Raw genomic sequence first — 55,388 nt, forward strand, 5'->3', positions numbered from 1 at the left:
CATCGCGCGGCGCCTCGTTGCCGTAGGCAGCACTGTGCGAATGCAGCAGGTTGCGGTTGAACTGCTCGGACAGGCGCCGCACCTCGGGCGAAATGTCGCCGCCCTGGAAAATGGTCTGGTCCTTGTTCAGGCCCACGCCCCGGTTCAGGCCGTACACCGGCTTGTCCAGGCGGGCGTAGGCCAGCAGCAGGTCGTAGGCGCGGGCCGCGCGTTGGACGGCTTGCGGGGCGATGGCGACGGCGCAGTCCTGCCGCGCCACCGCCACGACCTGGGCGGCGGTCAGCGAGCGGCCGTCCAGGGTGACGGTGCATTCGGTGGACTTGGCCACGGCGGCCGACCCGGTCGCCGCCGCGGAAGCTGCCTCGGCCTGCCCGGCAGCCAGGCCACAGGCCAGCAGCGACACTGCCACCACCTTGCACAGCCGGCCCCGTCCGCGCCGTGCCCCGCCCTTCAACACCGCTTGAAAAGCCGTCATCCCGCCGTCTCCGCTCAAGGTTGCTTGACTGCCTGCGTCAAGGGAATTTGCACCAGGGGAATACGCATCAGGTCCTGCCCCAACACGACCGGCCCCTTGAAGGTGTCTCGCGCCGACAGCCAATGCGCCGCCGGGGCATCACCGGGCACCAGGTGCGACAGCACCAGGCGCTTCACGCCCGCCCGCGTTGCCGCCTCGCCGGCCTGCTGCGGCGTGGTGTGGGCTTCGAGCAGTTGCCGCGCCAACGCCTGCTGGCGCGCATCCCAGGGCTTGGGGCCGACGATGTGGTCGACCCACGCGGGGTCGATGGCCTCGTGCACCAGGATGTCGGCGCCGCGCGCCAGGCGCTCCAGGTTGGGGCTGACCGCCGTATCGCCCGAGAACACCACCGACCCCGCGGCAGTATCGAAGCGATAGGCGAAGTTGGGATACACCAGTCCATGCGGCACCAGGATGGCCGTGACCGTCACGCGCTCGTCGCGCCAGACCTCGAAGGGGTCCATCGGCGGCGCCGGATTCGTGTTGGGGTCGTGCACCACGCCGGGCGGCACCGGGATGTCGTGCGCCTGGAAAAAGCCGCGCACGTCGGGCACGCCTTCGCTGCGCACGCGGATGTTCAGGTCGGCGGCCATGCCGGCCACCACCGAATCCACCAGGTCCGCCGTGCCCGCGCCGGGGTTCTCGGCGTGTATCACCGGGTCGCCCGCCAGGCCCGCCGCCAGGGGCGGCAACAACCCGCGCCGGCCCGGCCCGAAGATCTGCAACGAGGCCTTGGCCCGGCGACGCGCACTGGGGTCGTACATCAGCAGGCTGGCCAGGTCGATGATGTGGTCGGTATGCAGGTGGGTCAGGAACACGGCCTGCTCGGCGCCCGGCTTGATGCCCGCGCGGCGCAGTTGCCGATAGGCGCCCGACCCCAGGTCGACGATGTAGGCCTTGCCGTCCACCACCAGCGCCGACGAGATGCCGTGCGGCGAATCGGCGCCGTACCAGGTGGGCCCGCCGGCCACGCCCAGCAGCACGAGTTCGGCGGCGGGCGCGGCCGTCGTTGCGACGGTCGTCGCGGCAACCGGCGCGGCGGCGGGAGACGTGGCGGTCGGCGCAGCCAGAGCGGCTGCGCTGCCCAACCCCGACAAGACCAGCGTCGCGGCGACCGCCGCCAACCTGCCCGGCGCCGCCTTTCGCATCACTTTTTGCACCGCCCGCTGCGCCACCTTTCGCACCAGCGTCACCCGGCCGTCAGACATGACGGCCCTGCGGCAACACGGTCAACGCCACCAGCGCCACCACGCAAGCGCCCATCACATACAGGGCCGGCGCGAACGACACGCCGGTGGTGTAGGTGATCCAGGTCAGGATGGCCGGCGCAAAGCCGCCCAGCACCGTCACCGCCGTGTTGTACGACAGGGACATGCCCGACGAACGCACGGCGGTCGGGAAGACCTCGGACAGGGCTGCCGGCGCCGTGCCCACATACAGCGCCACCAGCAGGCAGAACAGCGACTGCACCACGATCAGCGCGAATTGCGTGTGGTTGGCCTGCAGCCACATCATCAGCGGGTACACCGTCACCAGCAGCAGCAACGCCGACCCGCGCAGCACCGTGCGGCGGCCGTAGCGGTCGGACAGCGTGCCCGAAAAGAAGCAGCCGCCGATCAGGAACAGGTTGCCCACCAGCGCCCCCAGAAACGCCTGCGAGCTGGTGAAGCCCATGCTTTTCTGCACGTAGATCGGCATGAAGATGATCAGCGCGTACGGGCCGATCGCCCACAGCACCGACATGCACAGGCCGGTGAACAATTCACGCGGGTAGTCGCGCAGCACCGCCAGCAGCGGGGCCTTGACGTGGTTCCTGGTAGCCGCCTGGCGGGCCTGTTCTTCGCGGAAATGCGGCGTTTCGTCGAGCGTGCGGCGCATCCATAGCCCCACCGGGGCAATCGACAGGCCCACGATGAACGGAATGCGCCAGCCCCACTCGCCCACCTGGTCTTCGGTCAGGAACGTGGTCACCAGCGTGGCGACCAGCGCGCCCAGCAGGTTGGAAATACCCATGCTGGCCTGCAGCCACGACGCATACTGGCCGCGCTTGCCTTCGGGTGCATGCTCGACCAGGAAAGCGGTGGCGCCGCCCACTTCGCCGCCGGCCGAAAAGCCCTGCAGCATGCGGCCGCAGACGATCAAGAGCGGCGCGCCCACGCCGATGGCCGCGTACGGCGGCGCAATGGCGATCAGCAACGTGCCCAGCGCCATCAGCATGATGGTCATGGTCAACGCGGCCTTGCGTCCGGCGCGGTCGCCATAGGACCCCAGCACCAGCGCGCCCAGCGGCCGCACGATGAAACCCAGCCCGAAGGCCAGGAAAGAGGCCATCAGCTGCACCGTCGGGTCCGCGTTGTGAAAGAAGTTCTGCCCGATGTACACCGCGAACAGCGCGTAGACCGAGAAGTCATACCATTCCAGCGCATTGCCGATGGATGCGGCGATGACGGCCTTCTTGGCGCCCTTGTGTTCGTCGGCGCCGGCATGGGGGGGATTGCCCCCCAATACCCCGGCGCCCGGGTTGATTGCGATGTTCTTCATTGACGTTCCCATTGAATCGCCCCGTATCCGGGGCTGTTATGTCCTGCCGTTCAAGCCCGCACCGACGTGTCGATGCGGCCTATGCCTTTTTTGCGGACCTCGTCCAGCGCCTCTTCGTAGCCGGCGTCCGCATAGCGCAGTACGCCGCTGGCCGTGTCGTTGGTCAGCGACAGCGACAGGCGCTGCGCCGCCGCGTCGGTGCCGTCCGCCACCACCGTGACGCCCGCGCTGGTCATGTAGCCGCTGTAGCCGCCGCCCCCGGAATGAATCGCAACCAAGTCGGCGCTGGAGGCGCAGTTGATCATTGCGTTCAGCAAGGGCCAGTCGGCGATGGCGTCCGAGCCGTCGCGCATGTTCTCGGTCATGATGTTGGGGTGCGCCATGGCGCCGGCATCCAGGTGGTCGCGGGTGAATGCCACCGGCGCGGCCAGGATGCCTTCCCGCACCATACGGTTCACTTCCAGCGCCAGCTCGGTGCGTTCGCCGTGGCCCAGCCAGGCGATGCGCGCCGGCAGGCCTTCGAACGGCACTTCCTGGCGCGCCAGGCGAATCCAGTTGGACACGATCAGGTTGTCCGGGAAGCGCTGCAGCAGGAAGTCGTCGATCTTGCGGATGTCGTCGGGGTCGTTGGACAACGCAATCCAGCGGAACGGGCCGATGGCGCGCGCGAACAGCGGCCGCAGGAAGGCCTCGGTGAACACCGGAATCTCGAACGCACGGTCCACCCCGCCCTGCCTGGCGTGGGTGCGGATCAGGTTGCCGTTATCGAACACCACGGCGCCGCGGTCCTTGAAGCCCAGCATCGCGGTGACGTGGCGCACGATGGACTGGCGGCTGGCGTTCATCAGCCCGGCCATGTCGTCCTGGCGCATGCGCGCCACCTGGTCCAGCGTGTAGCCCGAGGGCACATAGCCGTACACCAGGTCATGCGCGGACGTCTGGTCGGTGACGATGTCCGGCACGATGCCGCGCGCCAGGATTTCCGGATAGATGTCGGCCGCGTTGCCCAGCAGCCCCACGGAAATCGGGCGGCGTGCCGCCTGGGCCTCGCGGATCAGGGCCAGCGCCTCGTCCAGCGACTCGGCGCGGCGCTCCAGGAAGCCCGCCTTCAGGCGCTTTTCGATGCGTTCCGGGTTGATCTCGATGGTCAGGATGGCGGCGTTGGCCATGCGGCCGGCCAGGGGCTGGGCCCCGCCCATGCCACCCATGCCGGCGGTCAGGATGAAACGGCCGCGCAGGTCGTTGCCGAAGTGGCGTTCGGCGATGCGGCAAAAGATTTCGTAGGTGCCCTGGATGACGCCCTGCGAGCCGATGTATTGCCAATCGCCGGCAGTCAGCCCGCCCCAGCAGATCAGGTTGTCGTCCTGCAGCTGGTAGAAGTTCTCGGCGTGGGCCCACTGCCCCACCATATTGCAGTTGGCCATGATGACGATGGGCGCCTGCGGATGGGTGCGCAGCACGCCGATGGGCTTGCCCGACTGCACGATCAGGGTCTGGTCTTCTTCCAGTTCGAGCAGCGCGCGCACGATCGCATCATGCGACGGCCAGTCGCGCGCGGCGCGGCCCAGCGCGGCGTAGACCACCAGGTTGTCCGGGTCTTCGCCCACCGCCAGCACGTTTTCCAGAAGGCGCAGCAGGGCCTCCTGGCGCCAGCCCTTGCAACGCAGCACCGCACCGCCGGGAACGTTGAATTCGCGTTTCATCGTAAGGTCCTTCAGCGCGCCAGCGCGTAGCCGGTGAAATCCATGCCCAGCGCCTTTTCGACGATGGGGTACACCGACGCATCGGTGACGCTGGAAGACAGCGGAATGTGCTGCTTGGACACGTGCAGGATGGACACCTGCAGGCCTTCCTTGAGCTTGCCCGCGCTGACCGGGTTGCCGTCGGCGTCCAGCGTGGTGATGACGTCGGGATAGCAGGCGATGCGTTCGCCTTGCGCATCGGTCACGGCCATGTGTTCGTTCATCACGTGGATGACGCGCTTGCCCGCGCCTTCGCCGATCTCGACCGTGCCGATGTCGAAGGCTTCTTCGGTGTACTTGAGCGTGTTGCGCACCACCCGGCCCGAGCCGATGATCTCGCCCTGCGTGGCCTTGCAGATAGCGTCGATCACGGCGCTGCCGCCCTTGGGCTGCGCCGCCAGGATCGCCTCGCCCAGCGCCAGCGCGCGGCTGATGCCGCCCAGCGCCGCATGACGCCGCACGTACGACGCGCGGATCGGGTTGCGGCAGCTGGCAATGAAGCCGCCGGCCATGTCGGCGGCGCGGCGCAGCACCGGCGACACCTTGCCGGTGGCGCCGTGCACGGTCAGTTCCATATAGGCGTTGTTGGCGCGGTTGCCGCCCACGGCGCACTGGATCATGGGCTCGGGGCTGCCGGCCAGGCCCAGCGACCCCATGTCGCCCGTGGGATGGGCGCGGATGTCGCCCACCGCGTCCACCACCTTGGTGCCCAGCACCGCCGACGGCAACCAGCCGTTGAGCGTGCTGGACATGCCGTTCTGGCCGATGATCAGCCCGTACAGGCGTTCGCCCAGGGCATCTTGCAGGCGCTCGGCCGCCTTGACGTAGTCGATGCCCAGCATCTGCCAGTCGGTCAGGCCGCCCGGCGCGCCGATGGCGGCGGCGGTGGCGATCCAGGCGTCGTCAGGTACTTCGTCCATCGAGACCAGCTCGGGCCGGCCGATGGTCACCGCCAGCGACCCCAGTTCGCGGCCATGATCGGCCCAGCCGCCCCCGCCACAGGCAAACACCGAACCGCCCCTGACCGCGGCTTCGACGTCTTTCATCGTCAAGATTCTTCCCATTTCGCCCTTCCTTTCCCGATAGCGGTTTAGCTGGTCCAGCGACGCATGGCGCTGGAGATTTCGGGGAATCATAGGAAGCAATCTTGTTAATGTCGTATTACCTTTTATGCCTTGTATATAACGCCGTGTTAATCGTTGGCCGCGCCCAGAGAGAGGCGCGATCCGGGGCCGCGCCGCACCTAGGGATATCCCCAGGCGAGATATCAGTCGGATTCGAGGGAAGCCGGCAGGTCCAGCTTGTGCAACACGTCGATGAACGCCTGCGCCAACCGCGACAAGGGCTGCAATTGCAGGTGGAACACATTCACCGGCGCATGCACCGTATCCACGATCGGCACCGTCACCACGTCGGACCAGATCGGCCCCGCCACGGTGATCTCATCCACCAGCGCCACCCCGGCGCCAGCCTGCACCAGCGCACAGGCCACGTGCGCCTGCTGCACCTCGATGCGCGGTTCGGGCTGGGCGTCTTCGGTGCCGAACAGCTTGTGCACCAGCATGCCGAACGGAATGTCGGCGCTGTAGCCGATCAGCGGTTCACGCGCCAGTTCGGCCGCCGTGACCTGGCGCCGCGCGGCCAGCGGATGCCCCGCCGGCAGCACCGCCACGATCTTGTTTTCATAAAGCGGCCGGGTGGCCAGGCTGGGGTGGTTCACCGGCATGTAGGCCACCCCCAGCTCGACCTGCTGGGTCAGCAGCGACTGCTCCATCACCGCCGGGATCAGCGTCTGCAACACGATGCGGATCTCGGGAAACTGGCGGCGGAACCGGGCGATGGCGCGCGGCAGCAGCGACTGCCCCAGGCTGGGGCTGCAAGACAGCCGCAACTGGCCCTCGCGATTCTCGGCCAGGTTGTCGGCCACCTCGTTCACGCGCTGCACGTTCTGATAAAGCGCAGTCACTTCCACGAACAGCCGGCGCGCTTCCGGCGTGGGGTACAGCCGACCCTTGATGCGTTCGAACAGCATCAGCCCCAGGCGCTGCTCGGTATAGGCGATGAGCCGGCTGACGGCGGGCTGCGACACGAACAACAGCTTCGAGGCGCCGCTGATCGAGCCGCTGATCATGATGGCGCGGAACACCTCGATCTGCCGCAGATTCAATTTCATATGCTTAACCTGATGTTAATTCCCATGTACATATAAGCATAAGACGTTTTGATCTGCGGTTACTACACTGCCCTTCAATCCTTAGTCTGAATGGAAGTGGTCATGAGCGATTTCGATTGGGTGGTGCGCGGCAATATCGTCGATCCGCACGGCATTGTGGAAAACGGCTGGCTGGCGGTGCAAGGCGGCAAGATCGCCGCGCGCGGTACCGGCGCGGCCCCCGCGGCGCGCGAGAGCGTCGACGCCACCGGCCAATGGATCATTCCCGGCGTGGTCGACGGCCAGGTGCATTCCGGCAGCCAGGCCAACCAGGAAGGCCTGGGCTGGGCGTCCCGCGCCGCGGCGGCGGGCGGCGTCACCGTCATGGTCGACATGCCCTACGACGACCCCGAACCCGTGGCCTCGCGCCCGCACCTGGACGCCAAGATCGCCGAGGTCGAACGCGACTGCCATGTCGACGTGGCCCTGTTCGGCACGCTGAACACGCAACACGGCCTGGCGGCCGCGGCCGGCCTGATCGAGGGCGGCGTCTGTGCCTTCAAGTTCTCGACCTTCGAAGCCACGCCCGGCCGCTTTCCGCGCATCGAAGAAGACGATCTGTACGACGCCTTTCGCCTGATCGCGCCGTCGGGCCTGGCCTGCGGCGTGCACAACCAGATGCAGGAAATGACGCGCAAGAACATCGCGCGCCTGGTCGATGCCGGCGACACCGGCTGGGACGCCTTCATGCGCGCCCACACGCCGCTGATCGAAAACCTGGCCACCGCCCTGATCTACGAGATCGGCGCTGAAACCGGCGCCCGCGCCCATGCCGTGCACGTGTCCACCTCGCGCGGCTTCGAGATCTGCAACATGTACCGCCGCAACGGCCACCGCGCCAGCATCGAGACCTGCGTGCAGTACCTGATGCTGAACCACGAAGAGCACACCCGCCGCTTCGGCGCCAAGACCAAGCACTACCCGCCCATCCGCCCCAAGGCCGAGGTCGACCTGCTCTGGACCCACATCGCCAACGACGAATGCACCTTCGTCTCGTCCGACCACGTCAGCTGGGGCCTCGAACGCAAGCAGAATCCCAACGTCTTCAAGAACGCATCCGGCGGCCCCGGCCTGGAAACCCTGCTGCCCGCCTTCTGGACCGGCTGCGAAGAACACGGCATTTCGCCCACCATGGTGGTGCGCCAGCTGTGCAGCAACCCCGCCAAGCACTTCCTGCTCGACGACCGCAAGGGCACGCTGGATATCGGCAAGGACGCCGACATCGTCATTCTCACGCCGGAACGCTACGCCTTCGATCCCTCCGGCAGCCTGGCCGCCGTGAACTGGAGCTCGTTCGAAGGCCGTGAATTCACCGTCCGCGTGGCCGGCACCTGGTGCCGCGGCCAGCAGGTCTACGACGGCCAGCGCATCGTCAACCAGCAAGGCGACGGCCGCTTCCTGCGCCCGCGCCAGGCGTGAAGGCCGCGCCCATGTCCCAGCCTTTTCCGCCCCTGAACGCCGACCGCCTGTGGGCTCGCGTCCAGACCCTGTCGCGCCTCACCCTGCCCGACCAGCCCTGGACCCGCCGCGCGTTCTCGCCGCTGTTCCAGCAAGCCCGCCAGTGGCTGCGCGCCGAATTCGAAGCCGCGGGCCTGACCACGCGTGTGGATGCCGGCGGCAACCTGATCGGCACCCGCGCCGGCCGCAACCCTGGCCGCAAGCCGATTGCCACCGGCTCGCATTGCGACACCGTGCCCAGCGGCGGCCGCTTTGACGGCATCATCGGCGTGCTGGCCGGCATCGAAGTCGCCCACACCCTGCAGGAACACGGCATCGAACTGGAACACGACTTCGAAGTCATCGACTTCCTGTCCGAAGAACCCAGCGACTACGGCATTTCCTGTGTCGGCAGCCGCGCGCTCAGCGGCCAGCTCAGCGCCGACATGCTGGCCGCCCGCAACCCCGATGGCGAAACGCTGGCGCAGGGCATCGCCCGCATCGGCGGCGACCCGGCCGCGCTGAACGCCCCCTTGCGCGGCGCCCACGGCACCGCCGCATTCGTCGAACTGCACATCGAACAAGGCCCCGTGCTGGAAAGCCGCCAGTTGCCCATCGGCGTGGTCACCAACATCGTCGGTATCCGCCGCGTGCAGATCGTGGTCGAAGGCCAGCCCGACCACGCCGGCACCACGCCCATGGACATCCGCCGCGATGCCCTGGTGGGCGCGGCCCGCCTCATCGACGCCGCCAGCCGCCAGGCCAGTGCCGCCAGCGGCAATCCGCATTACGTGGTGGCCACCGTGGGCAAGCTGGCCATGACGCCCAACGCCGCCAACGCCGTACCCGGCCGCGTCGAACTGACGCTGGAAATGCGCAGCGACAGCAATGCGGTGCTGGACGCATTTCCCGAAACGCTGATGGCCTCGGTGGCCAACGACCTGAAGGCGCTGCGCCTGACCGCCGGCTTCACCCAGCTGAGCCGCGCCCAGCCCACCGACTGCGCGCCGCTGGTGATGGACGCGGTGAAGGCCGCTGCCGACCAGCTGGGCTACGCCAGCATGCGCCTGCCCAGCGGCGCGGGCCACGACGCGGTCTACATGGCGCCCACCGGCCCCATCGGCATGATCTTCATCCCCTGCCTGAACGGCCGCAGTCACTGCCCCGAAGAATGGATCGAACCGGCCCAGCTGCTGGACGGGACGCGCGTGCTGTACCAGACGGTGCTTGAATTGGATCGCGTGCTGCGCGGCTAACTGACGGACGCCAGCCTGCGAATGCCCTGGCGCGCCGCCACGACCGCCACCGCCAGCGGCAACGCGATATCCCACTGGGCCAGGAACAATTCAAAGGTCGGCTCCCAGCGCGCCCAGGTGTTGCCGAACACGATGGGATCCGGCGGCCCGAGATAGACAGCCAGCAACGCCGCGACAAAACCCGCCGCGGCGCGACCGATGGCTGACCGGCCCAGCCGGGTGAACCGCTCGGCCACACCCAACGCCACCCCGGCCGCCAGCGCCGCAAACGCGGCATCCAGCAGGAAATCCCGTCGCTCATACAGATAAGGCGCATTGGGAATCGCCAGGCCATACGACCCGGTCTGCAGCTTGGCCGTCAGGCAGGCGCCGAACAGCGCGGCGGCGGCAAACAGCAGCAGGAAATCGCAAAGCCGCGACAACAGTCTGGTGGGCATGGCAGCAAGGGGCAAGAGACAGGAGCGGCGCAGCATGCCACAAACCGGCGCCGGGTCGCCATGGCCGTCCGCCCGCGCTACAGTAGCCGGCATCCTGGATCCCACCCGCCGCCATGCGCCTGCCCCACCTGTTGATCGCCCTCGTCCTGGCCTGCGCCGTGGCAAGCCCGGCCCGCGCCGCCCCCGCCGCGCCGCTGATCGATCAGCACTACGGCCCGGACGCGGCGCAACGGGCGGACGTCTATCTCCCCGGTCGTTCATCCGGACCGGCCGCCCCCATCCTCGTCATGGTGCACGGCGGCGCCTGGAAAGGCGGTGACAAGGCCGCCCCGGATGTCGTCGACAACAAGCTCGACTACTGGCTGCCCAAGGGCTTTGCGATCGTCTCGGTCAATACCCGGGTGCTGCCAGAAGCGCGCCCCGAAGCCCAGGCGCAGGACCTGGGCCTGGCGCTGGCCTGGATCCGGCGCCAGGCGCCCGGCTGGGGGGCCGATCCAGACCGCATCATCGTCATGGGCCATTCGTCCGGCGGCCACCTGCTGGCGCTGCTGGCGGCCGACGCCGCCATGCGCCAACGCACCGGCGCGCAGCCCTGGCGCGCCAGCGTGATCCTGGACGGCGCCGGCTTCGACCTGCTGGACGTCATGCCCCGACCCCACGCCCCCTTCTACGACGACGCCTTCGGCGCCGACCCGGCCCAGTGGGCCCAGGCCTCGCCCGCCGCCCAACTGCGCGGCCCGGTATCGCCAACCCTGCTGGTGTGCTCGACCCTGCGGCCGGACCCCTGCCGCCGGTCGCGCAGCTACGCCGACCAGCTCGCCGCGCACGGCAACCAGGCGGAAATCCTGGGCGTCGCGCGCAACCACGCCCAGATCAATGCGGACGTGGGCGCGGACAACGACGAAACCCGCGCCATCTCGCGCTATATCGACGCCCATCTGGCGCGCTAGGCGCCGCGGCGAACCCTGGCCGCAACGGCGGCCGACGCGCCAAGCCGTCACGCAACTTAAATCGCGAAGGGCGGTCTATTCGGAACGCGTCGCGACGCTTCAATACAGGTTCGCATGATGACTCCGCCCTTGCACCGCCCCATTGCAGGCATCCCGCCGGCCCCCTCGCGCCGCCTGCCCCGCTGGCGATACGCAACCGGTCTGCTGCTGGCCCTGGCCGGCGCGCAGGCGCTGGCGGCCGCCACACAATGCCCAACGCCGCCTCCCGGGCCGCGCGACCTGCAAGGCACGGGCTACTACACCGATGCGGCCCACTCAAAGATCGATCCGCAATTGCAGGCCCGCAACCGCGCCCAGACGCGCCCCCTGGACGACTACGCGCAGCGCATCGCCACGATGTCCGACGCCTACCTGGCCGACAACGATGCCGCCGCCGGCCGCTGCGCCCAGGCCTGGCTGGCCGCGTGGGCGCAAGATGGCGCGATGATGGGCCGGATGATCCGCGACAACAATGACCAGCCCGACTACCTGCGCCAATGGACCCACGGCGCCGTTGCGCTGGCCTACCTGAAGACCTTGCCGCTGACCACGCCGGCGCAGCGCGGCGTCATCGAGCCCTGGCTCAAGCAACTGTCCCGCGCCAACCTGGCCTACTGGGACGATGCCCGGCACAAGCGCAACAACCACTATTACTGGACCGGCGTCGGCATCATGGCCACGGCAGTGGCAACCCACGATGCCGACCTGCTGCGCACCGCGCAGGCCATTTACCGCAAGGGCGTGGACGACATCCAGCCCGACGGCAGCCTGCCCATGGAAATGGCGCGCGGCCGCCGCGCCCTGCACTATCACGACTACGCCGCCGCCCCGCTGGTCATGATGGCCGAACTGGCCAACGAAACCGGCCACGACTGGTACACGTACCGCGATGGCGCGCTGGGCCGGCTGGCGCGCCGCGTGGCAGATGGCTATCGCGACAGCGCCTGGTTCGCCCAGCGCGCCGGCGCGCCGCAAGAGGCCGAACGGCCACATGGCAGCAGCGGCTGGGTCGAGTTCTACCGTCAGCATGCCGCCGATCCGCACGACTTCGACGCCATGCACGCCGACGGGCCATTCAAGGACCCCCGGCTGGGCGGAAACCTGACCCTGATGGCCCGCCACGGCATCATGCCCAAACCCTGACTCAGGCGTAAACTGGAAGCGCATCCATAGGCTGTACGCGGCCGCCGAGGGGCAGCCGCCGGAGATCACCATGAAACCCACCACGACACGCGCGCTGGCTTTGCTGGCCGCCCTGCTTATCCTGGGCGGCTGTTCGTCCCTGGGCCCTGGCGGCCCGCCGCATCCCGGCGCCGTCAACCCCTACAGCAGCGGCGGCTTCCGCGACGCCGGCCCGAACTATCCGGATACCGGTCCGTAATCACACGCCTTTGCCTGCGCCGGCCCGCCTTCTGCGGCGTCAGCCGGCCGCTGGCTTGGCCGCATCAGATCAACACCTGCGCCTGCAACCACGCCGACACCCGCGGCGGGGCCGGCGCCCACCACGGCAACGTCAAGCACGTTCGATTGCACGAGGCGCCGTTACTTGTGTTTCGCGCCGCCCTGGCGCGCCTTGAAGCGCGGGTTGGACTTGCAGATCACGTAGATGCGCCCGCGGCGCTTGACGACCTGGCAGTCCCGGTGGCGGGTCTTGGCGTCTTTGAGAGAGGAAAGTACTTTCATGCGGGGCTCCGGAAGGAATGGGAATGCAGGCCCCGATCTCGCGCCAGCGGGATCAGCGGCCAGACAATAATGATATGTAATAACATTCTATTTGTCACGCCGCATTCAAACCCAGAGCTTGCAGCCATCCCGCCTCACGGGTAAATTGTTGACAATCCATCGCCCAAAGGCGACCTACACCGGGTTTTCACCCAGATAAAGACCAGATTGTTGACACAATGAGCAAAGTGCTGACGCTACCCAGCGCCGAGCCTGGCGATAACGAGACCCTGGCGGAACACATCTTCCGCAAGATCCAGTCCGCCATCGTCAAAGGCGAAATCGCCCCCGGCAGCAAGATCTCCGAACCGGAACTGGCGCGCATCCACGGCGTCAGCCGGGGCCCGCTGCGCGAGGCCCTGCACCGGCTGGAAGGCCAGAGGCTGCTGGTGCGCGTGCCACACGCCGGCGCCCGCGTCGTGTCGCTCAGTCCCAAAGAGCTGGCCGAGTTGTATGAAATCCGCGAATCCCTGGAAGGCATGGCCTGCCGCCTGGCCGCCGATCGCATGCCGTCCGCGGAAATCGAAGAACTGCGCCAGGTGCTGCTTGCCCACGAAAAAGACGCGGCCTTCCAGGCAGGCATCGGCTACTACCAGCAGGAGGGCGACTACGACTTTCACTACCGCATCGTCAAAGGCAGCGGCAATGAAATGCTGTTTCGCATGCTGTGCGACGAGCTCTACCAACTGGCGCGCATGTACCGCATCCAGTATTCGACCACCCCGAACCGCCCACGGCAGTCGTATGCCGAGCACCACCGCATTCTTGACGCCATCGCCGACCGCGATGGCGAGCTGGCTGAACTCCTGATGCGCCGCCACATCCGCGCATCCCGTCTCAACATTGAAAATCAGATCGCTCAGGGCAACCTGAAGCGCACCGAGGCATGAACAAATCCTATCGCAAGCCCCTGCCCGGCACCCGCCTGGACTACTTCGACACCCGCGCCGCCGTGGACGCCATTTCGCCCGGCGCCTACGACCGCCTGCCCTATACCTCGCGCGTGCACGCCGAGAACCTGGTGCGCCGCTGCGACCCCGCGATGCTGACCGATGCGCTCAAGCAGCTGATCGAACGCCGCCGCGACCTGGACTTCCCGTGGTATCCGGCCCGCGTGGTCTGTCATGACATCCTGGGCCAGACCGCGCTGGTCGACCTGGCCGGCCTGCGCGATGCCATCGCCGACATGGGCGGCGACCCTGCCAAGGTCAACCCGGTGGTGCCGGTGCAACTGATCGTGGACCACTCGCTGGCCGTGGAATACGGCGGCAACGACCCCGACGCCTTCGAGAAGAACCGCGCCGTCGAAGACCGCCGCAACGAAGACCGCTTCCACTTCATCGACTGGACCAAGCAGGCCTTTCGCAACATCGAAGTCGTGCCCCCGGGCAACGGCATCATGCACCAGATCAACCTGGAGCGGATGTCCCCGGTGATCTACACGCAAGACGGCGTGGCCTTCCCCGACACCCTGGTCGGCACCGACAGCCACACCCCGCACGTGGACGCGCTGGGCGTCATCGCCATCGGCGTGGGCGGCCTGGAAGCCGAAAACGTCATGCTGGGCCGCGCCTCGTGGATGCGCCTGCCCGACATCATCGGCGTCGAACTCTCGGGCCGCGCGCAGCCCGGCATCACCGCCACCGACGTGGTGCTGACCCTGACCGAGTTCCTGCGCAAGGAAAAGGTCGTGGGCGCCTACCTGGAGTTCTACGGCGAAGGCGCCGCCAGCCTGACGCTGGGCGACCGCGCCACCATCTCGAACATGGCCCCGGAATACGGCGCCACGGCCGCGATGTTCTCCATCGACCAGCAGACCATCGACTACCTGCGCCTGACCGGCCGCGAAGACGAGCAGATCGCGCTGGTGGAAACCTACGCCAAGACCACCGGCCTGTGGTCCGACAGCCTGAAGACCGCCGAATACGAACGCGTGCTGCGCTTTGACCTGTCGACCGTGGTGCGCACCCTGGCCGGCCCGTCCAACCCGCATCGCCGCCTGCCGGTGGCCGACCTGGCCGAACGCGGCATTTCCGGCGTGGTCGAGAACCAGCCAGGCCTGATGCCCGACGGCGCCGTCATCATCGCCGCCATCACCAGCTGCACCAACACCAGCAACCCGCGCAACGTCATCGCCGCGGGCCTCTTGGCGCGCAACGCCAACCGCGCCGGCCTGACCCGCAAGCCCTGGGTCAAGAGTTCGCTGGCCCCCGGCTCGAAGGCCGTGGCCCTGTACCTGGACGAAGCCGGCCTGACCGAAGACCTGGAAAAGCTCGGCTTCGGCGTGGTGGCGTTTGCCTGTACCACGTGCAATGGCATGTCGGGCGCGCTGGACCCCGTGATCCAGCAGGAAATCATCGACCGCGACCTGTACGCCACCGCCGTGCTGTCCGGCAACCGTAACTTCGACGGCCGCATCCACCCCTACGCCAAGCAGGCCTTCCTGGCCTCGCCGCCGTTGGTGGTGGCCTACGCCATCGCCGGCACCATCCGCTTCGACATCGAACGCGACGTGCTGGGCACCACCGCCGATGGCCGCGAGATCCGCCTGAAGGACATCTGGCCGACGGATGCCGAGATCGACGCCACGGTAAAGGCCGCCGTCAAACCCGAACAGTTCCGCAAGGTCTATGCGCCCATGTTCGGCATCCAGAAAGAACGCGCCGCCGGCATCAGCCCCTTGTATGCCTGGCGCCCGCAAAGCACCTACATCCGCCGTCCGCCGTACTGGGAAGGCGCGCTGGCCGGCGAACGCACGCTGCGCGGCATGCTGCCGCTGGCCGTGCTGGGCGACAACATCACCACCGACCACCTGTCGCCGTCCAACGCCATCCTGATGGACAGCGCGGCGGGCGAATACCTGCACAAGATGGGCCTGCCCGAAGAGGACTTCAACTCGTACGCCACCCACCGCGGCGACCACCTGACGGCGCAGCGCGCCACCTTCGCCAACCCCAAGCTCTTCAACGAAATGGTGAAGAACGCCGACGGCACGGTCAAACAGGGCTCGCTGGCGCGCGTGGAACCCGAAGGCAAAGAGATGCGCATGTGGGAAGCCATCGAAACCTACATGGACCGCAAGCAGCCGCTCATCATCGTGGCCGGCGCCGACTACGGCCAGGGTTCGTCGCGCGACTGGGCCGCCAAGGGCGTGCGCCTGGCTGGCGTGCAAGCCATCGCCGCCGAAGGCTTCGAACGCATCCACCGCACCAACCTCATCGGCATGGGCGTGCTGCCGCTGGAATTCAAGCCGGGCGTGAACCGCAAGACGCTGGGCCTGGACGGCACCGAAAGCTACGACGTGGTCGGCGAACGCAAGCCGCGCGCCGACCTGACGCTGGTCGTGCACCGGCGCAACGGCGAAACGCTGCAGGTGCCGATGACCTGCCGCCTGGACACCGCCGAGGAAGTCTCCATCTACGAGGCCGGCGGCGTGCTGCAGCGCTTTGCCCAGGACTTCCTGGAGGCCGAATCGGCCGGCTCGGCCAAGCAGGCCGGCTGATCCCCGCATCCAACACCCAGGCGGGCGCCCCGCGCGCCCGCCGCCCACATTCAAGACATCAGGACTGCCCCATGGCCCACGCACCCCAGATCAAGATTGCCGCCACCTACATGCGCGGCGGCACCAGCAAAGGCGTGTTCTTCAAGCTGGACGACCTGCCCGAATCCGCCCGCGTGGCGGGCCCGGCCCGCGATGCGCTGCTGATGCGCGTCATCGGCAGCCCCGACCCCTACGGCAAGCAGATCGACGGCATGGGCGCGGCCACCTCCAGCACCAGCAAGACCGTCATCGTCGGCAAGAGCACCCGCCCCGACCACGACGTGGATTACCTGTTCGGCCAGGTCTCCATCGACCAGGCGTTCGTGGACTGGAGCGGCAACTGCGGCAACCTGTCCGCCGCGGTCGGCCCCTTCGCCATCACCAACGGCCTGATCGACCCAGCCCGCATTCCTCAAAACGGCATCGCCGTGGTGCGCATCTGGCAGGCCAACATCCAGAAGACCATCATCGCCCACGTGCCCATCACCGACGGCGCCGTGCAGGAAACCGGCGACTTCGAACTGGACGGCGTGACCTTCCCCGCCGCCGAGTTGCAGCTGGAATTCATGAACCCGGCCGAAGAAGGCGACGGCGGCTCGATGTTCCCCACCGGCAACCTGGTGGACGACCTGGAAGTGCCCGGCGTGGGCACCTTCAAGGCCACCCTGATCAACTCGGGCATTCCCACCATCTTCCTGAACGCCGACGCGCTGGGCTACAGCGGCGCCGAACTGCAGGACGACATCAATGGCGACGCCGCCGCGCTGGCCCGCTTCGAGACCATCCGCGCCCACGGCGCGCTGCGCATGGGCCTGATCAAGTCCCTGGAAGAAGCCGCCGCCCGCCAGCACACCCCCAAGGTCGCCTTCGTGGCCGGCCCCAAGGCCTACACCGCGTCCAGCGGCAAGCAGATCGGCGCCGGTGACATCGACGTGCTGGTGCGCGCCCTGTCCATGGGCAAGCTGCACCACGCCATGATGGGCACCGCGTCGGTCGCCATCGCCACCGCCGCCGCCGTACCCGGTACGCTGGTCAACCTGGCGGCCGGCGGCGGCCAGCGCGACCAGGTCTGCTTCGGCCACCCGTCGGGCACGCTGCGTGTGGGCGCCGAAGCCCAATTGGTCGACGGCGAATGGACCGTCACCAAGGCCATCATGAGCCGCAGCGCCCGCGTGCTGATGGAAGGCCGCGTGCACGTGCCGCGCGTCGGGTTCTAAGGTCCGGGCTGCGGTATTCTCTGCCGCAGCCCTCATCGACGGACTCCTCCATGGCATTTCCTCGCGCCCCGCGCGCGCTGCGCGGAATCAAGGCTGGCCTGGCCAGCGCCGCACTTGTCGCGTCGGCCACTGCCGCCGCCGACGCCACCCCGATCCTGATGCAGCCCGCGCCGGGCGCCACCTACGTCCACGGCCGCTATTACCTGATTCCCCAGCCCTACGCAGCGGTCAAGGCCGACCTTGAAAAAGGCCTGTCTGACCCCAGCCTGGGCGGCTTCAGCCAGCGCGACGACAGCGCCCCCGTATCGGCCATGGAGTTCTACTGGGCACAGGTCGCAGCGCGCCACCTGCCCGCCGTGAAACAGGCGCTGGACGACCAGGCCAGCGGCCATGCCACCCCGGTCCTGGACAAGGCCCTGGCCGCGGGCGTCATCACTGCCGACGAACGCGACGCCTTCCGCCAGGCCATCGCCCGCCAACCCGAATATGCCGACGAAGTCATCAAGTCGCTGCCGTTCTTCTCGCAGCCGGTGGCGCGCTGGTCGTTCGAGCGCGAACGCGAGAAATCCCGCCGTACCCAGGCCGACTACGGCACCGTCATGGACGTCTCCACCCTGGCCGGCCGCGCGCCATTGACGCTGGTCTGGTACGGTGGCGCGGCCACCACCGTGACCCGCCATTTCCGCATGACCCGCTGCATGGTCGGCGTGGCCTGCTTTCCCGACCCGCATATCGAACGCAATGCCCAGACGGTCGAACATGCCGATCCGGCGCTGGCCCACTACGTCAACAGCCTGACGCAACGGCAGCAAGCCCTGCCCCAGGGAGATGCCGACCGGATCATGCAGGCCTACTTCGACGCCTATGCGCGCGGCGCGTCCGCCGCCACCGCCCAGCCCGCCCCCGCCGACGCCGCGTTGCCGGAAACCACCCTGCCCGGCACTCCCTTGCCGGCCGACGAATCCGACCTGCGGCGCTACGACAACGACAGCTGGCGCCTCATCGCCCTGCCTGACGGCAGCCTGCTGGCGTCGGGCGCCGCCGTGCACCGCTACGTGCCGCGCGCCGGCACAGCCATCGATCGCGAAAGCGGCCCCGCGGGCTTCGGCATGGCGCGCACCTTGAAAATCGCCCCCGACGGCCAGGTCTGGGCCCAGGGCCTGCGCGAAGACGGCTCAGCCGTCCTGCTTGCCTGGCGGCCCGGCCAGCGCCAGGCCACGCCGTTCGCGCTGGCAACCGCGATGCCCGACCGACGCATCGACGACTGGACCCTGCCCGCCCGTGGCGGCGTCGCGTTGCGCGTGGGCGACACGCTGTACACCATGACGCCCCAGGGCCGCTGGAGCCAGCGCCCCTGGGATGCGTCGTTGCGCCGCGCCGCCAGCGACGCGCTCGAACAGGCCCTGCCGTGGCGCTACAGCGAAGCCATTCAATTCGGCGATGGCCTGTTCTGGGGCGCCGACCGCGACGGCTACGGCATCGATCCCGCCACCGCCCAGGTGGCCGCCAGCTTCAAGACCACCGCCGACAAGCTCTTTTTCGGCAGCCGCCGCGGCAATTGGGCCCTGGCCCTGGCCGAAACGCCCGACGGCCGGCGTCTGCGCGCCATCGACCTGGCCACCGGCCAGGCCCGCTTCGATCTGGAAACCCCGGCCGTCTACTACACCTCCAGCGCGGCGCGCAGCGCCCACGGCCGCCTGCTTGCCGTCAGCGGTGCCGACACCACCGTGGTGGTCATGGATATGGCCGAAGCAAAGATGCGGCTCAACCTGCGCGCCCCCAAGGACTACAGCGTCAGCGCCATGGCCTTCTCGTGGGCAGGCGACCGGTTGTGGATCTACGCCCGGCCCGTGGGCAACAATGGCCCCGCGCGGTTGCTCAGCTGGGACGTGCCGGCAGACCTGCGCGATGCCGCACAGGGGCTGGACATCCCTGATCAGTTGCGCTGCGGGTATTCGATGGAATGCCGCTGAAACGCAACGACGCCCACTCGGGGCGTCGTTGCGTGGCAGCATGCACGCCGCCTGGCTTGCCGGGTGCCGTCAACAGCCGGCCACGGCAGCAAGGCCGGCAAGCCTCGCCTTACTTGGCCTGCTCTTTCGGCGCGCTGGCCACCAGCGCGTCAAAGGCCTTGTCCAGGCTGGCCAGCGAATCGGCGATATGGGCGCGGCGATCCTTGATCCACTTGTCCTGCGACGCCAGCTGCTCGCGGGCTTCCTTGATCATGCGATCCATCTCGGCCGGCTGCGGGCCGCCACTGGTGGCGCGGTTCTTCACGATGGCCACCGGGTCCAGCGTCGAGCGGAACTCGGCTTCGCTCATCGGCAGTTCGTTCGGATACTTCGATCCCTTCATCGCCTCGGCGTAGATACGACGCGCCTGGTCATACGGGAAGTCCAGCGGCTTGATGTTGTTGGTCTTGGCGTAGCTCACGACTTCCGAGGCGAAGTGGTGACCGTCGCGGAACGGCAGCTTGTACTTGCGCATCAGCACGTCGGCCAGTTCCTGCGAAGCCGTCCAGTCGCTGTTCAGTTCTTCCAGCGCGCGATCCGGGCTGATCACCATGGCCTTGAGGACGCGATCCCAGCGTTTCAGCGCCGAAATACCGCTGTCGACCATCGCCGAATTCTGCTTCACGTCCTTGGGGTCGCTCATGCCCGGGGTGATGTTGTGCGTCTGGATCACCGGCCCCATCGCCAGCGTCACCGCCGTCGACGCGTCGCTGCGCGTGTCGTTCAGCAAGCCCGGGTTGCGCTTTTGCGGCATGGCGCTGGACACATAGGTATTGCCGCCGCCCTCTTCCAGCAGGATCCACGGACGCGACTGCGCATATTGCGTCATCACGTCTTCCACGAAATTGCCCGTGCGCAGCGCGATGCTGGTCACGATGGATGCCACTTCCACCGGCTGGTCCATCGACGAGATCTGCGAGGCGTCATAGGCGTTGTCCACCAGCGCCGTGAAGCCCAGGTATTGCGCCATGCGCTTTCTGTCCAGCGGCCAGCTGGTGCCGTTCAGCACCGTGGTGCCCATGGGCGAACGGTCGATGCGCACATAGGCCTCGCGAATGCGCTGGGCATCGCGCGCAAGACCTGCCGCCTGACCCAGCAAATAGTGGCCGTAGCTGTTCGGCTGCGCCGCCACGCCATTGGTGTAGTTCGGCACGATGGTGCCGGCGTGCCTGGCCGCCAGTTCCACCAGCGTGGTCGACGTGGCGTTCAGCTGGTCCGCCAGTTCCAGCAGCTTGTCGCGCAGGATCGCGCTGCGGTAGGTCGCGTGCATGTCCTGGCTGGAACGGCCCGCGTGCAGCAGCGTCACGTCTTCGCCCGCCGCCTTGATCAGCAGCGGCTCGAACGTGATGACGCTGGCCGGCCGCTTGGCGCCGGGCTGGTTGCCGTCGTTGATCACCTTGGCCACGCCAGCCGCCAGGCGCGGTGCCATGGACTTGTCCAGCAGCCCTTCGTCGGTGTTGATCACGGCCGTGGCCTTGTTGATCTCGCCCAGCCAGAAGAACGGATCATGCGCGGGCGGCTTGGCGGCGGCCGGCGCGGCGGGCGCCTGCTGGGCCAGGGCGGCCTGGCTGCCAAGGGAAAAAACAAGGGCTGCGCCCAGGGCGGGCAGGAAATGTCTCATGGCGTTCTCGTTATGGGAAAGAGAGTCGGCCGGGGAAGCCCCCGATGCCAAGCGCCATTTTTGCTCGGACTTAGATCAAAATGCAATTATTCCGACAGGCCCGGGGGCACTGCCCAGCGCAGCACGAAACGCGCACCGCCCAGCGGGCTGTCGCACACCTGAATGGTGCCCCGGTGACTGGCCGCCACGCGCTGCACGATCGCCAGCCCCAGGCCCGCGCCGCCCGTGCCGCGGTCGCGGCTTTCATCCAGGCGGGTGAAGGGTTCGAAGACCCTGTCGCGGTCTGCGGCGGGAATGCCCGGCCCGTCGTCATCGACGATCAACTCGAAACCGCCTTGCGGACAGTGCGCCAGCGCGATCTCGATGCGGCCGCGTGCATAGCGCACCGCATTCTGCACCAGGTTCAACAGCGCGCGGCTCATGTAGCGCGGGTTCAGGCTGACATGCGGCGGGTGCCCCTCCACCACCACGCAGCGCACATTGCGCGCATCGGCCTGGTGTGCCACCTGGGCCAGCGCCTCGCCCAGCCAGTCGCGCGTGTCCACGGTTTCCTGCTTGACCGCGTCGTCGGCCGGCCGCTCCAGCCGCGCGTACACCAGCAGTTCGGCCACCATGCTTTCCAGTTCGGAAATGTCGGCGCGCATGTCGCGCAGCACGCGGCCATGCTCACGCGGCAGGCCGCTGCGATCCAGCACATCCACCTCGAACGACAATCTCGCCAAGGGCGTACGCAATTCATGCGACACCGCATTGGTCAGGCTGCGCTGGTTATCGATCAGCGTGGCGATGCGGCTGGCCATGGCGTTGAAGCTTTCCCCGACATGCCGGATGCCCGTGATGCGCGACAGATGCACCCGCATGCCCAGCTCGCCCTGGCCCATCCGCACCGCGGCATTGCGCAGCCGGTCCATGTCGCGCCACATCGGCAGCGCCCACAACGCCAGCAGCCCCACGCCCACCATCACCGTCAGGAAGGTCCACAGGGTCCAGGTCAGCACCGTATCGACCAGGCCCTCGCCCGGCAGGCGCACTTCCAGCCATTGCGCGGGCTCGCCGGGCAGCGGCACCAGGTGCGTGTTGTATTCGTCGCGCATGACAAAGCCCTGGCTTTCCAGCTGCTCGCGTTCGTTGCCGCTCAGCCGGACCTGGTCCTGGCGCAGCAGCCGCAGCAGCAGGCCGTAATGCGGCAACACCTGTTCGCGCAGCGCGGCCTCGCGCTCGGCCGGCGCCACGCCATCGAGCCGCTGGTGCAGCTCGTAGACCTGGCCCCGCAGCGACTGGTAGGCGATCTCGTCAACCGTCGGCTTGAACAGCTTGCCCAGGCCCTTGTCCACCAGTTGGTACGCCAGGCACAGACTGATCACGACAACGATGAAGAATCGAACGAAGAATTTGAACATTGAAGGCCCAGGCGCCGACAGCCGGCGGCTTGGGATCATAGGGAGAAAGCGGGGTGGCGATCCGCCGCCATTTGTGGGGGATTTGTGAAAAATCGTGAAACACAGGGGTCCCACAAGGCGCGTTATCCTGGGGCTGCTGTTCGGTTGCCTGCCCGGCGGAATCCCGCGCCCCCCCTCGAAAGGACTCCCACTTCATGGACCCGCTAGAGAAATTCCTGCGTTCGGACAAGATCCTGCAATCGTTCCCGGGCGCCAACCGCGCCGCGATCCAGGCTTACGAGCAAGCCTGGCAGACGCGTTTTTCCGATGGCTACAAGGCATTTCTGACGCGCAGCAACGGCCTGCGCTTCGGCTTCGATTTCGACCAGGCGCACCGGGCCGGCGTGTCGCCCGCGCTGGCCGACATGAATACGTTTTTCGGTATCGGCAATGGCAACCCGCACCTGGACCTGGCGTTGCTGACCCCGAAAATGGGCTTTCACAACCGCGCCTTCCTGCCTTTCGCCCCGGTGCTGGGATTGGGCGGCGACTTCTGTACCTACGTGGAAATCAGCCAGGGCACGCACCAGGGCCGCATCATGTACACCGATGGAGAGATGGCCTCGGAGTACGAAGACCTGGATATCCGAGGCCAGGACGTCGACACCCTGGTCGACGGCTTCATCGACGACGGCTGGTTCATGCCCGTCGCCGCGTCGTTCGACGATTTGATCCGGCTGTACGCGAAGATGGCGTGAAGGCCGATCGGCAGCGCCCGACGGATGTCATCAGCACCGCTATGGGCCGCGCCTACGTGCCGTCCAAGGCCGCTCGATCGCCAGGCGCCTTGACCAGGAATTCCTTCAGGCTGGCGACCTTGCTCTTCTTGAAGATGCGGTTCTTGTAGGTCACGACCGTGGTGGGCGACAGGCCCAGCGCACGGCCCACTTCCTTGGCCGTGTGGCCCTGGCGCAGCAGGTTCGCCACCTGGATCTCACGAAACGACAGGTCCGCCGGCCAGGCGGCCACCGGTGCCGGCGCGGCCTCGCGCCGACATAGCTGGTGATGGCGCCGCGCCAACGCGATCAGCAGCGGCGCGCGGCCGCGCATCAGGTCGGTCACGTCCGCCGAATGCGTGCGCGAAAAGTACAGGTTCAGGTAGCTGATGCCTTCGCTGCGCGCGCCGATCAATGAAATCTTGCTGGCAAAGCCGGGCCGCTCGAACAGCAGGCGGCGGTATTCGGCATCCAGGATGTGACCAGGCGCGGGCGTCTGGATGATCAGGTCCGGCTGTCCCTCGGGCCGACAGGCCAGGTCGCGCAGCAGCGCGTAGTTGGGATCGCGGCGGTAGAACTGGTCATCGACGTAGACGTTGGTGGTCCATTCGATGAGGGACTGGTTCAGGAGGCTGGCGGCCGACGAATACTGCACCGAGCCGTCGTGCCCGTAGAACACGTGGGCGACATGATCGGCCGCCACCGTTTCGCGCAGGGCCAGCAGCAGCGCGGCATGGAACATCGGCCCGCCCAGGTCCATCACGGCGGACGCGGCCCATTGGTCCGTCCCCCCGGCCGCAGCCAGCGGCGTGCTTGTCTCTTCCATGGTTCTGGGTCCTCGTACGGACGTGTTTTTCCCGATTCTACGGTCAACCCCGGCCGTCCGTGTGTCCTCTTCCGTGAGGACATGACGGGCCCGCGCCGCGCTTCTAGAGTTTGGCCCTGAGACAAACACGCCGTGCCACAGAGCACTAGGGAAAACGATGACAGAGCTTCCCCTCTACCCCTACATCCGGCCCGCCGAGATGGATGGCGCGCGCGCCGAGCCGCACCCCGTCGCCATCGTCGGCGCCGGGCTTTCCGGCCTGACGCTGGCACTGGACCTGGTACGCCGCGGCATTCCCGTGGTGGTGCTGGACGATGACAACACGGTGGGCGTGCGCGGCCTGGCCTCGCGCGGCATGGTCTGGGCCCAGCGCACGCTGGACATCTTCGACCGGTTGGGCATGGCGGGCGCGGTGGTGGACAAGGGCGTGCGCTGGAACGTCGGGCGCGTCCTGTGCCGCGACAAGGCGGTGGCGTCGTTCACGTTGCAAGACCAGCCGGACATGCGCCACAACGGCTTCGTGAACCTGCAGCAATACTATCTGGAAGCCTTCCTGGTCGACGCCTTGCAGCGCGAGCCGCTGGCCGACCTGCGCTGGCTAAATGCCGTCGTCGGCGTCGAACCCGGTACGGATGGCCCCGCCACGCTGCGCGTGCAGACGCCCGACGGCATCTACGCCACGCGCGCCCAATGGGTGGTGGCCTGCGACGGCGCGCACAGCGCGGTGCGCGGCATGCTGGGCCTGCAACCGCGCGTCTACGACCGCACCGAAGACCGCTGGATCATCATCGATATCGTCCTGCGCGGCACGGCCTGGCCCGAAGAACGCTGGACCTGGCTGGACGCGGGCAGCAACCATGGCCGCGCGGTCTGGCGCCACAAGATGGCCGACGACACCTGGCGGCTGGATTTCCAGCTGCGGCCCGACGAAGACGCCGAGGCGGCGGCAACGGAAGCCGGCATGCGCCGGCGCGTGCTGGACCTGGTGGGCGACCCGGTCGATTTCGACATCGCGTGGCACGGCGTCTGGGCCTACCGCCACGAATGCCTGGACAGCCTGCGCCATGGCCGCGTGCTGTTCGCGGGCGATTCGGCCCACCTGGTCGCGCCCTTTGGCGCGCGCGGCGGCAACGGCGGCATCCAGGACGCCGACAACCTGGGCTGGAAACTGGCGCTGCTGCTGCAAGGGAGCGCCGATGCCTGCCTGCTGGACAGCTACAGCGCCGAGCGCAAGCACGCGGCCATGGAGAACATCCGCCAGGCGCGGCGCTCATCCCGCTTCGTGTATCCGGGCGCCGCCCGATCGGCCGCGCTGTGGCGCGACGCCATCATCGCGCTCGCGCCGCACCACCAGGCCGCCGCCCGCCTGATCAACACCGGCCGCCTGTGCATGCCTGCGGTCTATCCCCCGTCGCCGCTGGTGCGCGGCAGCCATGCCCACGCCGGACGCGCGCTGCCCAACATCGTGCTGCGGCAGGCGGACGGGCTGTCTTTGCATGCGCTGCTGGGCCCCTGGTTCACGGCGCTGGTCTTCGGCGACGCCTTGCCGCCCGACGCCACAGGCGCAACGCACGCCGATGGCCGGGTGCGCTGGGCGGCGGTCGGACCGCTGTGCGATGCGCGCGGCCGCGCCGCGCTGGCGCATCAGCTTGGCGTGGCCCTGGACGGCGCAACCTGGCTCGTGCGCCCCGATCAGCATGTCATGGCGGCGGGCGACGCGCAGGCCTTGCCCCCCGCCCAGATCACGACCTGGCTCGACGCCGCGCTGGGCCAGGCCGCCCGCCCGACGTTCCCCGCTGCCCCGGCCCACGGCCTGCAGCATTTCCCCGGAGACCCGCTACATGCCGCCCTCACAGCAACAGCTTGATGACCTGCTCGAACGTCTGATCGCGTTGACCGACCAGCCCGACCCCGTGGACCAGCGCGACAGCCTGGCGCGGCTGTCGCTGCTGCTCATCGAAGCCGTGGACGACGCAGCCCGGGTGCAGTCGGCCGTCGAAGAAATCCTCGCGGCGCGTGCCGAGCCGCCTGCCCTGCACATCCCTTGACCCACGGAGACGGCGCCATGACGCATTCCACTGAAACCCCGCGGCCCGACGCCGCCTGCCCGCCCATTCAGGGCCTGCACCACTTCGCCTGGCGCTGCCGCGACGCCGAGGAAACCCGGCATTTCTACGAAGACATCCTGGGCCTGCCACTGGTGCACGTGGTCAAGGAAGAACGGGTGCCGTCCACCGGCGAACACTGCCCCTTCGTACACCTGTTCTTTGAATTCGCCGACCGTTCGCACATCGCCTTCTTCGACCTGGGCGACAACGCCGTGAGCCAGCCCGACCCCGCCACCCCGCGCTGGGTCAACCACTTCGCCATGGAAATCCGCGGCGAAGCCGAACTGGAACGGATGCGCCAACGCCTGTTGGCCCAGGGCATCGAGGTGGTCGGCCCGACCGACCACCACTTCATCCGCTCGCTCTATTTCTTCGACCCCAACGGCATCCGGCTGGAACTGACCACCCGCCTGCCCGTCCCCGACTACGTGGCCGGCAAACGCCGCAGCGCCCATGACGACCTGGCCGACTGGACCCGCGACAAGGCCGCCGGCCTGCGGCCCGGCGCCTCGGGCACCAGCAGCCAGGCCCGCCAGGCCCGCTGACCCCTTCATTCCCACCCGATACAGGAACACGATGACCAAGCCCTTTGCCTCCCAGGCCGACGTAGCCGAAAAGAAAACGTCTTTCGTCCGCCTATCCGACAACGCCTATGCCTACCTCGCCGACGGTGACCCCAACTCCGGCGTCATCATCGGCGACGACTGCGTGATGGTGGTCGACGCGACCGCCACGCCGGTCATGGCCCAGCCCCTGATCCGCGCGATTCGCGGCGTCACCGACAAGCCCATCCACCACGTCGCCCTGACCCACTACCACGCCGTGCGCGTGCTGGGCGCGTCCGCCTTTGCCGCCGAAGGCGCTGTCAACACCTTCGCCAGCCGCGGCACCTACGAACTGATCGCCGAGCGCGGCCAGGCCGACATGGACTCCGAGATCGGCCGCTTTCCCCGACTGTTCCAATCCGCCGAAGGCATCCCCGGGCTGACCTGGCCCACGGTGGTGTTCGAGCGCGAACTGACCGTGAACCTGGGCAATCTGGAAGTGCGCATGATGCATCTGGGCGCCGGCCACACCCGCGGCGATTCGATCGTATGGATTCCGTCGCAGGGCATCTGCTTTTCCGGCGATCTGGTCGAATTCAATGCCGGCGTCTACACCGGCGACGCCTACCTGGCCGACTGGCCGGCCACGCTGGATGCGCTGCAAGCCTTGCAGCCGCGCCAGCTGGTACCGGGGCGCGGCCCCGCGCTCACGCATCCCGACGCCTGCCGCGAGGCCATCGGCTACACGAAGCGTTGGGTAGAGACGCTGTACGGCTGCGCCCGCCAGGGCGTCAGCGAAGGCAAGGGCCTCAAGCAAGTCTACGAAGACACCCGCCGCGTGATGGACCCGGAATTCGGCCACGTCGTCATCTATGAACACGCCATTCCCTTTGACATCTCGCGCGCCTTCGACGAAGCCAGCGGCATCGCCGAGCCGCGCGTCTGGACCGCTCAACGCGACCGCGAAATGTGGGCCGAGCTCACCGCCTGACGCCACCACCACGGAACCCGACCATGAAACTTGCCACCCTGAACCACGGCACCCGCGACGGCCAGCTGGTCGTCGTCGACCGCGCGCTCGCCCGCCAGCGCCCCGTGCCGCACATCGCCGCCACCTTGCAGCAAGCCCTGGACGACTGGGCCCGCTGCGCACCGCGCCTGCAAGCGGAATATGACGACCTGCAAGCCGGCGGCGCCGGCCAGCCGTTCGATGCCGCCCAGTGCGCCGCGCCGCTGCCGCGCGCCTACCAGTGGCTGGACGCATCCGCCTACCTCAACCATGTCGACCTGACGCGGCGCGCGCGCGGCGGCGAAATGCCGCCGTCGTTTCGCACCGACCCGCTGATGTACCAGGGCGCCTCTGACGACTTCATGGGTCCCTGCGACCCGATCACCGCCGCCAGCGAAGATCTGGGGGTCGACCTTGAAGCCGAGATCGTGGTGGTCACCGACGACGTGCCGCTGGGCGTGGACGCCGACACGGCGCTGAATCATGTGGTGCTGCTGGGCCTGGTCAACGACGTCACGCTGCGCAACGTGGTGCTGCCGGAATTGACCAAGGGCTTTGGCTTTCTGCAAGGCAAGCCGGCGTCGGCGCTGTCGCCCGTGCTGGTCACCCCCGACGAACTCGCCCCCTATTGGCGGGACGGCAAGCTGCACCGGCCGATGCAGGTGTGGTTGAACGGCCAACTGCTGGGCCAGCCCCAGGCCGGCGAGGAAATGCAGTTTCATTTCGGCGAGTTGATCGCGCACGCGGCGCGCACCCGCCGCCTGGGCGCCGGCACCCTCGTAGGCAGCGGCACCATCTCGAACGCCAGCGATGCCGTCGGCGTGTGCTGCCTGGTCGAAGCGCGGGTGCGTGAGCAACTGCGCGAAGGCCAGATGCGCACGCCCTTCCTCAAGCATGGCGACCAGGTGCGCATCGCCATGCAGGACGACGCCGGCCACAGCCTGTTTGGCGACATCGACCAGCAGGTCCGCATCCCCGGCACCCGCCCGCTGCCGCCGGCCCTGGCCCGTCACGCCGTCACCGCCTGAACAGGACGCCGCCATGGCCGACACGCCCATACCCACCCTGCACAGCTACTGGCGCAGCTCGGCGGCCTATCGGGTCCGCCTTGCCCTGGCCATCAAGCGCCTGCCGTATCGGCAGGTCGCCTGGCACATGGCCAAAGGCGAACACCAGCAGCCCGCCTACCGCCAGATCGCGCCGTTCGGCCTGGTGCCCATGCTGGAGATCGACGGCCTGCGCTTGCAGCAGTCGCTGGCCATCATCGAATACCTGGATGCGCGCCACCCCGAGCCCGCCCTGCTGCCCAGCGCCCCCGCACAGCGGGCACAGGCCCGCGCCCTGGCGCAACTGGTGGCCTGCGAGATGCATCCGCTGAACAACCTGCGCACCTTGAACCGGCTGCGCAGCCAGTTCGGCGCCGATGACGCGCAAGTGCAGGACTGGTATCGCCATTGGTGCGAGGAAGGCTTTCGCGCATTTGAGGCGGCATTGGGCGCCGGCCATGGCGACTACGCGCTGGGCGCGGCGCCGTCGCTGGTGGAGTGCTGCCTGGTGCCGCAGGTCTACAACGCCCGGCGCTACGCGGTCGACCTGACGCCGTTTGCCCGCGTGCGCGCCATCGTGCAGGCCTGCGAATCGCTGCCTGCCTTCGACGCGGCACGGCCCGAAAACCAGCCCGACGCGCCACGCCCCGCGCAGGCTGCCTGAACCCTCACCCTACCCCCCACATAAAAAGCGGCCCAGACCGCGCCCCCCAGGAGACATGCATGCAGACAGACCTTTCCGGACAGGGCGCCGTTGCGCCCGCCCCGCTGGCCGACCGGCCGGCGGCAGCCCCCTTGGTCAGCGTCGAAGACCGCAAGGTGCTCGCGGCCACGCTGGTCGGCTCGGCCATCGAGTGGTACGACTACTTCATCTACGTCCAGGCCGCGGGCCTGGTGCTGGGCAGCCTGTTCTTTGCCCCTTTCGCCCGCGAGAATCCCGAGCTGTCGCTGATCCTGTCGTTTGCCACCGTCGGCGTGGCGTTCCTGTTCCGGCCCCTGGGCGCCATTGTCTGTGGCCACCTGGGCGACCGCTATGGCCGTAAACGCGTACTGGCCGCCACGCTCATCCTCATGGGCGTCTCGACCGCGCTGATCGGCGTACTGCCCACCTATGCGCAGATCGGGCTGTGGGCGCCAGTCATCCTGGTCGGGCTGCGCGTGCTGCAAGGTTTCTCGGCAGGCGGCGAATGGGGCGGCGCGGCGCTCATGGCCGTCGAACACGCCCCGGTCGACCGACGGTCGTTGTTCGGCGCCTTTCCGCAGATCGGCGTGCCGCTGGGCATGATCGTCGCCACGGGCGTGCTGTGGTGCATCACGGCGCTGGTCGGCGCCGACAACTTCATGGCCTGGGGCTGGCGCATCTCGTTCCTGCTGTCCATTGCGCTGATCATTGTGGGCGTCTTCATCCGCCGCGCCGTCGAGGAATCGCCGGTGTTCCTGCAGATGCGGTCGCGGCGCAGCCATTCATCGGCGCCGCTGGGCACGCTGCTGCGCCAACATCCGCGCCAGATTGCGCTGACGACGCTGATCTTCGTGGGCAACAGCACCGCCGGCTACCTGCTGGTGGGGTTTTTCATCAGCTACGGCAGCCGCGCCCTGCACATGCCGGCGCAGCAGGTGCTGATGATCTGCACGCTGGCCGCCGCCTGCTGGCTGGGCACCACGCTTCTGGGCGGCTGGCTGGGCGACCGCATCGGCCGCGTGCGCACCTTCCAGGTGGGCTATGTGCTGCTGGCCCTGTGGGCCATTCCGATGTGGGGGCTGATCGAATCGGGCAACCCGGCGCTGTTCACGCTGGCGCTGGCGGTACTGTCGGTGCCGCTGGGCCTGACCTATGGGCCGCAGGCCGCCCTGTATGCCGAGATGTTCCCCGCCGACGTGCGCTATTCCGGCGTGTCGGCCGGCTACGCGCTGGGGTCCATCCTGGGCGGCGCCTTCGCCGCGATGATCGCGCAATCGATCATCTCGGCCACCGGGCAATCGTGGCTGGTGGGGGTGTACGTCGTCGTCATGGCGGCCATCTCGTTCATCGCCGTCACGCTGGTCAAGGACAAGCCCGGCACGACGCTGCACGCCGACTGACGCCCCGCGCCGCCGCTCGGCATCGCGGCGGCGCACCCCCCCTTGTCACCCATTCCTGCACCCATGACCGCCTGCATCCGCCAACAAGACCTGGTCGATTCCGTCGCCCACGCCCTGCAATACATCAGCCACTATCACAGCCCCGACTACCTCGCGCACCTGGCCGCCGCCTACCGCCGCGAGGCCAGCGCGCCCGCCCGCGACGCCATGGCCCAGATACTGGCCAGCTCGCGCCTGGCCGCCATCGGCCGGCGCCCCCTCTGCCAGGACACCGGCATCGTCAATGTCTTCCTGAACGTCGGCATGGACGTGCGCTGGACAGGTTTCACCGGCAATCTGGAAGACGCCGTCAATGAAGGTGTGCGCCGCGCCTATCTGGACGCCGACAATCCGCTGCGGGCATCGGTGGTGGCCGACCCGCTGTTTGGCCGCCCCAATACCCGCGACAACACGCCCGCCGTCATCAGCATGCGGATCGTGCCCGGCGCAACGCTGGAAGTCATCGTCGCCGCCAAAGGCGGCGGATCGGAGAACAAGGCGCGGCTGGCCATGCTGAACCCGGGCGACAGCGTGGTGGACTGGGTGCTGGCGCAGGTGCCGACGCTGGGCGCGGGCTGGTGTCCGCCCGGCATGCTGGGCATCGGCGTGGGCGGCACCGCGGAAAAGGCCGTGCTGCTCGCCAAGGAAAGCCTGATGCAGCCGCTGGACATGCATACGCTGCAGGAACGCGCCGCACGCGGCGACGCGCTCGCCCCCGAAGACGCCCTGCGGGTGGAGCTGCATGCACGCGTCAACGCGCTGGGCATCGGCGCGCAAGGCCTGGGCGGCCTGACGACGGTGCTGGACGTCAAGCTCAAGACCTACCCCACGCACGCCGCCGCCAAACCCGTCGCCCTGATCCCCAACTGCGCCGCCACCCGTCACGCCCGCTTCGTGCTGGACGGCAGCGGCCCCGTGCACCTGGAGCCTCCGTCGCTGGATCTCTGGCCCGACCTGGGCGATGCCGCGCTGCCGCAGGCCGGCCGACGCGTGCACCTGGACACGCTCACCCGGGAAGAGGTCGCCACCTGGCGCGCGGGCGACACCTTGCTGCTGACCGGCCGCATGCTGACCGGTCGCGACGCCGCGCACCAGCGCATCCGCGAACGGCTCGCCCAGGGCCTGCCTCTGCCCGCCGACTTCCGCAACCGTATCATCTACTACGTCGGGCCGGTGGACGCGGTACGGGACGAGGCCGTCGGCCCCGCCGGCCCCACCACCTCCACCCGCATGGATGGCTATACCGACATGATGCTGGCGCACACCGGCCTGATCGCCATGATCGGCAAGGCCGAACGCGGCCCCGATGCCGTCGCCGCCATCCAGCGGCACCGGGCGGCCTACCTGATCGCCGTGGGCGGCGCGGCGGTTCTCGTGTCCCGAGCCATCCGCCACGCCCGCGTCGTGGCCTTCGAAGACCTGGGCATGGAAGCCATTTACGAATTTGACGTGGTCGACATGCCGGTGACGGTGGCAGTCGATGCGGAAGGCGGGAACCTGCACGTTGCAGGCCCGGCGCAATGGCGTCTTGCGCCCGGGCAACCCATCCGCCTGGGCGGCCGCGAGATCAGGCTTTCCGGGGCTTGATGGCGCCGGCGCGCGCCGGCGCTCGCCTGGGCATGCCCGCGCCCACCAGCGCCAACAGTTCCTGGTGGTTGCGCACGCCCAGATGCTGGAACGCGCGGTAGCGATAGGTCAACGCCGTCGTGTCCGACACCCCCATCTCGCGCGCCGCTTGCTTGGTCGTCAGCCCTTCCAGCACATGCGTCACGATCTGCCGCTCGCGGCCCGACAACTGTTCCATGAGCCGCGCCTGTGGCGCATGGTCTGCCGGTGAACGCCGCGTCACCTGCACGTGGCGCATGACCGCGGTGGCGATCAACGGCGCATGCAGCGCCAGGCGTTCGATGTCCTGCGGCAGGAACGCCGGATACGCCAGATTGCGGTACAGGCTGACCGACACCCGATAGCCGTCGGCGAACACCGCCAGCAGCGACAGCCGCTCACGAATGCCCGGGTCGCCATAGCAGACGCGGCGGTAGTGCTCATCGGCCACATCCTCTGCTTGCTGCAGACCGATCCACAACTGCGTCGCCTTGCCCGGCTTGCGCCGCGACAGCCACACCATGTTGGAGTCCTTGCGGTCGAACCCCAGCCGCATGTATTGAACGGCGGTCAGGGTCGCCACCTCGCCAATGGCGCTGGCGCTGGACACGGCCTGCACCCGGCCGCTGCTGCGCAGTGCGAACACCGTGCAGTGGCTGGCTGGAAACATGCCGCCCAGCGCCCGCAGCACCTGCGCGGCAAAGTCGTCGGCGCCGATCGCGTCCATCAAGGCCGCCGCCACCGCAAACGCGGCAGCGGGCGTGTCCTGCACCACCGGCAGCAATTTCATGACGGGTATTCCTGTCCTGATTAATTAGGACAAATTATCGATTCCAAGACGCCAGAATATACCCAGAGACAACGCCATAAGAACAGGACATCCGCATGCCGCTTGAACGAATCGGCCCCTTCCACTATTCACGCTATGCACCATCGCTGCCGCCCCGGGATGCGAACGGCGCCGACGCCCAACGCCATCGCGTCATGATTGCCGGCGGCGGCCCCGTCGGCCTGGCCGTGGCGCTGGGCCTGGCCCGGCGCGGCATCGACAGCGTCGTCATCGAGGCCGACGACTCGGTCTGCGAAGGCAGCCGCGCCGCCTGCATCTCGCGGCGCAGCCTGGAGATCATGGACCGGCTGGGCGTGGCGTCCGCCTTTCTGGGCAAGGGCCTGCCCTGGGCGCGCGGCCGCAGCTATTACGGCACCGACGAGGTCCTGGTGTTCGAGATGCCCACCCGCGCGGACGATCGTTTTCCGCCCATGATCAATCTGCAGCAGTACTACATCGAACAGTTCCTGCTCGACGCCATCGCAGCCGTCAACGCGCAGCATCCCGGCCGCGTCCACATCCGCTGGGCCAGCAAGATCACCGCCTGCACGCCCGCCGCCGACGGCGTGGCCGTGCGCATCGACAACGCGCTGGGCAGCTACGCCGCTCAGGCCGACTGGCTGGTGGCGTGCGATGGCGGGCAGAGCTTCATCCGGTCCAGCCTGGGCCTGAAACTGGCAGGCACCGGCTACCAGGGCCGCTACGCCATCGTCGACATCGAACTGGCCAGCGGCTACCCCACCGAACGCCGCGCCTGGTTCGACCCGCCCTGGGCCCGCGGCACCACCATCCTCATGCACCGCCAACCTGACGACATCTGGCGCGTCGACTTCCAGCTCGCCGGCAGCGTGGATGCCGCCCAGGCCATGCAGCCCGAGCAGATTCAACGCTTCGTGCAGACGCACCTGGACGCCATCGGCGAAGGCCACCTGCCCTGGACCCCGGTCTGGTCGTCCGTCTACCGCGCCGGCGCCATGACGCTGGACGCCTACCGCCACGGCCGCGTCCTGTTCGCCGGCAACGCCGCGCACGCCATGCCCATCTTCGGCGTGCGCGGCCTGAACTCCGGCTTCGACGACGCCGACAACCTGGCGTGGAAGCTGGCTGCGGTGCTGCAACGCAAGGGCAGCGATGCCCTGCTGGACCGCTACAGCGCCGAACGCCTGCACGCCTTCCACGTCAACGCCGAGAACGCCATGCGCAGCACCGAATTCATGTCGCCGCCCAACCGGGGCTTTGACCTGATGCGCGAGGCTTGCCTGTCGCTGGCCGCGCACCACCCCGGCATCGCGCGGCTGATCAATCCGCGCCAGACGCATGCGATCACGTATGCCGAATGCCCCGTGCCGCAAGCGATGGCCGATGTGCCGGAAGGCACGAACGGCCCGCCGCTCGACACCACAGCGAACGCAACCCCGTACTCCCCTGGCGCGCCCTTGGTCGACGGCCGCCTGCCTGACGGGCGCTACCTGACCGAACGGCTGAGGCCCGACGGCTTCACCCTGTTGGCATTCGGCCCCTGGCCGCAAGCCGACGCCCTTGAAACACAAACGCAAGCGCCCGACTGGCCCTGGCTGCCGTGTCACGTGGTGACGTTGGCGCCCGATGCCAACCTGGCCCGGTGCTTCGGCTTACCGCAAGAAGCCCTGGCCGGCATGGCCTTCCTGATACGCCCCGATGGCCATCACAGCGCCCATTGGCCTGCACCCGACCTGCCTGACGTACTGACCGCCCTCGCACACGCCTGCGGCGCCCAAGGAGCCCTGCAATGACCTACGACGCCGCCGTCCAAGACCGTCTCTACGCCCGCTGCAGCAACGCCATCGCCAGCGCCGGGCGCGAACGCGAATCCCTGTTCCTGGCCCGCCTGGCGCTGCTGCTGTTCGAGCAGGTGCAGGACGAACAGCGCTGCCTGGACGCCATCGAGCAGGCGCTGCAAGACCTGCCGCTGCCGTCACTGTCGGCCGGCTGACGCCGCCTGCCCCCGCCCGACCGGCACCTCGTCGGCGTTTTCTGCCTCGATCCCCAAGACAGGCCAAGAAGCCTGCCCCGCCCCCCCAATGGAGACAACCTTGAACCGAAGAACATTCATGGCCGCGGCCCTGGCCGTCGCCGCCGCCCAGTGGGCCGTTGCCACGCCCGTGCAAGCCCAGTCCGCCTACCCCGACCAACTCATCAAATGGGTCGTGCCCTACCCGGCTGGCGGCGGCACCGACACCCTGGCGCGCACCCTGGCCGAGAGCATCCGCCCCGGCCTGGGCCAACGCATCATCATCGACAACCGGCCCGGCGCCGCCACCAATATCGGCGCCGAGCAGGTCGCCCACGCCAAACCCGACGGCTACACCCTGATGTCCGCCGACAACGGCGTGCTGGCGTTCAACGAACACCTGTTCAAGAAGCTGCCCTACCGCCCCGCCGACGACTTCACCTACATCGGCGCGATCGGCAGATTCCCCCTGGTGCTGGTCGCCAGCCCCGCCTTTCCCGTCGCGGACTTCGCCCAGTTCCTGGCCTATGTGCGCGCCCGGCCCGGCCAGGTCGACTACGCCTCGGTCGGCAATGGCTCACCGCATCACCTGGCCATGGCCCTGTTCCAGAGCAAGACCGGCACCACGCTCACCCACGTGCCCTACCGAGGCGCCGCCCCCGCCATGCAGGACGTCATGGGCGGCCAGGTGCCCGTCATGTTCCTGGACCTGGCCTCCGGCCTGCAGATCATCAAGTCCGGCAAGGTGCGCCCGCTGGCCATCGGCTCGGCCACGCGTTCCCCGCTACTGCCCGATGTGCCCACCCTGGCCGAAGTGGGCGTTGCCGACGTCGAGGTCTTTGCCTTCCAGGGCTTGCTGGGGCCGGCGGGCCTGCCCGCCCCCATCGTCGCCACGCTCAATCGGGCGTTGAACCAGGCCCTGGCCGACCCGGCCGTGCTGAACCGCTTCACCGAATTCGGCTTTGAACCGCTACCCGGCACGCCCGATGCCTTCAAGCAGCTGGCCCGGGCGGAATCCGCCCGCTGGGGCGAGGTCATCCGCGCCAACCACATCTCACTGGATTGAGGATCGCCATGAACATGCCATCTGCCCGCCCCGTCCAGGGCCTGCACCACTTTGCCTGGCGCTGCCGCAACGCCGAAGCAACGCGGCGCTTCTACGAAGACCTGCTGGGGCTGCCGCTGGTGCACGTCATCAAGAACGACCACGTGCCCAGCACCGGCGAATACTGCCCCTACGTGCACATCTTCTTTCGCATGCGCAACGGCGGCTGCATCGCCTTCTTCGACCTGGGCGACGACACCGCCGCCTTGCCGTCCGCCAATACCCCCGCCTGGGTCAACCACATCGCCCTCGCCCTGGAGAGCCGAGACGACCTGCACGCCATGAAGGCCAGATTGGAGGCGCACGGCGTCGCCGTCGTCGGCGTCACCGACCACGACGGCTTCATCGAATCGATCTATTTCTTCGACCCCAATGGGTTGCGGCTGGAACTCACCGTCGAAGTCGCCGCCCAGGCCGTTGTCGACGGCTACGCTCGCGAGGCGCGCAGCCTGCTCGACCGCTGGACCACCCGCCAACGCCCTGTCACCCCCCACCAGAACCGCCCATGACCCACCCTGCCCCCCAACTGCGCCTGGCCACTCGCAAGAACGGCACACGTGATGGCGAACTGATGCTCGTCAGTCCGGCAGGCGACCGCTGGATCAGCGCCGGCCCCGGCGCGCCCACGCTGCAAGCCCTGCTGGACAACTGGACCACGCTGGCGCCCGCACTCGACCGCCGCCAGGCCGCCCGCGATGCCAGCGCCTGGACCGCGGCCAGCGCCTTCGACCCCGCGCAATGCATGGCGCCGCTGCCCCGCGCCTACCAATGGGCCGACGCGTCCGTCTACCGCAACCACGCCCGCCTGATCTACCAATGGCGCCAGGAACCCATTCCCCCGCGCTATGAAGACGAGCCCCTGGTCTACCAGGGCGGGTCCGACATCCTGCTGGGCCCGCAAGACCCCATCATCGCCACCGACGAAAATCACCTGATCGATCTGGAAGCCGAAATCGCCGTCATCACCCGCGACGTCCCGCTGGGCGCGACCGCCGCGCAGGCGGCCGACCTGATCGCGCTGGTCGTGTTGCTCAATGATGTCTCGCTGCGCGGACTGATCCCGTCCGAGCTGGCCAAGGGCTTCGGCTTCTACCAAAGCAAGCCGGCCACCAGCTTCGCCCCCATTGCCGTCACGCCCGCCGCATTGGGCAGCGCCTGGCACGACCATATGCTGGATCTGCCCGTACGCATCGACGTCAACGGCGCCCGCTTCGGCGAGCCCAACGCCAGCAGCGAAGTCGTCTTCAATTTTGCGCAGATCATCGAACACCTGGCCCGCACACGCGGCCTGGTCGCGGGCAGCATCGTCGGCGCCGGCACCATCAGCAACGCCGACCCGGCCTCAGGCAGCGCCTGCATTACCGAAGCCCGCGTGCGCGCGCAGCTGGAGGGCGCCCGCGAAGATCAACTGCCGCCCTACCTGCGCCACGGCGACCGGGTGCGGATCTTTGCGCGCGGGCCGGATGGCGCCATGCCGTTCGGGGCGATTGATCAGGTAGTGGACGTCTGCGCTTTTAGGAAGCCCTGATCGGGCGAGGTCACCCCAGATACTCCACGTTCCCGCACACCGAAATGCTCTGCCCGCTGATCATCGCCCCCTCGTCCGAGCACAGAAACGCCACTTGATTGGCCACGTCCTCGGGCTGCGTCATGCGGCGCAGCGACACCTTGTCGACGAGCCGCATGCGCATCTCGTCCTGGCTGACGCCGCCCGCCTCGGCGCGGGCGGCGATGATGCGTTCGACCCGCTCGCCCGCCACCACGCCCGGCAGCACGGAATTGACGCGGATGTTGTCGGGCCCCAGTTCCATGGCCCAGGTCTGCGTCAGCCCCGCCAGGCCGAACTTGGTGGCGCTGTAGGGCGTGCGCAACGAGAACCCCAGGCGGCCCGCCACCGACGAAATATTGACGATGGCGCCGCCGCCCGCTTCCCGCAGCAATGGCACCGCGCTGCGCGAGCACAGGAACGTGCCGGTCAGGTTCACGTCCAGCGTCTTCTGCCAGGTATCCAGCGCAATCGCTTCCAGGCGGCAGGTAGGGCCGGCCACGCCCGCGTTGTTCACCAGCGCATCCAGCCGGCCCCAGCGCCTGGTCAGGTCCGCGAACATGGCCAGCACCTCGGCTTCGCGCGACACGTCCGTCACGCTGGCGCTCAGCCGCGGCGACAGCGTAGCCGCCGCTTTTACGGCCGCCTCGTCCACGTCGCAGATATGCACGTCCGCACCGGCCGCCAGGAATTTCTTCGCAATCGCCAGGCCAATGCCCTGCGCCCCCGCCGTCACCAGTACCCGCCTGCCCTTCAAGGATTCACTCATGTTGTTCTGCCGGTAAGAGAATAAAAACCGGCGCGATCATCGACCGCGCCGCCTGCTTGCAATAACGCTCCGCCCGTCAGCAGGCGAACCGGGGCCGCACGCCGCCGCGGCGCGGCAGGCCCATGATCTCGCGCGCTTCGGTCGGCGTGGCAGGTTCCATGTCCATCTCGCGGATGATGCGCACGATGCGTTCCACCAATTGCACATTGGTGGCCAGCTCGCCATGGCGGTAATACAGATTGTCTTCCAGCCCCACGCGCGCATGCCCGCCCAGCAGCAACGCGCTGATATTGGCTTCCAGCTGCGACGGCCCGATGCCGCTCACGCAGAACACGCTGTCCTTGGGCAGCATGTCGACCATCATCTGCAGGTAGCGCGGCGAAAACGGCATCGCGTTCTGGAAATTGCGGTGCACGTTCATCACCAGGTTCACGAAGGGCGGCCCGTCGTCCAGGCCTTCGTTGATCAGCGTCGTCGCGTCCTGCAGGATGTGGGTCGGACTGAAGACCTCCCATTCGGGCTTGATGCCGCGCGCCTTCATGCCCGCCGCCAGCTCGCGGGCCTTCGTCAACGGCGTGTTCATCAGGTATTCGTGGTCGCCGAACGCCAGGTTCAGCGTCGTGGCATCCAGCGTGCACATCTCGGCGCCCGCATCCATGCCCTTGAGCCGCTCTTCCCACACGATCTCCCACATGCCCGGATAGCTTTCCCGCACCATGTCGCCATGCACGCCACCGCCCGTGGAATTGTTCAGCACGATGTCGCAGCGTTCGCGAATGCGCTGGTTCATGTCCAGGTAGATGCCCGCATCGCACGTCGCCTGGTCGTCCGGGCGGCGCGCATGCAGCGCCACCACGCTGGCGCCCGCGTTGTAGCAACGGTAGACGTCGTCGGCAATCTCGGCAGGTTGCGTCGGCAGGTGCGGATTCTGGGTCTTGAAGGCCATGCCCCCCGTCGGGGCAATGGTCACGATCACTTTACGTTTCGCCATGAAGATTCTCTTTCAAGCTGGGTGGGCCAATGCCATTCATTTCCACAGTGCGCAGCGCGTCTCGTCCTTTTTGGTAAAGGCCTCGTTGCCGTCGATGGTCTGCACCACGTCGAAGTAGTCCCACGGTTCCTTGGACTGCTCCGGCGTCTTCACCTGCAGCAAATACATGTCGTGCACCACCCGGCCATCAGGCCGCACCACGCCGTCCTTGATGTACAGGTCGTTCAGCTTGGTCTCGCGCAGATAGGCCAGCACGCGGTCGGCGTCATCCGTGCCCGTGGCCTTGACCGCGCGCAGGTATTGCAGCGCCGCCGAGTAGTCAGCCGCCTGCAACGACGACGGCATTGCCTTGCGGGCCTCGAAGAACTTCTGGCTCCAGGCGCGAGTCTCTTCCGACGCGTTCCAGTACCAGCTGTCGGTCAGGTACATGCCCTGCGTGGCCGGCAGGCCCATCGCATGGATGTCGTTGATGAACATGATCAGTCCCGCCAGGCGCATCGTCTTGGTGACGCCGAACTCGTTCGCGGCCTTGATCGCATTGGTGGCATCGGCCCCGGCGTTCGCCAGCGCCAGGATATCGGCCTTGCTGCTTTGCGCCTGCAACAGAAACGACGAGAAGTCCGCCGACGACAACGGGTGCTTCACCGACCCCACCACCGTGCCGCCGCCCGCTTCCACCACCTTCGTCGTGTCCGCCTGCAACGCATGCCCAAAGGCGTAGTCGGCCGTCAGGAAATACCACTTCTTGCCGCCCGCCTTCACCACCGCCGCCCCGGTGCCGCGCGCCAGCGCTACCGTGTCGTAGGCGTAGTTCAGCGTATAGGGCGTGCATTGTTCGTTGGTCAGCGCCGGGGCGCCGGCGCCCACCACGATGATCGGCTTCTTCTTGTCGGCCGCCACCTTCGACATCGCCAAGGCCGTGCTGGAATTGGTGCCGCCGATCAGCATGTCCAGGCCCTTCTGGTCAAACCACTCACGAGCCTTGGCCGACGCCACGTCCGCCTTGTTCTGGTGGTCTGCCACCAGCAGCTCGATCTTCTTGCCGTTGATCTCGCCGCCCATCTCCTGGATGGCCATCTTGATGGCTTCCACCCCACCCGGACCGTCCGGCCCGGAATACACGCCCGACAGGTCCGTAATGAAGCCGATCCGGATCACATCGTCGGAATACTGGGCCTGCGCGACCGGGGCATTCAGCAGCGAGACCACGGCCCCGCAGGCGACGGCAGCACGGCAGACCGCCTGTTGCATTGACAACATCGTTATCTCCTCTTATGGTTTTTGGGCTCTTGCGGCCAAGAGCCTGTCACGACTGCGCCTCGCGCCTTGATACGCGTTCATTGGGTACGCAGGCTACTTTTGGTGTCGACAGGCCCTGGCCTATTCTGCGTCCCGCCCGGGATGTGAACAGTCATCACAGTGACAGATCGCCCTAGGGTTTACCTGAGCGATATCGCTTCAAAAAATAAGGGATGGATATGCGTGGATCGCCCGCCGGCAGCGCCAACGCGCAGGCCACCGCCAACGAGTCGCCCGCCGGGAAGCGCCGCCCCGCGACCTGCCCCGTCGATCGCATGCTGGACGTCGTGCCCTGGTACAAGGGCCTGCCCGCACTGGAACGCAGCGTGGTCCGGTCCGAACTGCGCACCGTGTCGCTGGCCGCCGGCGAATACCTGTTTCGCTCGGGCTCGCGCTCGCCCGGCTGGTATGGCGTGGTGGCCGGCCTGGTGAAATGGTCGTCCCGCGGCCCCGACGGCCGGTCCCTGTCGCTGGCCGGCTTCAGCACCGGCAGCTGGTTCGGCGAAGCCACCATGATCCGCCGCGAGCAATTCGAATACGAAGTCGTCGCCCTGCGCCCCAGCCAGATCGTCATCCTGCCGCGCGACACCTGCGAACGCCTGTGGAACAACAACATCGAATTCACCAAGGTGCTGATGATGCACCTGGCGCAGCGGGTCAATTGGCTGATGGCCTGCTACACGGGCAACGTGCTGCTGGACGTGGACACCACCGTGGCCCGCGCGGTGGCTGCCCAGTGCGATGCCGAGCAGCATTCCGGCTTTGATGGGCGGCTGAAGATCTCGCAGGAAGAGATCGCCGCGCTGTGCGGGGTGTCACGGCAGCGCTGCAACGCCACGCTGACCCGGCTGGCGCGCGAAGGCGTGCTGCGCACGCACTACGGCGGATTGACGGTGCTGGATGCAGAAGCGTTGTATCGGTTTGCGAAAATCAGTCGAAAACCGGGCGGGTCCGGTGGGGCTGCAGGCTAGGAGTATTTGGTATTTTCCTGTGTCGCCCTCTCTACGGACTCAGGACTGCCGCCCGGCGATAAATGCCGGCTCGAAATCGACAAGGTCCGTGCCACGCATGCCCAAAGCCTTGGCGACATTGCGCCAGTTATCAACAGCCTGCGCTACCTCGGCCCAAATGGCTGCAGCTTCTTCAATATTCAGTCTGAAGTAGCGCGCGCCATCCATCAATGCCGCTCGACTGTCGATCGGCCCGGAATCCTCGGTCAACCAGGTCTTGCTCTCGCGGCGGTCACCCGGCATTGGATTGAGGTCGAATGCGGGCGACAGACGCCAACCGTAATGCCGCGCGTCATACAAAAAGCCGGTGTTACGCAAATGATCATCGGTATTGCAGATCAAAAAATTGAAGACCAGGCGGCGCCATAGCTGGTGAATGTCGGCAATGGGGTTGGCCCCGCCCTGCAGCAACACGTCTACCAGTTCGGTGTAGGCATGTGCCGCATCGCGGCCATCCGACTGCAGCATCGTCGCGGCCGAGAGGTAGGGAATCCGACCTCCATCGTCACTGCGATCAAAACGACGGATGATGGCAACGGCCGTTCCGTTGATCGACTCGACCCGCGCCTTCGCCACATTGATGCCGGCCTTGGCGGCAAGATGCATGGCGAGCACTTCGCCGCGAATGATGTCGCGCTGGTCCGCTTGGCTGGGAAACTTGCCCAAGGCCAAATGACCATCCGTATCTCGAACTGTCGACTTGGGGCGAGCGCCGCCCAATGAGGTGCCCTGCCCAAGCAGGTATTGCAGATCCAGTGCACTTTCCGTGCCAGCCTCCAGTGCACGGGCGGCTTGCACCACCTTGTCCAGCTCAATCAGCGGCGGTACGTGCCCATGCATTCCGCCGGTGCGCAAATAGGTTTGCGTTTCTGGATCAAAGAGACGCAACGCGCCCGCACGGGCTTCGTCGTCCACCCACATCAGGAAGTCGACCGCTTCAAGTGCCGGTGTCGCGCGATCCTGCTGACGCGCTTTGGCATGGGCACGCCGAATCACACGTTCGCCCCAGGAGTCTGGCGCGGTGTCTTCCAGCGCGCGAAAGAATACGTCTTGAGGATGTTGCACGCCCATGACGGGTAATAAGTCGGGCGACACCGCGAAGAAGCGCGCATCGCGCAACCAACGCTGTTCATAGCTGAACGCACTGCGTTTTCCGCTACCTAGATGCAGCTGCCCCACGAGCGTGCCACCCGCCCCCAGATGCACCTCCAGGTCTGGACGTTTGAATGCCTTGGCCGCCATCAGAACCCCTCCAGTTCCGCGGAATCATCCGCGACGTCTTCGCCGGCCTTGGCGGAACGAGCCGCACGGGGCTTGCTGCCACCAGAGGTCCGCACCCGTTGGGGCAACTGTTCCTTGGCCAACTCCATTCCTAGCACATCGTTCTCCATGGCCATCACCTCGGACACAGCATCCAGGCGGCCAAGCACGTGCAAGGCACGCAGAAATGTATGCAGTGCGGTGCCGGAATAGCCGTCCTCCATACGCCTGACGGTGCTGAGCGACGCGCCAATTCGCAGGGCCAGATCTTCCTGGCTAAGCCGGCGCATGCGGCGAGCCGTCGAGATATCTCGCCCGAGACGATGCAACGCGCGCTCGACTGGCCTGGGCAATGTTGCCTTAGGGGCGGCCCCCTTTTGATCGGTAGATGTCATGTCCGCACCTGCTCAGATATGAAGTAAAACGGCTGCTAACCATTCATATTTGAACACATAGACCGATAGCCATCAATCATTTCTCGTTAGTTAATACGTCATATATGAAATATTAATGATCATAAAAATTCATATTTGATAGCTTAATAAGATTTGTCAGTGAACCAGATATAGCTACGGCGGCGGCAACGCGTTGACCACCACGCTCGACGTCCAATCGACAACAACACCCGCGTGCGGTTCATCCCAACATCCTCCAATGACACAACCCATGCAGACGGCCAGGTTTCAGCTGGCAGACGCCATCCATAATGGCCGGGCCAAACGGGAGTTCGGAGTCACGCAACGAGTCATCTGCATTGCAGAGCAGAAATCTCTGCGCCAATCTCCCCAGAAATTCAGAATCTTCCAATTTCCCCCGCCCCCAGGATTGCGCATGATCCCCAAGACCGTTCATGGGTCTTCACCGCGAAACGACGGATCGAGGCCTGGACGACTGACACAGCGGCGATTCATAGCCGCCCCCTAGGCCGTCCACCAGGATCAATGCATGATCGACTTCAACAGTATTCGTCGTCAGAAGTCCCTCGACCAGCGCGCGTTCCTGAAAGAAGATCATTCCCTGCAATTAGACATTGCGCTTGCCTTCGAGTCGCTGGCGTCAGGCCACCCCAAGGCCCCGAACGCCCCTTCCGCCAACAGATGGACCGTCGCCTTCAAAAGCCTTGAATTACTGTTGCTGGGCTACACCGCAGGAAAGCCAATAGAAGAACTGCGGACCCAGCTGCCGACCGTCATTGCCCGCTTTGGAAACTACCTCGGCCAAGACGCCTCTCCTTCTCGCAAGCTCCCGCCCGAACACGTCGCCGATACGCTGGAAGTCACCCAGCTCGACAACTACGTTTACGTGTTCTGGCTGCTGGCCCTGTGCAAGTTGCTGCGACACGAAGCCCTGGTCCCCGAAGTCGTGCGCTGGGTCGACCAGTCCTGGGACGTCAACCGACGTCGCGACGCTTTGTTTGAAAACGTCGTGGCCGAGCTGACCGGCGTCCGCCTGGCAACCCCGCGCGTCATGCTGCATCCCGTCCCCTATCGTTCCCTGGGTCAAGTCACCATGGTTCCGCCCGATGAGCGCGTGGCCTGCATGCAGACCTTGCTGGACGAGTGGTACGACGGCATGGAACCGACTTACTGGCACGACTCGCATATCGACGACGTTCACTTCGGGTACTGGTGCCTGGAAGCCGCGCTGGTCACGGTGCTATGGTACGTCGACGACAGCAGTTATCGCGACCACCCCAACTATCCGCGCGACTTGGTTGACTGGTATCGTGCAAGCCATCTGGACTGATTCCAAATAACGAACCCGACTACATTTTTACCCGTCAATCAGCGCGCGGGCAGCCGCCCGGATTGGCCGTCAGAATTTTCCATGCCGCAGATACGCTTCCTGCGGATCCACCCCCTGCAGGATTGCCGTACGAACCAGGTTTTCCTTGCCCATGGCCTCTTCTGCCAGCCGTAACACGCGGTCAAGATGCACACGCGGAATGCGCACCACGCCGTCACGATCGCCAAACAGGTAATCGCCAGGACATATCCTGACCTCGCCGAGGGTGACCGGCACGTCAAAGGCGTACGGCAGCCAATAGCCCACCACATCGCGGGGCGTGTAATAGCGATGCCAGACCTGAAAACCGATGTCCAGGATGGATTGGGAATCTCGAATCCCGCCATCGGCGATCACGCCGCGTACCCCTTTGTACTTGAGCGTTTCGGCAGACAGTTCCCCCATGTGCGATACCGTGGAATCGTTGGGCTGTATCACCACGACATGCCCCGGCTTCGCCTTGGACAACAACCCGGTCCACCCCATCAACGTCTCGTGCCCATCGGCAGACGGATCGACACGGCCGGCCACGGTAAACGCCGGGCCCGCCATCTTTTGACCGGGTATCAATGGACGCAGCGTAGAAGGCAGCGTGAAATTGCGTAGCCCTTCGGCCCGCATCACATCGTGAAGAATCCCTGAATAGCATTTATCCAGGCGGTCCAGATAGGCGGCTTGCTGGTGTTCGGTGTCTTTTTCCGGCGTGCTCATTGTTGTCTCCTCCTCGGGGTTGCCATGGCCTTCACGGCGCAGCGCCGTTGCCTGTGGTGTGTCCAGTCCCAAGCGAGCCGACGGCGCATCACAACGCGAGATGCCAACCGCGTTCGCACGGGCAGAACTCCCCATGCTAGGGCGCGCGCGGCTGGCTAGAAATTGGAAAATTCTTAAAATGCGTCAGCGCGACCGCACCGGACGACCCGAAACATGCGGCTCGGGAAACGTCATTAAAGGACCGATTCGGGCCACATGGCGATCGCGCAGCCCAACGAGGGCAGGTGCTTTACGCGGCTTGCAGCCTGGCGCCACGCGGCCGCCGACGCAGTTCCACCACTTGCTCTGCCCCCACAGCTCGGGCACGCAACTGGCCACAACCCGCCTCGACGTCCTGCCCCGCGCTATTCCTTACCTTGGTCAGCACGCCGCGGCGATGCAGGACGCGAACAATCTCGCGAATGCGTTTGGGGTCGGGACGTTGGTAGTCGTCGCCTTCCAGGCTGTTGAAGGGAATGACGTTGAGCACGCCGAACTTGCCCTTGAGCAAGCGCTCAATGGCATCGAGTTCGTCGTCACCATCGTTCACGCCCTTGAGCAGCGTCCACTGGTACTGCACCGGATAACCCGTCTCGCGGGCATAGGTTTCACCCAGCTCGACCAGTTCTTCGGGCGTCATCTGCGGCGCGCGCGGCAAAAGATGACGGCGCAGGTCGGCCTTGGTCGTGTGCAGCGACAGCGCCAGTGCAGGCTTGACGCGTTGCCGGGGCAAGGCGTCAAACACGCGCCGGTCACCGACCGTGGAGAACACCAGATTCTTATGACCGATGTTGCCTTCCGTGCCAAGCAGGTCGATGGCCTCGAGCACATTGTCCAGGTTGTGCGCCGGTTCGCCCATGCCCATGAAGACCACTTTCCTCACCGCGCGCTGGCGTCGCGCCAACACAAACTGGGCCAGGATTTCCATGCTGGTGACCTGGCGGATCAGGCCGCTCTTGCCAGTCATACAGAACCGACAGCCCACCGCACAGCCGACCTGCGTGGAAACACAGAGCCCGTCGCGCGGCAGCAGCACGCTTTCCACCATCTGGCCATCGGCCAGGGCAAGAAGCAGGCGCGCGCCGTCGTTGCCGGCATGCTCGGAATGGACTCGCGCAAGGCCGTCCAGTTCCGACGCCAGGGCGGGAAGCGCATCCCGCAGCGCCAACGGCAGGTAATTGTCGAAACGCCGGCGCCAGGTATCCGTGTCGAACGCTTGCCCGCTCAGCCAGGCGCGCATGACCCGGCCGCGATGAGCCGGCTGGGCGCCGAGGGCGGCGAGGCGGGGGTGGAAGTCGGAGAAGCGCATGGGGACCGGATTTTACTCTGCTCGGTGCGGGCAGAATCAGTCGAAAGCCTATGGAAGTCAGCTTTAGAAGCCCCACCTACCCCGCAATGGCCTGGGCCAGCTGCAGGATGGACAACGGCGCGCACCCCTCGGCGTCGTTGCTGACCGTCACGTAGGCCGGCTGGCCCGCGCCCGTAATGCCGCGGACCGTACGCGCCAACACCATGCGAGTCGGAATGTCCTCGCTGAGAATGGCGTTGAACGGATCATGCTTCTTCTGCGCGGCGGCATAGCCATAGGGGCCGAAAACGCGGTTCAGGTTCCAGCGGCAGACCAGCGGCCCCGGCCATAGCGCGCGCAGCATCGGCAGCTGCGCTTCGATCGGCGGCATCTTGCCATGCAGCCCCAGGCAGAAAGTGGCCCCATGCGCCTTGAGCGTATCGACCAACGCCTGGCCCAGCAGCTCCGGGTCCCGCACTTCCACCGCCACGATCACGCCATCATGCGTGGACAAGGCCTCCCGGACCGCCGCCAGCATGCACCCCAGTTTCTCGAACAGCGATGCCGAGCGGCTCAGCCAGCCCAGCGGCAGCGGACTCAGCTGGAACACCAGGACGCCAAGCTTGGCGCCCAGGCCTTCGAGCGCCGGCCGCACGAAATCCTGGACAGCCAGCGACGGGTCGAGAAAGACCGGGTTGGCCTCGCGCGTCCTGCCTTCCTCGCCACGCACCTGGGCATCGGTAATGCTGGAGGGACATTTGACGACGAAACGGAAATCGTCATCGACCTGCCCCGCATAGCCGGCATACTGGCTCGCCGTCAGCGGTTGCCAGAACGTGCGGTCCACGCAGACCGTGCGCAAAAGCGGATGCCGATGATAGGCGCCAAGGCCGTGCCGGGACAGCGTACTCGAATCGTATTCGCCGTCCCAGACCAGCCCTTCCCAGCCGGGGTACGACCAGGTGGAAACGCCAAAGCGCAACGCTGCGGGCAACTGCTGCGCGAGCGCGCGCCATTCCTGCGCTGCCGGCGCAGGAAGCACTCTGGCCATGCTCCGGAGCGCGGAAAGGTCGGGATTGGCAGGAGACGCGACGTGCTGCGAGGCGTTGGCCGGCGGCACGGGTAGCGCATCTCCGAATAGATCGTCTTGCATGGTTGTCGTTCTTGCGCGGGGATGGGCTACAGGGTACTTGAAATAACGAACCAGACTACGTCATCGATTATTCCCTTCTCCCGCCTCGACATTTCTTATTGTTTTGTCCGAAGTCCATCTGCGGGACTGCATGCTCGCCAGATTGTCTTGGCATCCCCCTCGTGGTTTTTCTCCACCCGTCAGGCTGCGGGCCGTTTGTTGTGGTCCAACGCGGTCGTTTTCAGAATCTTCCAATTCTTGCTTGACTCGGCGACGTCTAGCATTGCGGGTCGAACTTTGAATACGTAGTCTGGTTCGATATTCAGTTAGGGCTTGCGAAGAAGACATACCAAACCTACACCAAGACTCACCCAACGACAGGAGAAGTGTATTCTGGACGGACGTGTGGCTGCGAATTGCCAGAAGACAATGTGGCAAAACGCGATGGCAATCATCACATTAAGGGATACGGTCCTGCTGTCCTCGATAAATCATCAGAAAATCCGATGGCCATTCGGGGTCGTGAGCAGCACCTTATTGATGCAAACGGAAAGGCCAAATCCGAAGGCGGAACATCAGGAAATGCGATTAATGGGATTTCACCCAAGAACAAAAAGAGAGATGGCTACTTAAATGCCGCAACTGATGAGTTTGGGAGTTAGCGAATGGCAAAAATAAATGTGCAGCCGGGGGATATTTTTCAAATATCGCTTGGAGACGATGGCTATGCGTTTGCCAGGATTCTTGAAAGTCCGCTGCTAGCTTTTTACGACCTGATTTCCCCGAGCACTCCATCTATAGAGGATATTTCTGGCTCGAACATTGCTTTTAAAGTTTGGGTCATGAAGAGTGCTTTTAAGTCCAAACTCTGGAAAAAAATAGGCCACCTTCCTCTGGAGGGAGACTTGGCAAGTTCCCCAGCCTTTTTTAAGGTAGATCCCATATCTAAAAGGCTTTCCATTTACCACAATGGTGTTGAAACTCCTGCGACGCGTCAGCAATGCGAAGGGCTGGAGCGTGCAGCAGTATGGGACCCAGAACACATCGAAGAGAGACTACGGGACCATTTTCGAGGAGTTTCAAACAAATGGGTTGAGTCATTGAAACTGCCAGCCCCTTAGATGAGATTGTGCGCCGCGCCAGACCGCTCACAGTAACCACCTGCTGGTGCGCAGCTACCGCTACGACGCCAGCGGCCAGCTCACCGACATCAACGACACCCGCCGCGGACAACTGGCCTACCGCTACGACCCGGTGGGCCGGCTGCTGGAGCCACAGAGCCGCCTGGGCCTGGAGACCTTCGCTTTCGACCCGGCCAGCAACCTCGTTTATCCGCAGGAGCAGCGCGAAGCCGACCGCCAGCACATGCCGCGCCCGAAGGCGCTGGACAACTTGCTCAAGCAATACGCCGGCACCCACTACCAGTACGACGCGCGCGGCAACCTGACCCAGCGCTGGCACAACGGCAAACAGAGCCGCTACACCTGGGACCTGTTCGACCGGCTCACCCGCTATGAGGACGAGCGCCTGGCCGTCAACTACACCTACGACGCCCTGGGGCGCGGTTGTCCAAGCACAGCCAGGCGCACTACCAGGAGCGCCGCGAAGCCGGGCCGCACTGGAACCGCGCCGAGCGTGTCAAGCACAACCGCGAACTGCACTGCGGTTTCACGCTGTACGGCTGGGATGGCGACAACCTGGCCTGGGAGAGCAAGATTGCTGATGAGGATGGCCTTGGCGCGCGCACCACGCACTACGTCTACGAGCCGGGCAGCCTCGTGCCGGTGGCGCAGGCGGTGCGTGAGGAAGCCATCGCGCTGCTCGATCAACCAGAATACGGTGACTACTACCGGCAGGACGAAGACCCGCTGTGGTTCCCGCCACCGCCAGCGCCGACCATTGATAGCCTGGCCTGGTACCAAACCGACCACCTGGGCACGCCGCAGGAACTGACGAACGAGCGGGGCGACATTGCCTGGGCCGCTGAATACCGCGCTTGGGGGGTGGTGAAAGAAGTACTCCGGAAGGCATCGGGTAAGGCACCAATCGATAACCCGATTCGTTTTCAGGGGCAGTACCATGACCACGAGGCGGGGCTGCATTACAACCGATATCGGTACTACGATCCGGAGTCGGGCAGATTCGTCAGCAAGGATCCGATTGGGTATGCGGGTGGGTTGAACGTTTTCGAGTATGTGTCGAATCCAATTGGTTGGATTGATCCACTCGGTCTTTCTGGTCGAAGGGAACCGAACCCCGCATTGAGGCTGAGAATAGCAAGGAAGGCTGGCAACACATTGATGAACGCCATATTAGTGGTACACACTCGGATGGTCCCGGGGATTTATTTGCTGCCGGCACCTCAAGAGATCAAATAAAAAAGGCGTGCGCGTGTTTGGTTAAAAAGGGAACGCGCATTGGTGATCCAGCGAGGCGGATACAGACCTATGAAAAGCGGGTGAAAGTAAATGGTCGAACTGATCGCGTGCGCGACGTATTTGACTCTCAAGACGACAACCGCACAATCACTATCTTCCCGATCAGGAGTGAGTAATCATGATTTTTTTCAGAGTATCTAGAGTTGGTGGTGGCGCCCCCTCCGGTTTTGATCTTGGTGACTTGGAAATTGATATCGACGAGACATCTGTTTCATCGAAAGAGAACCAGAAGTTTAGGATGATGATTTATTTGTCAATCATCTCCCTGATTGATGGATTACTATCAATAAAAAATGGTGGAGCATTTGAATTTGTCGCGACAGACTCATCCTTCTCGTTCACATTAAGGCATTCAAAAGAAATACTACTGCTGCAGTACCGTGGGCGGAAGATAGCAATTAGTAGTTATAGGCTGCTAGCGGAGAGCATTCAGCAGGGAGTGGACAAGTTTTTGAGTGAAGCCAATAAGCTGGCACCTAACGACTCCGTTCATGATGACTTTTCGTCTTCACTCCATTCCTTAGAGTCTTATTTGAAAATTAAGAAATAGTGCCTTGCCAGCCGCTACTACTGGGACCTATTCGACCTGCGGGTATCCTCGCAGATTGTGTCTGTACTCCAAGCTAAGGCTGGCATGACGTCTACGAGCCGGGCAGCTTCGTGCCGGTAGCGCAGGCGGTACGAGAAGAAGCCATCGCGCTGCTCGACCAGCCGGTGTATGGCGATTACTACCGGCAGGACGAAGACCCGCTGTGGTTCCCACCACCGCCGGCGCCGACCATCGACAGCCTGGCCTGGTACCAGACCAACCACCTGGGCACGCCGCAGGAACTGACGGACGAGCGGGGCGATATTGCCTGGGCAGCCGAATACCGGGCCTGGGGGGTGGTGAAAGAGTCGCTGCGGAAGGCATCGGGCAAGGCACCAATCGTTAACCCGATTCGTTTCCAGGGGCAGTACCATCAACAAAAAATGAACCAGACTACGTTTTCACACGATAGATAACGTAGCCTGGCTCATCATTCCAAACTGCGTTTTCAGGGGTATAAGAAATATCCAAGCACGGGCTACGCCGTACCGGCCTGGACAGCCCAGAGAACTTCTGGTGGGGTGGAAGAACTGCAGCCAGATGACACTGCTACTGCCCCCCCATCACTTCGCGCCAATGCGCTTTGACGCGCGGATCAAGCACATCTTCTCTGCTTAAATCCTTCCCGGTGGCTCCAGAAACTCGACGCCTGATTTCATTAATACAAAACTCGAATTGCGGCGCTTTGGGATCGGCTTTCTCGAAGAGGATTCACCACACCGAATTGGATAGAACGGCACCCATCGATCAAGTTGACCTCTGCCCTCAGCTAGCAGCGGATTGCCGAGCGACTGCCGAGGGAAGTAGCAGTACGCCGCCCCGCCGATTACGGTAGCGACCACAACGGTCGAGACGATCATCCAGAGATTACGCATTCAATCTTGCTCCAAGATGCCCGGTTCATGCTCCTGGACCACCAAGAAACGACAGGACCGGACCACGCGCCCATCGACGCTGCTCCCCAAGCAACAGGCATCCAGTCCATTGCTCAGGACTCAATCCGCCATCCTAGGACGCACCCAGGTCGGCAGGAATTGGATGATTCTGAAAATGCCGGGCGGACAGCAACGGACGACCCGCCGCATGCCGTCCAAGCAATCAGGAGAATTGACAACCCAACCCGCTGGTCGCGCTGTCCAGCACAACGACCGTGGCGAAGATGACGGGGAAAGTTGAAACGGGTGAAGAAAGCCGAACCCTTGCAGACGGCGGCGCCGTTGCCCATCCCAATACGTCCCCACGAAAACAACGAACCAGACCAATGACAACGTAGTCTGGTTCGTTATTTTCCGTACACCGGTTCATCCAGCAGCGCGAGGGTATCTTCGCGCACCGCCTGCGCGACCGGCACAAAGCGGCCCGGCTCATACACGTAGTGCGTGGTGCGCGCGCCCAGCCCCTCTTCATCGGCGATCCGGCTCTCCCACGCCAGCATGTCGCCGTCCCAGCCGTACAGCGTGAAGCCGCACTCAGCCGGTCTGCGCCGGGCGTCTAAATGGGCTTTTGAATGACCGCGTTGCTATCCCCGTCAAGGCCGCGCGTAGCGTGCCGGAGGGCAGCCTTGACGGCCGCTGGTTTGTCACGCTGGGGCATGCGGTGCAAGACGACTTGACGGCTTGCACCGCTTGCCGACGGCGGCTTTTTATTTGGGCACTGCTGGTGTGATGTCATAGGCCATTTGGCCTTGGCGCCACGGCGTGAACGCGCACGCTTTTACGGGTCCAGGATGTGCGGCCTAACACCTCATCGTTTACGCCTAAACACGCTTGTTTACGCCTGTTTGCGTGCTTGTATACCCGAGTGGTTTTATTTAGTGTTTTGACTGCGGCACACGATGATTCAGGGTTATTTGAATAGCCGTGTTGCCGCGAATGAAGCGCGGGTGGTAAGTGTTAGCGCACTTACCACCCGCTGACCACCATCAGTTCATAAGTAAGGAGCAACTGATTATGGCTAAGGCCGATTCTAAATTACGTCCACCCGTCACGGAGCGACTCGTGACCATTCATCAGTCATGGCGACCACCACATTACAGTGGGCTTTATGCGATGCAACCGGCTTACTTCAAGGCACGCTACACATCGGTTGCCTGTATCAGGCTTGCTGGACGATGGCTTGAACAGGCGGGATTTCGGATAGGACAACGCATCAAGATCAATGTGGAACACGGAAGGCTACTATTACCTCGGAGTAAACACCAATGGGCTGCAACGCAGCCCATTCTTTACCGAAATTGAAGCTGGCGGGGCGATGGACTGAGCATGCGGGATTTGAAGTAGGGCAGCGCGTCAAGATCGCCGTCGAACAGGGGCGGCTGACTATTACCGCCAAGTAGATAAGTCATGGGTTGCTTTATGCTGCCTATAACTGCCTCATTAGCCCAGGTAAAACGTAGTCTGGTTCGTTATCTCAGTCCGCGGTACTCCGTACACCAAGCGAACACGATCACCTATTCAATATTGGAAAAGGAATATTATTTTTCTCCAAGATACACATTGCCTTGTCCAGGAACCTCAGGGGAAGATCCGTCTTTGAGCCATACAGATCAACGATCCCGACCTCCACCACGCTATCAACCAGATTTTCGAATTCACTCACATCCTCGTCAGATAGCATGGACCTTATACTCTCCGGGATTGGATCGCCCCGTCCATTTAGATCAAGCAATGCCCCTCTCTCATCCCACTCTGCAACTCGTTGCCTCGAACTTATTGAATCCAGGTGATCCAATAGCTCATTGATAGCTGGATGTGAAATATTCTTGAATTCACAGTAGGAGCGCAAGCAGGAAGAGGCATAAATTTGCTTGTCCTCCGGAGAGCTGCCTTCCAATTTTACAACCAGCTCACTTCTATTCATGATGGCTGCACCGCTGAATTAGATTCATTTTAAATTTCTTGAGTAATGGATTGCACACCGAGCATGGCGCCTTATCTGTACCATGAACTCCACTCGTACTATTCTTTCCTCGCACGTTAGCAACAGAAATCGTAGCCCCGGTTAAATCAATACCTTTATTCCTTGCTCTAGCTATTGCATTCACTTCAGCACATTGAGCATCAAACTCGTTCGGTGGAATATCCTTTAGCACACCTTGGACCTCGGGGTTAGTAACTCCCCCTTGATTTCGTCCAACGACAATACGCCCGTCCTTAGAAACAATCACAGCGACCGTGTTCGGTCGCTGTGAGGCGGGCAAGCGTTGTGCCTTATCTGCAAGCCTGCCCGCAAGCGTCCCGCTCAGTCCCAGAGGATCCACCCACCCCAAGGGATTAGGCGCATACAGAAACAGGTTCACCCCACCGGCATACCCGACGGGATCCTTGCTGATGAACCGTCCGACCTCTGGATCGTAATACCGGTAGCGGTTGTAATGCAGCCCGGTCTCCTGATCATGATACTGCCCCTGAAACCGGATCGGGTTCGTGACGGGCACAGGGCCCGACGCTTTGCGTATCGCCTCCCTCGCCACACCCCACGCCCGGTACTCCGCCGCCCACGCGATCTCGCCCTTCTCATCGGTGACCTCCTGCGGCGTGCCCAGGTGATCGCACTGGTACCATGCCACGCGGTCGATGGGCGGGGCAGGCGGTGGCGGCAGCCACAGCGGGTCTTCATCCTGCCGGTAGTAGTCGCCGTACACCGGTTCATCCAGCAGCGCGAGGGTGTCTTCGCGCACCGCCTGCGCGAGGGGCACAAAACTGCCCGGCTCGTACACGTAGTGCGTGGTGCGCGCGCCCAGCCCCTCTTCATCGGCGATCCGGCTCTCCCACGCCAGCGTGTCGCCATCCCAGCCGTACAGCGTGAAACCGCAGTGCAGTTCGCGGTTGTGCTTGACGCGCTCGGCGCGGTTCCAGTGTGGCCCGGCCTCGCGGCGTTCCTGGTAATGTGCCTGGCTGTGTTTCGACAGGCGCCGGCCCAGCGCGTCGTAGGTGTAGCGGACCGCGAGGC

The 55,388-nt window shown here is 65.6% G+C and carries 55 protein-coding genes and 1 pseudogene (2 of these 56 cut by a window edge); 33 read left to right on the forward strand and 23 right to left on the reverse strand.

The window, feature by feature from the left end; all coding sequences use genetic code 11:
* From AC3WMR_RS22800 to AC3WMR_RS22825, 6 genes are all read right to left on the reverse strand, one after another.
* Window positions 1–475, reverse strand: the 5' end (the start) of a protein-coding gene (locus AC3WMR_RS22800) for an HAL/PAL/TAL family ammonia-lyase (protein WP_492265121.1). 1,301 nt of this gene lie to the left of the window's left edge; only the first 475 of its 1,776 coding nucleotides appear in the window; the start codon lies at window positions 473–475; the stop codon falls past the left edge of the window.
* 14 nt (window positions 476–489) lie between these two features.
* Window positions 490–1,722 carry an MBL fold metallo-hydrolase gene (locus tag AC3WMR_RS22805; protein ID WP_492265120.1) on the reverse strand — a complete coding sequence of 411 codons (1,233 nt, stop codon included), beginning with the start codon at window positions 1,720–1,722 and terminating at the stop codon, window positions 490–492.
* Window positions 1,715–3,055: an MFS transporter gene (locus tag AC3WMR_RS22810; protein WP_492265119.1), complete on the reverse strand. Its 1,341-nt coding sequence runs from the start codon at window positions 3,053–3,055 to the stop codon at window positions 1,715–1,717. Before AC3WMR_RS22810 ends, AC3WMR_RS22805 begins: the two co-directional genes overlap by 8 nt.
* Window positions 3,056–3,105: 50 nt before the next feature.
* Window positions 3,106–4,758, reverse strand: coding sequence for a thiourocanate hydratase (ertB, locus tag AC3WMR_RS22815; RefSeq protein ID WP_492265118.1), 1,653 nt, complete (start codon window positions 4,756–4,758; stop codon window positions 3,106–3,108).
* Window positions 4,759–4,769: 11 nt separating this feature from the next.
* Entirely contained in the window at window positions 4,770–5,861 is a 1,092-nt protein-coding gene (gene ertC / locus AC3WMR_RS22820; protein WP_492265117.1) for a thiohydantoin desulfurase, read from the reverse strand.
* 203 nt (window positions 5,862–6,064) lie between these two features.
* A complete protein-coding gene (locus AC3WMR_RS22825) occupies window positions 6,065–6,970 on the reverse strand; it encodes a LysR family transcriptional regulator (protein ID WP_492265116.1) in 906 nt (301 codons plus the stop codon).
* A gap of 102 nt (window positions 6,971–7,072) precedes the next feature.
* On the opposite strand from AC3WMR_RS22825, the gene ertD reads away from it, so the two are divergent.
* Entirely contained in the window at window positions 7,073–8,428 is a 1,356-nt protein-coding gene (gene ertD / locus AC3WMR_RS22830) for a hydantoin-5-propionate amidohydrolase (RefSeq protein ID WP_492265115.1), read from the forward strand.
* Window positions 8,429–8,439: 11 nt separating this feature from the next.
* Complete coding sequence (gene ertE / locus AC3WMR_RS22835; protein ID WP_492265114.1) at window positions 8,440–9,702, forward strand: N-carbamyl-l-glutamate amidohydrolase ErtE; 1,263 nt, start codon at window positions 8,440–8,442, stop codon at window positions 9,700–9,702.
* Here the strand turns inward: ertE and AC3WMR_RS22840 are convergent.
* A complete protein-coding gene (locus AC3WMR_RS22840) occupies window positions 9,699–10,139 on the reverse strand; it encodes a hypothetical protein (RefSeq protein WP_492265113.1) in 441 nt (146 codons plus the stop codon). The two genes, ertE and AC3WMR_RS22840, sit on opposite strands and share 4 nt — an antisense overlap.
* A gap of 113 nt (window positions 10,140–10,252) precedes the next feature.
* Here AC3WMR_RS22840 and AC3WMR_RS22845 point away from each other — a divergent pair, with 113 nt between their 5' ends.
* The 3 genes from AC3WMR_RS22845 to AC3WMR_RS22855 all read left to right on the forward strand — a co-directional run bounded on the left by AC3WMR_RS22845 (window position 10,253) and on the right by AC3WMR_RS22855 (window position 12,509).
* Window positions 10,253–11,089, forward strand: coding sequence for an alpha/beta hydrolase fold domain-containing protein (locus AC3WMR_RS22845; RefSeq protein ID WP_492265112.1), 837 nt, complete (start codon window positions 10,253–10,255; stop codon window positions 11,087–11,089).
* Window positions 11,090–11,203: 114 nt separating this feature from the next.
* Window positions 11,204–12,271, forward strand: a complete 1,068-nt coding sequence (locus tag AC3WMR_RS22850; protein WP_492265111.1) for an alginate lyase family protein — start codon at window positions 11,204–11,206, stop codon at window positions 12,269–12,271.
* A gap of 70 nt (window positions 12,272–12,341) precedes the next feature.
* The gene (locus tag AC3WMR_RS22855; RefSeq protein ID WP_115596977.1) at window positions 12,342–12,509 is read left to right on the forward strand and encodes a hypothetical protein; all 168 of its coding nucleotides are present in this window, start codon (window positions 12,342–12,344) and stop codon (window positions 12,507–12,509) included.
* A 161-nt stretch (window positions 12,510–12,670) separates the two neighbouring features.
* Here the strand turns inward: AC3WMR_RS22855 and ykgO are convergent, their stop codons facing one another.
* Window positions 12,671–12,811, reverse strand: coding sequence for a type B 50S ribosomal protein L36 (gene ykgO / locus AC3WMR_RS22860; protein WP_006385796.1), 141 nt, complete (start codon window positions 12,809–12,811; stop codon window positions 12,671–12,673).
* Between the two features lie 218 nt (window positions 12,812–13,029).
* Here ykgO and AC3WMR_RS22865 point away from each other — a divergent pair, with 218 nt between their 5' ends.
* The 4 genes from AC3WMR_RS22865 (at window position 13,030) to AC3WMR_RS22880 (ending at window position 19,581) form a co-directional block, all read left to right on the forward strand.
* Entirely contained in the window at window positions 13,030–13,740 is a 711-nt protein-coding gene (locus tag AC3WMR_RS22865) for a GntR family transcriptional regulator (RefSeq protein WP_492265110.1), read from the forward strand.
* Window positions 13,737–16,352 carry a Fe/S-dependent 2-methylisocitrate dehydratase AcnD gene (gene acnD, locus AC3WMR_RS22870; RefSeq protein ID WP_492265109.1) on the forward strand — a complete coding sequence of 872 codons (2,616 nt, stop codon included), beginning with the start codon at window positions 13,737–13,739 and terminating at the stop codon, window positions 16,350–16,352. The genes AC3WMR_RS22865 and acnD overlap by 4 nt, the downstream gene beginning before the upstream one ends.
* 71 nt (window positions 16,353–16,423) lie before the next feature.
* Window positions 16,424–17,608, forward strand: a complete 1,185-nt coding sequence (gene prpF / locus AC3WMR_RS22875) for a 2-methylaconitate cis-trans isomerase PrpF (protein WP_492265108.1) — start codon at window positions 16,424–16,426, stop codon at window positions 17,606–17,608.
* A gap of 50 nt (window positions 17,609–17,658) precedes the next feature.
* Window positions 17,659–19,581, forward strand: coding sequence for a WD40 repeat domain-containing protein (locus AC3WMR_RS22880; protein WP_492265107.1), 1,923 nt, complete (start codon window positions 17,659–17,661; stop codon window positions 19,579–19,581).
* A 109-nt stretch (window positions 19,582–19,690) separates the two neighbouring features.
* Here AC3WMR_RS22880 and AC3WMR_RS22885 read toward each other — a convergent pair whose 3' ends face one another.
* Both AC3WMR_RS22885 and AC3WMR_RS22890 read right to left on the reverse strand, forming a co-directional pair.
* On the reverse strand, window positions 19,691–21,241 hold the full coding sequence (locus AC3WMR_RS22885) for an argininosuccinate lyase (RefSeq protein WP_492265106.1): 1,551 nt from the start codon (window positions 21,239–21,241) through the stop codon (window positions 19,691–19,693).
* Window positions 21,242–21,327: 86 nt separating this feature from the next.
* On the reverse strand, window positions 21,328–22,641 hold the full coding sequence (locus tag AC3WMR_RS22890; RefSeq protein ID WP_492265105.1) for an ATP-binding protein: 1,314 nt from the start codon (window positions 22,639–22,641) through the stop codon (window positions 21,328–21,330).
* 194 nt (window positions 22,642–22,835) lie between these two features.
* On the opposite strand from AC3WMR_RS22890, the gene AC3WMR_RS22895 reads away from it, so the two are divergent.
* Entirely contained in the window at window positions 22,836–23,378 is a 543-nt protein-coding gene (locus AC3WMR_RS22895; protein WP_492265104.1) for an SMI1/KNR4 family protein, read from the forward strand.
* 52 nt (window positions 23,379–23,430) lie between these two features.
* Here the strand turns inward: AC3WMR_RS22895 and AC3WMR_RS22900 are convergent, their stop codons facing one another.
* Window positions 23,431–24,222 (reverse strand): helix-turn-helix transcriptional regulator, encoded by a 792-nt coding sequence (locus AC3WMR_RS22900; protein ID WP_492265103.1) that lies wholly within the window; start codon window positions 24,220–24,222, stop codon window positions 23,431–23,433.
* Between the two features lie 157 nt (window positions 24,223–24,379).
* Here AC3WMR_RS22900 and AC3WMR_RS22905 point away from each other — a divergent pair, with 157 nt between their 5' ends.
* The 8 genes from AC3WMR_RS22905 (at window position 24,380) to AC3WMR_RS22940 (ending at window position 32,638) form a co-directional block, all read left to right on the forward strand.
* Window positions 24,380–26,089 (forward strand): FAD-dependent monooxygenase, encoded by a 1,710-nt coding sequence (locus AC3WMR_RS22905; RefSeq protein ID WP_492265102.1) that lies wholly within the window; start codon window positions 24,380–24,382, stop codon window positions 26,087–26,089.
* Window positions 26,064–26,270, forward strand: coding sequence for a DUF2783 domain-containing protein (locus AC3WMR_RS22910; RefSeq protein WP_492265101.1), 207 nt, complete (start codon window positions 26,064–26,066; stop codon window positions 26,268–26,270). The genes AC3WMR_RS22905 and AC3WMR_RS22910 overlap by 26 nt, the downstream gene beginning before the upstream one ends.
* A gap of 17 nt (window positions 26,271–26,287) precedes the next feature.
* Window positions 26,288–26,875 (forward strand): VOC family protein, encoded by a 588-nt coding sequence (locus AC3WMR_RS22915; protein WP_492265100.1) that lies wholly within the window; start codon window positions 26,288–26,290, stop codon window positions 26,873–26,875.
* Between the two features lie 31 nt (window positions 26,876–26,906).
* Window positions 26,907–27,866 carry an MBL fold metallo-hydrolase gene (locus AC3WMR_RS22920; protein WP_492265099.1) on the forward strand — a complete coding sequence of 320 codons (960 nt, stop codon included), beginning with the start codon at window positions 26,907–26,909 and terminating at the stop codon, window positions 27,864–27,866.
* A 23-nt stretch (window positions 27,867–27,889) separates the two neighbouring features.
* Window positions 27,890–28,912 carry a fumarylacetoacetate hydrolase family protein gene (locus AC3WMR_RS22925; protein ID WP_492265098.1) on the forward strand — a complete coding sequence of 341 codons (1,023 nt, stop codon included), beginning with the start codon at window positions 27,890–27,892 and terminating at the stop codon, window positions 28,910–28,912.
* Between the two features lie 13 nt (window positions 28,913–28,925).
* Window positions 28,926–29,594: a maleylacetoacetate isomerase gene (gene maiA, locus AC3WMR_RS22930; RefSeq protein WP_492265097.1), complete on the forward strand. Its 669-nt coding sequence runs from the start codon at window positions 28,926–28,928 to the stop codon at window positions 29,592–29,594.
* 59 nt (window positions 29,595–29,653) lie between these two features.
* Entirely contained in the window at window positions 29,654–31,012 is a 1,359-nt protein-coding gene (locus AC3WMR_RS22935; protein ID WP_492265096.1) for an MFS transporter, read from the forward strand.
* 63 nt (window positions 31,013–31,075) lie between these two features.
* On the forward strand, window positions 31,076–32,638 hold the full coding sequence (locus AC3WMR_RS22940) for a fumarate hydratase (protein WP_492265095.1): 1,563 nt from the start codon (window positions 31,076–31,078) through the stop codon (window positions 32,636–32,638).
* Here the strand turns inward: AC3WMR_RS22940 and AC3WMR_RS22945 are convergent.
* Window positions 32,619–33,446: a LuxR C-terminal-related transcriptional regulator gene (locus tag AC3WMR_RS22945; protein WP_492265094.1), complete on the reverse strand. Its 828-nt coding sequence runs from the start codon at window positions 33,444–33,446 to the stop codon at window positions 32,619–32,621. The genes AC3WMR_RS22940 and AC3WMR_RS22945 overlap by 20 nt on opposite strands.
* 95 nt (window positions 33,447–33,541) lie before the next feature.
* On the opposite strand from AC3WMR_RS22945, the gene AC3WMR_RS22950 reads away from it, so the two are divergent.
* The 5 genes from AC3WMR_RS22950 (at window position 33,542) to AC3WMR_RS22970 (ending at window position 38,108) form a co-directional block, all read left to right on the forward strand.
* On the forward strand, window positions 33,542–35,257 hold the full coding sequence (locus tag AC3WMR_RS22950) for an FAD-dependent monooxygenase (RefSeq protein WP_492265093.1): 1,716 nt from the start codon (window positions 33,542–33,544) through the stop codon (window positions 35,255–35,257).
* Window positions 35,254–35,457: a hypothetical protein gene (locus AC3WMR_RS22955; RefSeq protein WP_492265092.1), complete on the forward strand. Its 204-nt coding sequence runs from the start codon at window positions 35,254–35,256 to the stop codon at window positions 35,455–35,457. Before AC3WMR_RS22950 ends, AC3WMR_RS22955 begins: the two co-directional genes overlap by 4 nt.
* A gap of 100 nt (window positions 35,458–35,557) precedes the next feature.
* Window positions 35,558–36,541 (forward strand): Bug family tripartite tricarboxylate transporter substrate binding protein, encoded by a 984-nt coding sequence (locus AC3WMR_RS22960; RefSeq protein ID WP_492265091.1) that lies wholly within the window; start codon window positions 35,558–35,560, stop codon window positions 36,539–36,541.
* An 8-nt stretch (window positions 36,542–36,549) separates the two neighbouring features.
* Window positions 36,550–37,089 carry a VOC family protein gene (locus AC3WMR_RS22965; RefSeq protein WP_492265090.1) on the forward strand — a complete coding sequence of 180 codons (540 nt, stop codon included), beginning with the start codon at window positions 36,550–36,552 and terminating at the stop codon, window positions 37,087–37,089.
* Window positions 37,086–38,108: a fumarylacetoacetate hydrolase family protein gene (locus AC3WMR_RS22970; protein WP_492265089.1), complete on the forward strand. Its 1,023-nt coding sequence runs from the start codon at window positions 37,086–37,088 to the stop codon at window positions 38,106–38,108. The genes AC3WMR_RS22965 and AC3WMR_RS22970 overlap by 4 nt, the downstream gene beginning before the upstream one ends.
* Before the next feature lie 10 nt (window positions 38,109–38,118).
* Here the strand turns inward: AC3WMR_RS22970 and AC3WMR_RS22975 are convergent, their stop codons facing one another.
* From AC3WMR_RS22975 to AC3WMR_RS22985, 3 genes are all read right to left on the reverse strand, one after another.
* The gene (locus AC3WMR_RS22975; RefSeq protein WP_492265088.1) at window positions 38,119–38,895 is read right to left on the reverse strand and encodes an SDR family oxidoreductase; all 777 of its coding nucleotides are present in this window, start codon (window positions 38,893–38,895) and stop codon (window positions 38,119–38,121) included.
* A 76-nt stretch (window positions 38,896–38,971) separates the two neighbouring features.
* Window positions 38,972–39,886, reverse strand: a complete 915-nt coding sequence (locus AC3WMR_RS22980) for a beta-keto acid cleavage family enzyme (RefSeq protein WP_492265087.1) — start codon at window positions 39,884–39,886, stop codon at window positions 38,972–38,974.
* Window positions 39,887–39,922: 36 nt separating this feature from the next.
* Window positions 39,923–41,146, reverse strand: a complete 1,224-nt coding sequence (locus AC3WMR_RS22985) for an ABC transporter substrate-binding protein (RefSeq protein WP_492265086.1) — start codon at window positions 41,144–41,146, stop codon at window positions 39,923–39,925.
* Between the two features lie 218 nt (window positions 41,147–41,364).
* Here AC3WMR_RS22985 and AC3WMR_RS22990 point away from each other — a divergent pair, with 218 nt between their 5' ends.
* On the forward strand, window positions 41,365–42,156 hold the full coding sequence (locus AC3WMR_RS22990; protein ID WP_492265085.1) for a Crp/Fnr family transcriptional regulator: 792 nt from the start codon (window positions 41,365–41,367) through the stop codon (window positions 42,154–42,156).
* Between the two features lie 39 nt (window positions 42,157–42,195).
* Here AC3WMR_RS22990 and AC3WMR_RS22995 read toward each other — a convergent pair whose 3' ends face one another.
* Together AC3WMR_RS22995 and AC3WMR_RS23000 are read right to left on the reverse strand one after the other, a co-directional pair.
* On the reverse strand, window positions 42,196–43,437 hold the full coding sequence (locus AC3WMR_RS22995) for a type II toxin-antitoxin system HipA family toxin (protein ID WP_492265084.1): 1,242 nt from the start codon (window positions 43,435–43,437) through the stop codon (window positions 42,196–42,198).
* Window positions 43,437–43,850 carry a helix-turn-helix domain-containing protein gene (locus tag AC3WMR_RS23000; RefSeq protein ID WP_492265083.1) on the reverse strand — a complete coding sequence of 138 codons (414 nt, stop codon included), beginning with the start codon at window positions 43,848–43,850 and terminating at the stop codon, window positions 43,437–43,439. The genes AC3WMR_RS22995 and AC3WMR_RS23000 overlap by 1 nt, the downstream gene beginning before the upstream one ends.
* 550 nt (window positions 43,851–44,400) lie before the next feature.
* Here AC3WMR_RS23000 and AC3WMR_RS23005 point away from each other — a divergent pair.
* Window positions 44,401–45,201 (forward strand): PoNe immunity protein domain-containing protein, encoded by an 801-nt coding sequence (locus AC3WMR_RS23005; protein WP_492265082.1) that lies wholly within the window; start codon window positions 44,401–44,403, stop codon window positions 45,199–45,201.
* A gap of 69 nt (window positions 45,202–45,270) precedes the next feature.
* Here the strand turns inward: AC3WMR_RS23005 and AC3WMR_RS23010 are convergent, their stop codons facing one another.
* The 3 genes from AC3WMR_RS23010 to AC3WMR_RS23020 form a co-directional block, all read right to left on the reverse strand.
* The gene (locus AC3WMR_RS23010; protein ID WP_492265081.1) at window positions 45,271–45,951 is read right to left on the reverse strand and encodes an RraA family protein; all 681 of its coding nucleotides are present in this window, start codon (window positions 45,949–45,951) and stop codon (window positions 45,271–45,273) included.
* Window positions 45,952–46,240: 289 nt separating this feature from the next.
* The gene (locus AC3WMR_RS23015; RefSeq protein WP_492265080.1) at window positions 46,241–47,299 is read right to left on the reverse strand and encodes an RNA methyltransferase; all 1,059 of its coding nucleotides are present in this window, start codon (window positions 47,297–47,299) and stop codon (window positions 46,241–46,243) included.
* Between the two features lie 76 nt (window positions 47,300–47,375).
* Window positions 47,376–48,431, reverse strand: a complete 1,056-nt coding sequence (locus AC3WMR_RS23020) for a DUF72 domain-containing protein (protein WP_492265079.1) — start codon at window positions 48,429–48,431, stop codon at window positions 47,376–47,378.
* 410 nt (window positions 48,432–48,841) lie between these two features.
* Between AC3WMR_RS23020 and AC3WMR_RS23025 the strand changes: the two genes are divergently transcribed.
* From AC3WMR_RS23025 to AC3WMR_RS23050, 6 genes and pseudogenes are all read left to right on the forward strand, one after another.
* On the forward strand, window positions 48,842–49,072 hold the full coding sequence (locus AC3WMR_RS23025) for a hypothetical protein (protein ID WP_492265078.1): 231 nt from the start codon (window positions 48,842–48,844) through the stop codon (window positions 49,070–49,072).
* Window positions 49,073–49,075: 3 nt separating this feature from the next.
* Complete coding sequence (locus AC3WMR_RS23030) at window positions 49,076–49,531, forward strand: immunity 26/phosphotriesterase HocA family protein (protein ID WP_492265077.1); 456 nt, start codon at window positions 49,076–49,078, stop codon at window positions 49,529–49,531.
* A gap of 46 nt (window positions 49,532–49,577) precedes the next feature.
* Window positions 49,578–49,961 (forward strand): annotated as a pseudogene (locus AC3WMR_RS23035) (RHS repeat-associated core domain-containing protein); the annotation flags it as partial.
* 14 nt (window positions 49,962–49,975) lie between these two features.
* Window positions 49,976–50,788 (forward strand): RHS repeat-associated core domain-containing protein, encoded by an 813-nt coding sequence (locus AC3WMR_RS23040; protein ID WP_492265076.1) that lies wholly within the window; start codon window positions 49,976–49,978, stop codon window positions 50,786–50,788.
* 178 nt (window positions 50,789–50,966) lie between these two features.
* The gene (locus AC3WMR_RS23045; RefSeq protein ID WP_492265075.1) at window positions 50,967–51,398 is read left to right on the forward strand and encodes a hypothetical protein; all 432 of its coding nucleotides are present in this window, start codon (window positions 50,967–50,969) and stop codon (window positions 51,396–51,398) included.
* Between the two features lie 110 nt (window positions 51,399–51,508).
* Window positions 51,509–51,853 carry an RHS domain-containing protein gene (locus tag AC3WMR_RS23050; protein ID WP_492265074.1) on the forward strand — a complete coding sequence of 115 codons (345 nt, stop codon included), beginning with the start codon at window positions 51,509–51,511 and terminating at the stop codon, window positions 51,851–51,853.
* Between the two features lie 866 nt (window positions 51,854–52,719).
* On the opposite strand, the gene AC3WMR_RS23055 is transcribed toward AC3WMR_RS23050, so the two are convergent.
* Entirely contained in the window at window positions 52,720–52,872 is a 153-nt protein-coding gene (locus AC3WMR_RS23055; protein WP_492265073.1) for a hypothetical protein, read from the reverse strand.
* A 613-nt stretch (window positions 52,873–53,485) separates the two neighbouring features.
* Here AC3WMR_RS23055 and AC3WMR_RS23060 point away from each other — a divergent pair.
* A complete protein-coding gene (locus AC3WMR_RS23060; protein ID WP_492281593.1) occupies window positions 53,486–53,674 on the forward strand; it encodes a SymE family type I addiction module toxin in 189 nt (62 codons plus the stop codon).
* Entirely contained in the window at window positions 53,638–53,772 is a 135-nt protein-coding gene (locus AC3WMR_RS23065; RefSeq protein ID WP_492265071.1) for a SymE family type I addiction module toxin, read from the forward strand. Before AC3WMR_RS23060 ends, AC3WMR_RS23065 begins: the two co-directional genes overlap by 37 nt.
* A 110-nt stretch (window positions 53,773–53,882) precedes the next feature.
* Here the strand turns inward: AC3WMR_RS23065 and AC3WMR_RS23070 are convergent, their stop codons facing one another.
* Complete coding sequence (locus tag AC3WMR_RS23070) at window positions 53,883–54,296, reverse strand: hypothetical protein (RefSeq protein WP_492265070.1); 414 nt, start codon at window positions 54,294–54,296, stop codon at window positions 53,883–53,885.
* Window positions 54,289–55,388 carry the 3' portion of an RHS repeat-associated core domain-containing protein gene (locus AC3WMR_RS23075; RefSeq protein ID WP_492265069.1) on the reverse strand. The gene runs 394 nt beyond the window's last position, so 1,100 of the gene's 1,494 nt are visible here — the last part of the coding sequence; the start codon falls outside the window, past its right edge — the gene reads right to left on this strand; it ends in the stop codon at window positions 54,289–54,291. The genes AC3WMR_RS23070 and AC3WMR_RS23075 overlap by 8 nt, the downstream gene beginning before the upstream one ends.

This window comes from Achromobacter sp. FW305-C-28 (assembly GCF_058783235.1).

What these genes read in the sequence shown, in the direction of transcription:
- AC3WMR_RS22810 (WP_492265119.1), bottom strand. Translation starts at nt 3,055, where the DNA reads ATGAAGAACATCGCAATCAACCCGGGCGCCGGGGTATTGGGGGGCAAT.
- AC3WMR_RS22840 (WP_492265113.1), bottom strand. Translation starts at nt 10,139, where the DNA reads ATGCCCACCAGACTGTTGTCGCGGCTTTGCGATTTCCTGCTGCTGTTT.
- AC3WMR_RS23070 (WP_492265070.1), bottom strand. Translation starts at nt 54,296, where the DNA reads ATGAATAGAAGTGAGCTGGTTGTAAAATTGGAAGGCAGCTCTCCGGAG.
- AC3WMR_RS23015 (WP_492265080.1), bottom strand. Translation starts at nt 47,299, where the DNA reads ATGCGCTTCTCCGACTTCCACCCCCGCCTCGCCGCCCTCGGCGCCCAG.
- AC3WMR_RS22925 (WP_492265098.1), top strand. Translation starts at nt 27,890, where the DNA reads ATGAAACTTGCCACCCTGAACCACGGCACCCGCGACGGCCAGCTGGTC.
- AC3WMR_RS22865 (WP_492265110.1), top strand. Translation starts at nt 13,030, where the DNA reads ATGAGCAAAGTGCTGACGCTACCCAGCGCCGAGCCTGGCGATAACGAG.
- AC3WMR_RS22910 (WP_492265101.1), top strand. Translation starts at nt 26,064, where the DNA reads ATGCCGCCCTCACAGCAACAGCTTGATGACCTGCTCGAACGTCTGATC.
- ertD (WP_492265115.1), top strand. Translation starts at nt 7,073, where the DNA reads ATGAGCGATTTCGATTGGGTGGTGCGCGGCAATATCGTCGATCCGCAC.
- prpF (WP_492265108.1), top strand. Translation starts at nt 16,424, where the DNA reads ATGGCCCACGCACCCCAGATCAAGATTGCCGCCACCTACATGCGCGGC.
- AC3WMR_RS23010 (WP_492265081.1), bottom strand. Translation starts at nt 45,951, where the DNA reads ATGAGCACGCCGGAAAAAGACACCGAACACCAGCAAGCCGCCTATCTG.
- AC3WMR_RS22935 (WP_492265096.1), top strand. Translation starts at nt 29,654, where the DNA reads ATGCAGACAGACCTTTCCGGACAGGGCGCCGTTGCGCCCGCCCCGCTG.
- ykgO (WP_006385796.1), bottom strand. Translation starts at nt 12,811, where the DNA reads ATGAAAGTACTTTCCTCTCTCAAAGACGCCAAGACCCGCCACCGGGAC.
- AC3WMR_RS23045 (WP_492265075.1), top strand. Translation starts at nt 50,967, where the DNA reads ATGATTTTTTTCAGAGTATCTAGAGTTGGTGGTGGCGCCCCCTCCGGT.
- AC3WMR_RS22885 (WP_492265106.1), bottom strand. Translation starts at nt 21,241, where the DNA reads ATGAGACATTTCCTGCCCGCCCTGGGCGCAGCCCTTGTTTTTTCCCTT.
- AC3WMR_RS22850 (WP_492265111.1), top strand. Translation starts at nt 11,204, where the DNA reads ATGATGACTCCGCCCTTGCACCGCCCCATTGCAGGCATCCCGCCGGCC.
- AC3WMR_RS22805 (WP_492265120.1), bottom strand. Translation starts at nt 1,722, where the DNA reads ATGTCTGACGGCCGGGTGACGCTGGTGCGAAAGGTGGCGCAGCGGGCG.
- AC3WMR_RS22905 (WP_492265102.1), top strand. Translation starts at nt 24,380, where the DNA reads ATGACAGAGCTTCCCCTCTACCCCTACATCCGGCCCGCCGAGATGGAT.
- AC3WMR_RS22825 (WP_492265116.1), bottom strand. Translation starts at nt 6,970, where the DNA reads ATGAAATTGAATCTGCGGCAGATCGAGGTGTTCCGCGCCATCATGATC.
- AC3WMR_RS23020 (WP_492265079.1), bottom strand. Translation starts at nt 48,431, where the DNA reads ATGCAAGACGATCTATTCGGAGATGCGCTACCCGTGCCGCCGGCCAAC.
- AC3WMR_RS23065 (WP_492265071.1), top strand. Translation starts at nt 53,638, where the DNA reads ATGGGCTGCAACGCAGCCCATTCTTTACCGAAATTGAAGCTGGCGGGG.
- AC3WMR_RS22965 (WP_492265090.1), top strand. Translation starts at nt 36,550, where the DNA reads ATGAACATGCCATCTGCCCGCCCCGTCCAGGGCCTGCACCACTTTGCC.
- AC3WMR_RS23005 (WP_492265082.1), top strand. Translation starts at nt 44,401, where the DNA reads ATGATCGACTTCAACAGTATTCGTCGTCAGAAGTCCCTCGACCAGCGC.
- AC3WMR_RS23060 (WP_492281593.1), top strand. Translation starts at nt 53,486, where the DNA reads ATGCAACCGGCTTACTTCAAGGCACGCTACACATCGGTTGCCTGTATC.
- AC3WMR_RS22955 (WP_492265092.1), top strand. Translation starts at nt 35,254, where the DNA reads ATGACCTACGACGCCGCCGTCCAAGACCGTCTCTACGCCCGCTGCAGC.
- AC3WMR_RS22990 (WP_492265085.1), top strand. Translation starts at nt 41,365, where the DNA reads ATGCGTGGATCGCCCGCCGGCAGCGCCAACGCGCAGGCCACCGCCAAC.
- AC3WMR_RS23030 (WP_492265077.1), top strand. Translation starts at nt 49,076, where the DNA reads ATGGCAAAAATAAATGTGCAGCCGGGGGATATTTTTCAAATATCGCTT.
- AC3WMR_RS22975 (WP_492265088.1), bottom strand. Translation starts at nt 38,895, where the DNA reads ATGAGTGAATCCTTGAAGGGCAGGCGGGTACTGGTGACGGCGGGGGCG.
- AC3WMR_RS22945 (WP_492265094.1), bottom strand. Translation starts at nt 33,446, where the DNA reads ATGAAATTGCTGCCGGTGGTGCAGGACACGCCCGCTGCCGCGTTTGCG.
- AC3WMR_RS22970 (WP_492265089.1), top strand. Translation starts at nt 37,086, where the DNA reads ATGACCCACCCTGCCCCCCAACTGCGCCTGGCCACTCGCAAGAACGGC.
- ertC (WP_492265117.1), bottom strand. Translation starts at nt 5,861, where the DNA reads ATGGGAAGAATCTTGACGATGAAAGACGTCGAAGCCGCGGTCAGGGGC.
- maiA (WP_492265097.1), top strand. Translation starts at nt 28,926, where the DNA reads ATGGCCGACACGCCCATACCCACCCTGCACAGCTACTGGCGCAGCTCG.
- AC3WMR_RS23055 (WP_492265073.1), bottom strand. Translation starts at nt 52,872, where the DNA reads ATGCTGGCGTGGGAGAGCCGGATCGCCGATGAAGAGGGGCTGGGCGCG.
- AC3WMR_RS22900 (WP_492265103.1), bottom strand. Translation starts at nt 24,222, where the DNA reads ATGGAAGAGACAAGCACGCCGCTGGCTGCGGCCGGGGGGACGGACCAA.
- AC3WMR_RS22980 (WP_492265087.1), bottom strand. Translation starts at nt 39,886, where the DNA reads ATGGCGAAACGTAAAGTGATCGTGACCATTGCCCCGACGGGGGGCATG.
- AC3WMR_RS22855 (WP_115596977.1), top strand. Translation starts at nt 12,342, where the DNA reads ATGAAACCCACCACGACACGCGCGCTGGCTTTGCTGGCCGCCCTGCTT.
- ertE (WP_492265114.1), top strand. Translation starts at nt 8,440, where the DNA reads ATGTCCCAGCCTTTTCCGCCCCTGAACGCCGACCGCCTGTGGGCTCGC.
- AC3WMR_RS22985 (WP_492265086.1), bottom strand. Translation starts at nt 41,146, where the DNA reads ATGTTGTCAATGCAACAGGCGGTCTGCCGTGCTGCCGTCGCCTGCGGG.
- AC3WMR_RS22995 (WP_492265084.1), bottom strand. Translation starts at nt 43,437, where the DNA reads ATGGCGGCCAAGGCATTCAAACGTCCAGACCTGGAGGTGCATCTGGGG.
- AC3WMR_RS22920 (WP_492265099.1), top strand. Translation starts at nt 26,907, where the DNA reads ATGACCAAGCCCTTTGCCTCCCAGGCCGACGTAGCCGAAAAGAAAACG.
- AC3WMR_RS22915 (WP_492265100.1), top strand. Translation starts at nt 26,288, where the DNA reads ATGACGCATTCCACTGAAACCCCGCGGCCCGACGCCGCCTGCCCGCCC.
- AC3WMR_RS22940 (WP_492265095.1), top strand. Translation starts at nt 31,076, where the DNA reads ATGACCGCCTGCATCCGCCAACAAGACCTGGTCGATTCCGTCGCCCAC.
- AC3WMR_RS22845 (WP_492265112.1), top strand. Translation starts at nt 10,253, where the DNA reads ATGCGCCTGCCCCACCTGTTGATCGCCCTCGTCCTGGCCTGCGCCGTG.
- ertB (WP_492265118.1), bottom strand. Translation starts at nt 4,758, where the DNA reads ATGAAACGCGAATTCAACGTTCCCGGCGGTGCGGTGCTGCGTTGCAAG.
- AC3WMR_RS22950 (WP_492265093.1), top strand. Translation starts at nt 33,542, where the DNA reads ATGCCGCTTGAACGAATCGGCCCCTTCCACTATTCACGCTATGCACCA.
- AC3WMR_RS23000 (WP_492265083.1), bottom strand. Translation starts at nt 43,850, where the DNA reads ATGACATCTACCGATCAAAAGGGGGCCGCCCCTAAGGCAACATTGCCC.
- AC3WMR_RS22890 (WP_492265105.1), bottom strand. Translation starts at nt 22,641, where the DNA reads ATGTTCAAATTCTTCGTTCGATTCTTCATCGTTGTCGTGATCAGTCTG.
- AC3WMR_RS22880 (WP_492265107.1), top strand. Translation starts at nt 17,659, where the DNA reads ATGGCATTTCCTCGCGCCCCGCGCGCGCTGCGCGGAATCAAGGCTGGC.
- acnD (WP_492265109.1), top strand. Translation starts at nt 13,737, where the DNA reads ATGAACAAATCCTATCGCAAGCCCCTGCCCGGCACCCGCCTGGACTAC.
- AC3WMR_RS22895 (WP_492265104.1), top strand. Translation starts at nt 22,836, where the DNA reads ATGGACCCGCTAGAGAAATTCCTGCGTTCGGACAAGATCCTGCAATCG.